The organism is Vreelandella subterranea (assembly GCF_900111305.1).
Lineage (GTDB): Bacteria > Pseudomonadota > Gammaproteobacteria > Pseudomonadales > Halomonadaceae > Vreelandella > Vreelandella subterranea.
Window position 1 is genome coordinate 115,344 of record NZ_FOGS01000006.1, and the last position, 56,407, is coordinate 171,750.

Below are 56,407 nucleotides of genomic sequence, written 5' to 3' on the forward strand. Positions count from 1 at the left end.
CCCGCTTGGGCGTGCCGAACAGATTGCCCAGCAGCGGCATGTCGTGTCCCTTGACGTTTTCGAACAGCAACGCCGGGCCACCGGCACGCAGCGTGCGGTCGCAGATTTCGGTAATTTCCAGATAGGGATCGACTTCAGCGGTAATTCGCTTCAGCTCGCCTTGGGCCTCAAGGGCCGTGATGAACTCGCGCAAATCATGGTACTTCAATGCACACTCCCTGGCTGGCCATCTGGCCGCTGGGTCTGTTTGAGGAAACCCTAGCGGCGCTTCATCGCGTCAAAAAACTCCAGATTGGTCTTGGTATCTTTCAAGCGGTCAATCAGGAATTCGGTGGCGGCGGTGTCCTCCATGGGATTCAACAGCTTGCGTAATATCCACATGCGCTGCATCTCTTCTTCGGAGGCCAGCAGGTCTTCACGTCGCGTGCCGCTGCGACGAATATTGATCGCCGGGAAGACGCGTTTTTCCGCCAGCTTACGGTCCAGGTGCGCTTCCATGTTACCGGTACCCTTGAACTCCTCGAAAATGACTTCGTCCATTTTCGAACCGGTGTCCACCAGCGCAGTGGCAATAATCGTCAGGCTACCGCCCTCTTCGATATTACGCGCCGCACCGAAGAAGCGTTTGGGCTTCTCGAGCGCGTGGGCATCCACGCCGCCGGTCAGCACTTTACCCGAGCTTGGCACCACGGTGTTGTAAGCACGCGCCAGGCGGGTGATGGAGTCGAGCAGAATCACCACGTCCTTCTTGTGCTCGACCAGCCGCTTGGCTTTCTCGATGACCATTTCGGCCACCTGGACGTGGCGGGCGGGCGGCTCATCGAAGGTCGACGCCACCACTTCGCCACGCACGGTGCGCGACATCTCGGTCACTTCCTCGGGGCGCTCATCGATCAGCAGCACGATCAGATGGCACTCGGGGTTGTTGCGCGTGATCGAGGTGGCGATGTTCTGCAACATCAGCGTCTTGCCCGCTTTGGGCGGTGACACCAGCAGGCCCCGCTGACCTTTGCCGATCGGCGCGGTCAGATCGATGATCCGCGAGGTCAGATCCTCGGTGGAACCGTTACCGATTTCCATGCGCAGGCGGTCATCCGGAAACAGCGGCGTCAGGTTCTCGAAGAGAATCTTGTGCTTGGCGTTTTCCGGGCGGTCAAAGTTGATCTGGCTGACCTTGAGCAGCGCAAAGTAACGCTCGCCCTCTTTGGGCGGCCGGATCTTGCCCGAGATGGAGTCGCCCTTGCGCAGGTTAAAGCGACGGATTTGTGAGGGCGAAACATAGATATCGTCCGGCCCGGCGAGATAAGAGCTGTCAGCGCTGCGCAAAAAGCCAAAGCCATCCTGAAGAATTTCCAGCACCCCATCGCCGTAAATATCCTCACCGCTTTTGGCATGCTTCTTGAGGATGGCGAAGATGATGTCCTGCTTGCGCGAACGGGCCAAGTTATCGATACCCATTTCACGGGCGATATCGAGCAGCTCGGGAACGGTTTTTTGCTTGAGTTCAGTGAGATTCATCGGTGTGATTAGAAAGTTGCTCATGAAAGCTGGGCGCTAAGCGCCGAAATAGGACAGGAGGCGTAGCGCTTGGTTATATGGCTAGGCGCCGTGTGATGCGTTCAGACCCCGGGAAGGCACTCACTCGAATAAAGGGGCTAGGCTGAGACTTATTAACCACATGATTAATGGTGACTCAGTTCGAGGGTGCTAGTGCTGATAAGTCTGGTCAGCACAGGAACGGCTGGACCAGCGGGCTATCTGACGACTTGGACATCTGGCCGACATCATCGGGCGCGATAGTCAAAAACTTCACCGCCCAGTCGCGCCAATTACAGCGCTGAATAATGCCTGGGGCGACCTGGGTTATATATGGGTAAATCCGGTCGTATCAAGCCAGTAGCTCGATGTTAGTCAACCCCCGCGTCAAACGCAAGCTTTTGGCAATTGACAATAAATAAAGCCCCCCGCAACCTTGGGTCAGTCAACACGAAGGATAGCTCATGCCCAAGGACATTTCGCTCCCCACTGACGCCGCTGACACAGCGGCCGAAAACGGGGCACCCCAACGTTTAGCGGCCATCGACATGGGGTCGAACAGCTTTCATTTGCTGGTGGCCAACTACCAGAATGAGCGCCTTCAAGTCGTGGCACGCCTCGGCGAAAAGGTCCAGCTTGCCGCCGGTTTGGATGAGGAAGGCCAGCTCAGCGAGGCCGCCATTCAACGGGCGCTGGATTGTTTGGGACGCTTTGCGCCGTTCCTTACCGGTATCACTCAACAAAATCTGCGTATCGTGGGCACCAACGCGCTGCGCGATGCGCATAACAGCCAGGCCTTCATCGAACGCGCCGAGGCCCAGCTTGGCCACCCCATCGAGATTATTGCCGGTCGCGAAGAGGCTCGCCTGATCTACCTGGGCGCCGCCCATGCCCTGGCGGAAAACGGTCGCCGCTTGATTGTCGATATCGGCGGCGGGTCCACCGAGTTCATCATTGGCGAGGCCTTCGAGCCCAGAGCGCTGGAAAGTCTGCGCATGGGCTGCGTGACCTTTTCGCGGCGCTTTTTCCCCGAAGGCGAGCTCAGCGAAAAGCGCATGCGCCGTGCGGAGCTGGCCGCGCTCTCGGAGCTGGCCAATATTCAGCGCCCCTACCAGCGCCTGGGCTGGGACGACCCAGTGGGCTCCAGCGGTACCATCAAGGCGGCGGCCAGCGTGCTCTTCGCCTACGGCGACACGACCCAGGAGGGTGTGATTACCCGCGGCGGCTTAAAAAAGCTGCGCGAACGGCTCATCAAGTGCAAACGCCTCGACAAGGTCGAGCTCGACGGCTTGAAATCCGACCGCGCCAAGGTGTTTCCTGCCGGGACAGCCATTCTGAGCGCTGTTTTCGAAGCCTTTGACCTTGAACAGATGCGCTTTGCCGATGGGGCCCTCCGGGAAGGAGTGCTGTACGACATGGCGGGGCGCAATAGTGCCGAAGACACCCGCTCGAAAAGCCTCGACGTGCTCAAGCGCACCTATGACGTGGACAGTCGACAGGCGGACAACGTCGCGGATACCGCCAGCCGACTATTTGATGCCCTGCACCATGACTGGTCGCTGAGCGACTCGCTCAGGCGTTACCTGCGCTGGGCGAGTCACGTGCATGAAATTGGCCTGGCGATTTCCCACAGCCAATTTCACCGCCATGGCGCCTACCTGCTCGAACATTCGGACCTGGCCGGCTTTTCACGCCCCGAGCAGCAGTTGCTGGCGTTTCTGGTCCGCGCCCACCGGCGTAAATTTCCGCTCAAGGAGTGGCAGGCACTGCCTAACAACCAGCAGGCACAAAGCGCCAAACTGGCACGCCTACTGCGGCTGGCGGTGTTGTTCAACCATTCACGGCCTGAACAGGCCCCGCCGCTCCCCGAGGTAAGCGCCGACGCGGATCAACTGACGATCAAACTACCCGAGAGCGACGAACCAACGCTGCTGAGCACTGACCTGGAACAGGAACAAGGTTACATGGAAACGGCGGGGTTCAAGCTAAACCTCGTGGAGTGATCGATTAGCCAAACGTCACGCCTTCCGCCCGCCACAGTAATGTGGCGGGCAGTTGAACCACCCCCAGACACTCGTCTCCTCGCATGACCAAGACGACCCACTCGCGCTGCCAGGGAGGTAACCGGGCTTCTTGCAAAAGCCGCTTGACCGTCCGGTGCCCCCGCCCAGGCAGACGCATCACCTCGCCCCCCTGGCGCCAGCGCAGCGTTACCGGCTGGTCGGTCTCGAGCGCCAGCCCAAGCGGCCCCAGCGGCGTCTCGATGCCCGGTTGGCCGTTCCAGGTGGTTTGCCAGGGTGGCGGGCGCTCGAAAGGCAGCATGATAAATAACCGCTCACGCCACACCCGGGCGTCGGCCCCCGGCCAAGTGACGCGCACCTGGGCGTCACGCCCGGCCATCAGTTGGTCAAGCAGGGTTTTCAGACGCTCACGCGGGGGCGTGGGCAAGCCCGCCTGCTGGCACCATGTGCGCACCAGCAGGCGCTGGCGGGGGCGGTCCCGCGAGCGCAACGCCGCCACGTTCAGTCCCCCGTCCTCCTCTTGCAGGGTCTGCAGCTCCTCGGCCGCGTAGGCAGCCAACAGATCGTCGGCTTCCCCCGCTTGCCGGGCGCTTTGCGAAAGCGCCCGGCAAGCGCCCGGCCAGCGCGCTTCAAGTCGCGGCACTACCTGGTGGCGCAGCAGGTTGCGGTCCAGGGCAACGTCATCATTGGTCGGGTCGGCGCACCAGGCCAGTTGCATGACCCTGGCCGTTTCGGCGAGCTGATCACGACCGATATCAAGCCAGGGGCGCAACAGGGTGATGCCCTGCCAGTCACGGCGATAGGGCATGGCAGCCAGTCCGCGAATCCCGCTACCGCGCATCATGGCCAGCAGCAGCGTTTCAGCCTGATCGTTCTGATGCTGGGCCAGCCACAGCGTATCGCCCGGCGGAACATGCTGCTGGAAGGCGGACAGGCGCGCCCGCCGAGCAGCGCCTTCGATCCCCTCTCCTTGACGTTCCACCGTCACCCTGGCCACCGTGAGGGGCACGTCGAGCCTGGCACACAACGTCTGGCAGTGCGCTTCAAACGCTTCGGCGGCGGGTTGCAGGGCATGGTTGACGTGCAGCGCCCGCAGCGAACGCTGGGCCTTTTGGCAGACGTCCGCAGCCAGTGTCAGAAGCAGCGACGAATCCAGCCCGCCGGAAACGGCCACCCAAATAGAGCGCCCCGGTGGGGTTTCCACCAGGGCGTCATTGAGCGGGCCAACCAGCGATTCAGGCGGCTGGGGCGCCATAGCTCATCAGGCGGTCATAGCGGCGCGCCAGGAGCGCCTCAGTATCCATCTGTTGCAGCCGATCAATGCTCGCCACCAGCGCTTCCTTGACGCGCTCTGACGTTGTCACCGGATGCCGGTGCGCGCCACCCAGCGGCTCCTTGATCAGGGAGTCAACGAAACCCAGCTCCTTGAGTCGCTCAGCGGTGATGCCCATGGCCTGGGCCGCCTCGGAGGCTTTTTCGGCACTCTTCCACAGAATCGACGCGCAACCTTCCGGGGAAATCACCGAATAGGTCGAGTACTGCAGCATCTGCAGCTCATCGCAAACGCCTATCGCCAGCGCGCCGCCGGAGCCGCCCTCACCGACCACCGTGGAGATAATCGGCGTTTTCAGGCGCGACATCACCGCCAGGTTATAGGCAATGGCTTCCGACTGACCACGCTCCTCGGCGTCGATCCCCGGGTAGGCCCCCGGCGTGTCGATAAAGGTCAGCACCGGCATCTTGAAGCGCTCGGCCATTTCCATCAGTCGACAGGCCTTGCGATAGCCTTCCGGGCGCGGCATGCCAAAATTACGGCGGACCTTTTCTTTGACGTCACGGCCCTTTTGATGGCCAATCACCATGACCGGCTTGTCATTCAGGCGCGCCACCCCACCGACGAGCGCCGCATCATCGCCGAAGTTGCGATCACCATGCAGCTCGTCAAAGTCGCTGAAGATATGTTCAAGGTAATCCAGCGTATAGGGGCGCTGGGGATGGCGCGACAGCTGGGACACCTGCCAGGGGGTCAAATCCTTGAAAATCGACTCCGTCAGCTTGCGGCTTTTCTCTTCCAGCCGGGCGATTTCATCGGAAAGGTTGACCTGGCTATCGGAGCTGACCAAACGCAGCTCTTCAATTTTTGCCTGAAGTTCGGCAATGGGCTGTTCAAAATCGAGATAATTAGGATTCATCGGCTCTGCCTGTTAAAAATAAGCCTTGTCGAAACGCGCATGGATAACACCATTATCGCACCCTGACCCTACCACGCAAGGCGCCACGCGGAACGCGTCTACTTGTAGCGTAGCTGAACCCCCACCTGACCCTGCACATCGCGCAGGGTCAGCAGCAAATCATCGCTGGGGGCAACTTTCCATTCATCCGCCAGTTCCAGCCAGCCCACGGCATCGGGGTGGCGATACTGCAGGCGAACGGGTAACCCGGCCTCGTCGCGAAATGGCGACAGGCTGGCGCGCAGGCTCTCCACCAGACGGCCGTTGAGCTGCTGGGCATCCAGCGCCAACTCCACTGCCTGGCCAAAGCGGGTGCGCGCCGCCACCATGGGGGTAACCTCCTTGCCGCGCAGCTTGAGCCCGCCGGAGAAGTCATCGTTGGACACCTCGCCTTCGACAATCACCACTTCGTCGGCGGCGATTTGCCCACGCACTTGTTCGAACAGCTCGCCAAACAGCGAGGCCTCGATGCGTCCGGTACGGTCATCCAGGGTAATGAACGCCATGGTATCACCGCGCTTTGATTTCATGGTGCGCATGGCCACTACCAGACCGGCGATCCGCTGGGGCTCCCATGACGCTTTTAAATCGCTGATCCGCGTCGATACAAAGCGTTTTAGTTCACCCTCGTACTCGTCAATCGGGTGGCCGGTCAGGTAGAGGCCGAGCGTCTCTTTCTCGCCGGACAACCGCTCGCGGTCGGTCCATTCGCGGACGTGGCGGTATTCAGCGTAAACATCGACCGCCTCTTCTTCGGCGGTAAATGCCTCGCCGAACATATCCAGCATGCCCAGGTTCTGGTTGGCGTGATTTTGCGCGGCGGCCTTGAGGGCATCTTCCATGGCCGCGGCGAGCACGGCGCGATTGGGCCCCAGGTTATCCAGCGCGCCGGAGCGGATCAGCGCTTCCAGCGTGCGTTTGTTCATGCGCTTGGGGTCGATACGCTTGCAGAAATCAAAGAGATCGGTGAACGCGCCGCCCGCTTCCCGGGCATCGACAATCGCGCCAATGGGGCCTTCGCCCACGCCGCGAATCGCCCCCAGCCCATACACCACGCGACCTTCGATATCGACGGTGAACTTGTAGCCGCCCACATTGACATCCGGCGGGGTCACCGTCAGCTTGAGGTTGCGACACTCTTCAATCAGCGGTACGACCTTATCCAGATTGTCCATTTCCGTGGACATCACCGCCGCCATGAAAGGCCCGGGGTAGTGCGCCTTGAGCCAGGCGGTCTGGTACGAGACCAGCGCGTAGGCCGCCGAGTGCGACTTGTTGAAGCCGTAACCGGCGAATTTCTCCACCAGATCGAAGATATTGCCCGCCAGGTCTTTATCGATACCGTTGGCCGCGCAGCCTTCCATGAAGCCAGCGCGCTGCTTGGCCATTTCCTCAGGCTTTTTCTTGCCCATCGCCCGGCGCAGCATGTCGGCCTGGCCGAGCGTATAGCCCGCCATCACCTGGGCGATCTGCATGACCTGTTCCTGGTACAGGATGATGCCGTAGGTGGGCGCCAGCACCGGTTTCAACAGCTCGTGCTGGTAATCCGGGTGTGGATAAGATACTTCCGCACGGCCGTGCTTGCGGTTGATGAAGTCGTCCACCATGCCCGACTGCAGCGGGCCGGGGCGGAACAGCGCCACCAGGGCGATCATGTCGTCGAGGGAATCGGGCAGCAGGCGCTTGATCAGTTCCTTCATGCCGCGGGATTCCAACTGGAACACCGCCGTGGTCTCGGCACGCTTGAGCATCTCGAAGGTTTTGCCATCATCCAGGGGAATGGCGTCGATATTGAGGGGTTCCTGGTTATTGGCGTCACGCACCTTGTCGACCATTTCCAGCGCCCAGTCGATGATGGTCAGCGTGCGCAGCCCCAGAAAGTCGAACTTCACCAGCCCGGCTTCTTCGATGTCGTTTTTATCGAACTGCACCATCAGGCCGGAACCGTCCTCGTCGCAGAGCAGCGGCGAGAAATCGGTGAGCTTGGTGGGTGCGATCACCACGCCACCGGCGTGCTTGCCGGTGCCCCGGGTGGTGCCCTCCAGCTTGAGGGCCATTTCCCAGATTTCCTCGGCTTCATCATCGCTGTCGATAAATTCTTTCAGCGCCGCTTCCTGCTCGATCGCCTTGTCCAGCGTCATGCCCACTTCGAAGGGGATCAGCTTGGAGAGCTTGTCACCCAGCGAATAGGGCTTGCCCTGGGCGCGAGCGACGTCACGCACCACCGCCTTGGCGGCCATGGTGCCAAAGGTGACAATCTGCGATACCGCATCACGCCCATAGCGCTCGGCCACGTACTCGATGACCTTGTCACGCTTCTCCATGCAGAAGTCGACGTCAAAGTCAGGCATGGAAACCCGCTCGGGGTTCAGGAACCGCTCGAAAAGCAGGTCGTAGCCGATGGGATCCAGGTCGGTGATCTTCTGCGCGTAGGCCACCAGCGACCCCGCGCCGGAACCGCGCCCTGGCCCCACCGGCACGTTGTTGTCCTTGGCCCACTGGATAAAGTCCATCACGATCAGGAAGTAGCCGGGAAAGCCCATCTGGATGATGATGTTCAGTTCGAAATCGAGCCGCTCCCGGTAGCGCTGGTCGATCGCCTGGTACTCCTCCCCGTCCCGCGGGTAACGCTCGGCGGGGTACAGAAAATCCAGCCGGTTCGTCAGGCCATCGTGGGACACCTTGCGGAAAAATTCGTCCTGGGTCATCCCCTCCGGAATGCCGAACTCGGGCAGGAATATCTCGCCCAGGCGCACGTCGACGCTGCAGCGCTCGGCGATCATCACGCTGTTTTCAAGGGCCTCGGGAATGTCGGCAAACAGCTCGGCCATCTCCTCGGGGCTTTTCAGGTATTGCTCTTCGGTATAACGCCGCTCGCGACGCGGGTCATCAAGCGCCTTGCCTTCGCCGATCGCCACGCGGGTTTCATGGGCCCAATAGTCGTCACGCTCAAGGAAGCGTACATCGTTGGTGGCCACCACCGGTGTCTGGGTGTCAATCGCCAGTTTCACGCTGGCATGCACACAGTCCTCTTCCAGGGGCCGCCCGGTGCGGATGAGTTCAAGGTAGAAGCGGTCGGGGAAGGCCTGCTGCCACTCCGCCAGCAGCCCACGTGCTTCGCGCTCGTGGTCGGAAAGCAGGTGGCGGCCTATTTCTCCCTCTCGCGCCCCAGACAGCGCAATCAGCCCTTCACTTTGCGACAGTACCCACTGCTTATCCAGAATGGCGCGGCCCTGCCGCTGGCCGTCGGTCCAGCCTCTGGAAATCAGTTCGGTCAAATTGCGGTAACCGACATCGTTCATCGCCAGCAGCGTCAGTCGGTAGGGGTGCGCCTCGTCGTGGGGATTATGCAGCCACAAGTCGCTGCCGATAATGGGCTTTAAGCCCGCGCCCTGGGCGGATTTGTAAAACTTTACCAGACCAAACAGGTTGGCTTCGTCGGTCAGCGCCAGCGCTGGCATCCCGCGCTCAGCGGTCGTACTGACCAGCGACTTGAGCTTGACCAAGCCATCGACCAGGGAATATTCACTGTGCAAACGTAGATGAACGAACGGAACCGTCATGAGACTCTCGGTAAAAACGCTAAATAATAGAAAGGCTACAGCAGGGCTAACTGGCGCTGCACTGGTGCAAAGCTTCGGCGATGGTCGGCCAATGGTCCATGAACCGCAAGCGCCGAAAGGTGCTCTTTGGTCGGATAGCCCTTGTGGCGCGCAAACCCATACTCAGGGTAGCGCATATCCAGGGCAACCATTTGGGCATCCCGGGCGACCTTGGCCAGAATAGACGCCGCCGCTATTGCCGGATGCCGGGCATCGCCTTTGACGACCGCCTGACCGGGCAGCGCATGCCCGGGTAGCCGGTTGCCGTCCACCAGCAGGTATTCCGCCGCCGGCACCAGGCCATCGATAGCCCGGCGCATGGCCAGGTGCGTGGCGTGGTAGATATTGAGCTGATCCACTTCCGCGGCACTGGCCTCGGCCACCGTGAATGCCAGTGCGCGCTCGCGAATCAGACTGTCCAGCGCTTCGCGTTTGCGCGCCGTCAGCTTTTTGGAGTCGGTCAGCCCGTCGATGGGCCTGGCAGGATCCAGGATTACGGCGGCGGCCACCACACTGCCCACCAAGGGCCCCCTGCCCACTTCATCCACTCCCGCCAGGCGCTGACCGGTATAGTCAATCTGCAACGGTGGAAGGTCGGTCACTTTAACACCCATCAATGCTGTCATCCTGTGCGGCTAGTGGCTGACCGGCGACCAGCGCGTCGATGGCATCTGCCGCCCGGCGACTGGCATTGCGCTGAAGCGCCTGGTGCATTGAAGCAAAGCGGGCTTCCAGTGCGTGCCGCCCTGGGTCGTCGCTCAATAGCGCGCTGAGCTGCTCGGCAATGGCCTCGGGTGAGGCATCGTCCTGGATCAGTTCAGGCACTATCGACTGCTGGGCAATCAGGTTGGGTAATGACACCCAGGATGTCTTGACCAACCGCTTGGCCAGCCAGTGTGTCACCGGGGCCATTTTGTAGGCCACCACCATGGCGCGGTGGCAAAGCATGGCTTCCAGTGCGGCGGTGCCTGACGCCAGGAGCACGGCGTCGCTTGCCACCATTGCCTCGCGGGCCTGGCCGTCGAGTAACACCGCGCGCTCGCCAAGCACCGGGAAGGTTTCCAAGAGCTGAGCTATTTCGTCACGCCGCTGTGCGCTGGCCGCCGGAATCACCACCTGGAGCGCGCCATGCTGCTGGCAAAGCTGCTCGGCGGCTTGCATGAAGGTCGCGCCCAAAAAGCGTATTTCGTTGCTGCGTGAACCAGGCAGCAGCGCCAGCACCGGCGCCTGCTCGTCCAGACCGAGCGACTGACGGGTGCTGGAACGGTCATTCTCGAGGGGCAGCTCGTCGGCCAACGGGTGGCCAACAAAGGCAACCGGCACTTGGTGACGGAGATAGAAGGCCGCTTCAAAGGGCAACAGTGTCAGCATGCCATCCACGGCTTTGGCAATCTTCTTTACCCGCCCTTGCCGCCATGCCCACACCGACGGGCTGACATAATGTGCCGTCGTTATGCCCGTCTCGCGAAGCTGTTTCTCAAGGCCAATATTGAAGTCGGGGGCATCAATGCCGATCATGATGTCCGGCTGCCAGGCGATGGCTTCTTCGCGTAGCGTCCGGCGCACACGAATCAGCTCAGGCAGGTGCTTGATGACTTCCACCAGGCCCATGACTGATAGGGTTTCGAGGGGAAATCGACTATTGAGGCCCTGGGCTTGCATGCGTGGGCCGCCGATACCACGAAATTCAACGTCCGGGTGGCGCGCATTGAGTTCGCGCATCAGCCCCGCGCCGAGGATATCGCCGGAAAGCTCGCCTGCCACCAGGTAAATGCGCCGTGGTTCCATGAAAAACCGCCGGTTAGCGGGTAATGCCGCGCGTTGAACGCTCGATGGAATCAGCGAAGTGGGACACTTCAGGAATTGAGAACTGGCGGCGCATTTCGGCAAGCGCCTGCTCCACCGTCAAGCCCTGCCGGTACACCAATTTGTAGGAAGTGCTCAAGGCGTTGATGGCTTCACTACTGAAACCACGGCGCTTGAGCCCCACCAGATTGAGTCCGCGAGCTTCAGCAGGGTTGCCATTGATCATCACGTAAGCGGGCGTATCCTTGGTGATGATCGAACCACCGCCTGCCATGGCATGGTCACCGAAATAACAAAACTGATGAACCGCTGCCAAACCACCCAGAATGGCAAAATTGCCGACCGTCACGTGACCGGCCAAGGTGACCTGATTGGCCAGAATACAGTCATCGCCAATCACGCAATCGTGGCCCACATGCACATACGCCATGATCAGGTTGCGCGACCCGATGGTGGTTTCGCCGCGGTCCTGAATCGTGCCGCGGTGCAAGGTGGCCCCTTCGCGAATGACGTTGTCATCGCCCATTACCAAACGCGTCGGCTCGCCCGCGTACTTTTTATCCTGACAATCCTCACCCACGGAGGCAAACTGGAAAATACGCGTGCGCTCACCCAGGGTTGTCGGCCCCTTGACCACCACATGGGGACCGACCACCGACCCCGCACCAATGGTGACATCCGGGCCAATCACACTAAAAGGGCCGACCTCAACGTCGTCGGCAAGCCGCGCGGCGGGATCAACAAGGGCAGTAGGGTGTATCAAGCTACTTTCCTCTCGGCACAAATAATCTCTGCTTCGCAGGCCAGTTCACCATCCACCGTCGCCCGGCAGGCGAATTTCCAGATGCCCCGTTTGCCACGAATAACATCGGCTTCAAGTATCATCTGATCGCCAGGCATCACCGGACGCTTGAAGCGTACCTTATCACTCCCCACCAAATAATACACATAGCCATCGGCGGGGAGCTTGTTAACCGTTTTAAACCCCAGGATACCGCAGGCCTGGGCCAGCGCTTCGATCACCAGAACGCCCGGCATGATGGGATGGTGGGGGAAATGGCCGTTAAAAAACGGCTCGTTGATGCTGACGTTTTTGTACGCAACGATGGATTCGCCCTTGGTTAGCTGCGTTACCCGATCGACCAGCAAAAACGGGTAGCGGTGCGGCAAGTACTCGCGAATTTCGTTAATATCCATAACCATCGTAGCGACCTCTAAAAAGACAAAACACCTGTTACATCAGGCAAACATCGGCACGCAGGCCGATCAAAAAGCAGTGGATTATAACGTGCTGGGGATGAGCCTCAACCGGCCCACTGCCATATTCACACAGTCACGACTGGCCGCGGTGATTTTTTTCCAAGCGGGACAACCGCTTGGCAATCTCATCAAGCTGTTTAAAACGAACGGCATTTTTTCGCCATTGAGCATTGTTCATGGCACCTGTGCCAGAAGAATAAACGCCGGGTTCGTGAATGGAGTTGGTCACCAGGCTCATACCGGTCACCTGGACACCATCGCAGATCGTCAGGTGGCCTGAAAGGCCAACGCCGCCCCCCAGCATGCAGTGACGCCCCACATGGGTAGAGCCAGCAATACCCACGCAGCCGGCTAGCGCACTGTGGTCGCCGACCGTGACGTTATGGGCAATCTGCACCTGGCTGTCGATCTTTACATCATTACCGATCACGGTATTGCCAAGCGCCCCTCGGTCGATACTTGAGCAACTGCCAACCTCGACGTCGTCGCCCAGCACCACGCCGCCCAATTGAGCAATCTTGTGCCATTGGCCGCCATCGTGGGCAAAGCCAAACCCGTCCCCGCCGATCACACAGCCGCTCTGCAGGATGGCCCGCTTGCCTATCACCACGCCATGGCAAACGGTGACGTTGGCGTGTAAACGCGTTCCTTCACCGATAATACTGTCGGCGCCCACCATGCTGCCCGCGCCAATGATCACGTCGTCACCCAGCACAACCCCTTCTTCAATGACCGCATTGGCCTGCACACTGACGCCCTCCCCAAGCGTAGCGCTTTCCGCGACAACCGCACTTGGGTGAATTCCCGGTATATCGCGGGCAGGCAAGGGATCGAAAAGCTGGGAGAGTGTGGCATAACCCAAATAAGGGTTATCGATTTCCAGGCGTGGGACGGGGCAGCTTTTGCCATGCTCTGGGTGGAGCAGAACCGCCGCTGCCTGCGTCACGGCCAGATCTTTCAGGTAGGCACGATTCGCCAAAAAAGCCACCTGATCGGCCTGGGCGTCTTTCAAGGTCGCCAAGCCTCTGATGGGCTGGCTCCCGTCACCCTCAAAGGCAACGTTCAAGTGGCGGGCAATATCCGCAAGCGTTAGGTCGTGAGAAGCGTGGGTCATGGGCGGCCAAGGAACCTTTGGTGCGGCTGAGCCGCACCGAGCATTATGGGTATTTTAGTTGAGCGAGTTAAAAATCTGCGTGACCTCATCCGTCACGTTGGGCAAGTCCCTGGATGAATGCAGCACGCCTTGGGGCTCAACCAAGACTTCAATACCGTGTCGATCAATCACTTGTTCAACTGCCTGTTCCAGCTTGGGTTCGGCGCCTTCAAGGAACTGTTGCTCTGAGCGTTGCTGCGCCTGACCAATTTGCTGGCGCAGCTGCTCAAAACGGCGCCCTTTTTCCTGCAGTTCAGCAATCAGCGATTCACGCTGAGCCTCGGACATCGTCTCGCCTTCACTCTGCAAGCGTTCCTGCAAGCCCTGCAATTCGCTGCCCAGGCTTTCAGCTTCGCGCTGCTGGTTACCAATCTCGCTTTCCAGCCGACTGATCGAGGATTGAGCGGAATCGGTGTTCATCAATGCTGCACGCCAGTCAAGAACAGCCACCTCGTCCGCCTGAGCCTGCGCGGATAACACCATGGCACCCAACAGACAAACGACCCCAGTGAGCTTAAGCATGGTCATAACTCCTTTTTGTAAAAGGGATGCGCCTTGCAGCGCATCTCAACTCGTTAGAATGACTGGCCTAACGAGAACTGGAAGAACTGGGTGTCATCCCCACTCTCTTCGTTCAGAGGCTCAGCCACCGCAAAGGTCAACGGACCCACCGGCGTCAGCCAGGATAATCCTACCCCGGCGCTGTAGCGTAGATCGCCAAGATCAACGCCCGAATTACATCGTTGGCGACTGGCATCTTCATCGAGCACGTCATAGCAGGATGACAGGAACGTATTACCCGCATCTATGAACAGCGATGCCTGTAAAGAGTTCTGATTTTCCACAAACGGAATCGGGAAAATGACTTCGGCGCTACCTTCGACAAGCACGTTCCCGCCAAGGGTACGATCTCGTCCTCCTTCTCGCGCCGGCGTCGTCCGCTGCCCAAGGGTATTGGAGGTAAACCCGCGCACGGACCCCAGGCCACCGGCGTAGAAGTTCTCGTAGAACGGATAAGGGTCATCTCCAAACGCATCGGCATAGCCGAGATCACCGGTAAACTTGAGTGACCATGCATCGCTGAGCGCAAACAGCTGCTGTGCTCGGGCGCTGGCTTTGTAGTATTGGGTGTCGCTGCCAGGTGCCGCGGTTTCAATGGCGACACGCTGGTAGTTGCCCGCCGTGGGCATGATGCCGCGATTGAGATTATTGCGCGTCCAGTTGGCGTTAAGCTTCAGGGTTTGCGCATCTTCTCCCTCGTCCTGCACATATCGACGAATTTCAGAGGCGGTATCAAAGTAGGTTTTTACCGTCAGGTCTTCGGCGCTGGCGCCAAAGTTAAGCCGCGACAGTTCACTAACCGGGTAGCCGAAGTTAATGCCGGCACCATACGCATCCGTGGAGTAGGTCGAAATATCGGAGTCTTCGTAGTCGGTTTCACGATAGAAGACGTTATAGCCCCTCGAAATGCCGTCAAGTGTCCAGTAGGGGTCGGTAAAACCGAAGTTCACGCTGGTAAAGGTGTCACTACGCTGAGCCCCGATGTTGACGCGATTACCGGTGCCCAGAAAGTTATTCTGCGACAGCGCCGCCCCGTATATAACCCCCGCGCTTTGCGAGAAGCCGACGCTGGCTGAAACAGAGCCCGATGGCTGCTCTTCAACGTTATAGGTAACGTCCAGCTTGTCGGGCTCGCCGGGGACCCGCTCGGTATCGACTTCAACCTGACTGAAGAAGCCGAGCCGCTGAAGGCGTTGACGAGACTGGGTAATCGAATCTGTGGAAGCGGGGGCACCTTCCATCTGGATCATTTCGCGGCGCAACACCTCGTCATCAGTGGTCGTATTGCCGATAAACTCGATACGCCGCACGTAAGCACGCTGCCCCGGGTCGACATTGATCACCAGATCGACCGTCTCACCGTCGCCGGCCACTTCAGGTACGCCCTGAACATCAGCAAAGGCAAAACCTTCTGCCCCGAGGCGTTGGCGTAACGCCTCGGTGGAGGCGTTCAGGTCCTGACGCGAAAAGACCTCGCCGCGCTCGATGGTGAGCAGATCCCGGGCTTCCCGCTCGCTGATTTCCAGGTCCCCCCTGAAACGCACATCGCCGACGCGATACTGCTGGCCTTCGTCGACGTTGAGCGTAATGAATATCTCTGACTTATCGGCACCGATCGATACTTGTGTGGAGGTCACGTTAAAATTGACGTAGCCGCGATCCAGATAGTATGACCGCAAGCGCTCGATATCACCTGACAACGCTTCACGGGAATACTCATCCTTGGAGAACCAGCCAAACCAAAAGCCCGGACGGTCTTCTAGCTCGAAAATACCCAGCAGGGTTTCATCGTCGAACGCCTCGTTGCCGACGATGTTTATCTGGCGGATCTTGGCGACCTCGCCTTCGTTGATATCGATATTGACGCGCACGCGCCCTTCATCGATTTCCTCGACGTCAGTTCTGATGCCTGCACTATAGCGGCCCTGGGACTGGTAAACGCCTTCCAGCTCACGCTCCATTTCCTCGAGCGTCGAGAGTTGAAGCACCTCGCCTTCCGCCAGCCCGGCTTCGGTCAGCCCGCGCCGCAGGTCATCTTCCGAGATTTGCTGGTTGCCGCTGATGTTCAACTGGGTAATGGTGGGGCGTTCGACGACCTGTATCACGAGCACGTCGCCTTCCCGGGCGAGCGATACGTCTTCAAACAATCCGGTTTCGAAAAGTTGCCGCGCCGCCGCTGCCAGTTCGCTTTCGCTCACCTGGTCATTGGCACTGACAGGAAACGCATTAAAGACCGAGGCGGCGGAAACCCGCTGCAGTCCTTCCACACGAATGTCCGAAACATCAAAGGATTGTGCCTGGGCACCGCTAGCAGCTGCCAGCAAGAGTACCGCCATTCCAAAGGTCTTGATTTTCATGCAATCATTTCGCTCGCGTTGGTCTGCCTATGCATTCAAACAGGCACCATATACATTTGTGCAGGCAGATGACAAGGCATCCTAGGCACTACACGCGTCGTTACCAGAGGCGCATCAGATCAAAATACAGGGCCATCAGCATCAGGGTGCCCACCATGGCAAGCCCGATACGCAAGCCGATGGCTTGGGTTTGCTCGGAGACCGGCCGCCCGCGCACGATCTCCAGGAAATAATAAAGCAGATGCCCCCCGTCCAGCACCGGGATCGGCAGCAGGTTCAACACCCCGAGGCTGATGGAAAGATACGCCAGAAAGCTGACAAATGCTTCCAGCCCCGCCCGTGCCGAATCCCCTGAAATCTGGGCAATCGTCACAGGACCAGACAGATTGGACGGCGATATCAGCCCCACCAGCATCTTGCGAATGGCGTCAACGGTCAACAAAGTCATGTCCGCGGTACGCGACAGTGACTGCCCTACAGCCTCCACTGGGCCATAGCGGATTTCGCGCTGATATTCTTCAGGCCATTCGACAGGCTCGGCACCCGCACCAATGTACCCAATTTCAACGCCTGTCTCCAGACTGTTACGACCGGGGGTCAGTGTCGTGCGTTGTCGTTCGCCGTCTCGTTCGAATTCAACCGTCAACGCCTCATGGGGGCTGCCACGGATTACGTTGACGAAAGCCATCCAGTCCGCAATGGGCTCTTCATCCACCGCGATAATGCGGTCACCCACCTGCAAGCCCGCCTCGGCGGCCGCTTCACCTTCAATCACCTGACCAAGCGTGGCCGGCACATCGGGCTGCCAGGGGGTCAACCCCAGTGTTTCCAGCGGCTGCGGCGGATCCTGGCGGGTCATGTAATCGCGTAACGGAAGTTGGTAAACCGCTATGTTGCTCTCACCCTGAGGGCGAGCTTCAATGGTGAGCTCTCCACTGAAACCGATCATCGATACCAGCTTCAGGTTGATCGCCTCCCAGCTGCTGACGGCTTCACCCTGAATCGCGGTGATCTCGTCCCCGTGGGCAAGCCCCGCTTCAGCGGCAGGGGAGTCCGGCAATGTTTCGCCGACCATCGGCGCAACGGCGGTTGTGCCCGCCACAAACAACGCCCAGTAGGCGACGATTGCCAGCAGGAAGTTGGCAATCGGCCCTGCTGCCACAACGGCAATACGCTGCCAGACACTTTTACGGTTAAATGCCTGATCGAGCTGATCGTCAGGTACCGGCGCCTCGCGCTCGTCGAGCATCTTGACGTACCCACCAAGCGGAATGGCGGCAATCGCAAATTCGGTGCCATGGCGGTCGACCCGCGACCACAAGGGTTTGCCGAACCCGACTGAAAAGCGCAGTACTTTAACCCCGCAGCGACGCGCCACCCAAAAGTGACCAAATTCATGGAAGGTAACCAGCAGCCCCAAGACCACGATTACGGCTAAAATGTTCTGTATCAGGCCCACAGGGAAACTCCTCGATATGCGCCTCAGTCGACTAAGGCTAAGCGGACCAACGTTCCAGCCATCCAGCGGCACGCTGGCGTGCGCGCTGGTCGGTCCATAAAATACTTTCAAGGCAATCGGCGGACCCGTCGACAGACGAGGACAGCGCCTCTTCGACCAGCTGAGCGATGCCCAAAAAACCCAACCGGTGATTCAGGAAAGCCTCGACGGCCACCTCATTGGCGGCGTTAAGCACGACAGGCGCCAAACCGCCGCTGCGCATCGCCTCGCGAGCCAGCGGCAGGCACGGGAAGCGCGCTTCATCCGCGGTTTCAAACTCGAGCCGTGCCACCTGAAAAAGGTCCAGCGCTTCGACGCCCGCATCAATCCTTTCCGGCCACGCCAGCCCATATGCGATGGGCGTTCGCATATCGGGGTTGCCCAGTTGCGCAAGCACGGAGCCGTCATGATAAGCCGCCATCGAGTGAATGACGCTTTGTGGGTGCACGACCACCTGAATTTGGTCGGGGCGGGCATCAAACAGCCAGCAGGCCTCGATCAGCTCTAGCCCCTTATTCATCAAGGTGGCGCTGTCCACCGATATTTTACGCCCCATCGACCAGTTGGGGTGCGCGCAGGCCTGCTCAGGCGTGACCCGGGCAATGGCCGCCTCGCTCCAGGTCCGAAAAGGCCCGCCAGAGGCCGTCAGCAGCAATTGCGAGACGCCATGGCGTGACAGCCCGCCCCGATGCTCTGGGGGTAGACACTGGTAGATGGCATTATGTTCGGAATCAATGGGTAATAGCGTGGCCCCGGAGCGGGCCACCGCCTGCATGAAGAGGGCACCGCTCATCACCAGCGCCTCTTTATTGGCCAGCAGCACACGCTTGCCCGCTTCTGCAGCGGCAAGCGAGGGCAACAATCCCGCCGCGCCGACTATCGCTGCCATGACAATATCGACACTGGCATCGCGGGCCACATCGCACAGCGGTTCCGGCCCCACCAGGACCTCGGTGGGTTGGTTTGCCCGTTGCAGCTCAGCGCGCAGCCAGCGCGCATCCGTCTCGTTGGCGAGAACCGCGACGGCAGGGCGAAAGCGCAGGCACTGACCGAGTAGCGTCTCTTTTGAGGTGTGCGCGGTCAACGCATGCACCTGGTAGCGATCAGGGTGACGGGCGATGACATCAAGCGTACTGGCACCGACGGAGCCAGTGGCGCCCAGCACCGTTACACGCTGTCGGGTTATCGAGGTCATACCAACACCTGTAGGTAGAGCAGCGCAAACAGCGGAATCGCTGCGGTCAAGCTGTCAATGCGGTCCAGCACGCCGCCATGCCCAGGCAGCAGCTGGCTTGAATCCTTCACGTCCCGGTAGCGCTTGAGCATGCTCTCCAGTAAATCGCCCAACACAGAAATCAACGTGACCAGCAGCGTAATCACCACCAGGGCCGCCCCTTCAGCCACTCCCAGCGACAGTGCGAACGCGAACCCAATCGCCAAAAGCGCCGTGGCCGCCATACCACCCAGCACGCCTTCCCAGGATTTGCCGGGACTGACCCGGGGTGCCAGTTTGCGCCTTCCCCAGCGGCGCCCGGCGAAGTAGGCGCCAATATCCGCCGACCAGACGAGCAGGAGGACGAACAACAGCCACACGGCTCCGGTCTCGCGCAGAATGTTGAACCCCACCCAGCACGGCAACAGCACCCAAAGCCCCATCAATAGGCGACCTGGCGTGGAATGCCATTGGGAAGCCAGGGTCGGGTAGCGGGTAACCCACACCAGGTTGAACAGCCAGCCCACCGCAGCAACCCACAGTGGCCATTCGGCCTGGGCAATACCGCTGGTCCACATCACCAGCATCAAGGCGGCACAACCCACGACCAGCGCGGCACGCTTCAGCGTCTGAGTCACGCCTGCCAGATTGGTCCACTCCCAAGCACCCAGCAGCATGACGAAAGCCGTGAACAGGGCATAGCCTTCACCTTGCAGGCCAAACAGGCCGACCAGCACCACAGGCGCTAGCCAGACCGCGGTTATCACTCGTTGCTTAAGCACCCTGGGCCTCTAACTGTTCGTCTGTCATACCGAAGCGACGTTGCCGGCAACAGAAGTCTGCCAGGGCATCATCGAACGCCTGGGCATGGAAATCGGGCCAGAGTAACGGCGAAAAGTGCAGCTCGGCATAAGCCAGTTGCCAGAGCATGAAATTCGACAACCGCTGTTCGCCGCTGGTCCGAATGCACAAATCGATGGGAGGAATATAAGCCCCCTCACCCATTGCCTGGTCCATCTTGACTTCGTCGATAGCGGATGGCGAGATCTCTCCCGCGACCGCCTGTTCGGCCAGTCGGCGGGCCGTCTGCGCAATATCCCATTGGCCGCCGTAATTAGCGGCAATCACCAGGTGCATACCGGTATTGTTGGCGGTCAGCGATTCGGCACGCTGAATATGTTTCTGGATCGCATGGGAAAAACCACGCTGCTCGCCGATAATCGACAGGCGGATATTACGCTCATGCAGCTTCTTGACCTCTCGTTTGAGGGCCATCAGAAAAAGCTCCATCAGCGCATTGACTTCCGTTGCCGGCCGCTTCCAGTTCTCGCTCGAGAAGGCAAACAGGCTAAGCGTTTCCACCCCTCGCTCGGCCGCACGCTGAATGACCGCCCTGACGGCCTCTACGCCTGCGCGATGCCCGCGCGCGCCCGAAAGTCCCCGCGCACGTGCCCAGCGATTGTTGCCGTCCATGATAATGGCCACATGGGACGGCAACGAATCCTGCTCCATCTCCATCGCGTTGGCATCGTCCGGTCGTTGTCCGGGGAGCTGCGGTGACGTCATGAATGCTTGCACCAAAGATCAATCATAGAAAAGCCACTCAAAGATGGCTGAGCGGGCAGCCCTGCTGCCCGCGGCGTGAACATCCGCTTCTTACACCTGCATCAGGTCATGTTCTTTCGAAGCGAGTGCCTGATCGATCTCAGCGATGTACTTGTCGGTCAGCTTTTGAATCGCCTCTTCGCCTTCACGCTGATCGTCTTCGGTGATCTCTTTATCTTTTAACAGTGACTTGAAATCGCCGTTGGCGTCGCGACGTACGTTGCGCACTGCGACACGCGCGTGCTCTGCCTCGCTGCGCGCCTGCTTGATATAGCCTTTGCGGGTCTCTTCGGTGAGCATCGGCATCGGCACGCGGATAACGTTGCCCGCGCTGGCCGGGTTCAACCCCAGGTCAGCGGTCATGATCGCCTTTTCGATCTTCTGCACCATGCTCTGTTCCCATGGCGAAATCGTCAGCGTCCGCGCGTCTTCGACGTTGACCGAGGCCACCTGATTCAGCGGCACCTGACTGCCGTAATATTCCACGGTCACCGCATCCAGAATGCTCGGATGGGCACGCCCTGTACGAATCTTGTTAAAGTTGCTGTGCAGCGCCTCGACACTTTTTTTCATGCGCGCCGCGGCATCTTTCTGAATATCATTAATCACGTGGTTACCCTCTGTCTATCAGCGTGCCTTCCCTGCCCCCAACTACTAAATTTAGCAGGGCACCAGGCTTGTTCATATCAAACACCCGCACTGGCATGTCATGGTCACGTACCAGGCAGATAGCGGTCAAATCCATGACGCCGAGCTTTTGATCAAGCGCATCATCATAGGTGAGCTTTTCATACTTGACGGCATCGGGGTGTTTCACCGGGTCCTTATTGTAGACACCGTCGACCTTGGTCGCTTTGATCACCACATCAACGTCAACCTCGATACCCCGCAGGCAGGCAGCCGAGTCAGTGGTAAAGAAAGGATTGCCGGTCCCGGCGGAAAACAACACCACGTCGCCGGACGTCAAATAGCGAATCGCCGTGCGCCGATCATAGTGCTCGACCACCCCGCTCATGGGGATCGCCGACATCACCCGCGAGCGAATATTGGAACGTTCCAGCGCATCACGCATCGCCAGGGCATTCATCACCGTTGCCAGCATGCCCATATGATCGCCGGTGACGCGGTCCATGCCGGCTTCATTGAGCGCCGCACCGCGAAACAAATTGCCGCCGCCGATGACGATACCCACTTGAACGCCAATACCCACTAGCTGGCCAATTTCCAGCGCCATGCGGTCCAGCACCTTCGGGTCAATACCAAAGTCATGCTCCCCCATCAGCGCTTCACCCGACAGCTTGAGCAAAATACGCTTGTATTTTGACTTGGAACCATCCGTTTTCGATTTGCTAGACAGAGAGGTAAGCGGTTCTTGAACATCACGCGACATGGCAATTCTCCTGGGGCAGACCTGGGCGCCGACAAGCGGCATCACCCCTTTCATTATGCAGGGGCCGGATACGCGAAGGCGTGCGCTCGCGCGCACGCCAACCTACAGCTGGAACATCAGACCTTAGTGACGGCCAGCCTGTTCCATAACTTCTTTCGCGAAGTCGACTTCTTCTTTCTCGATGCCTTCGCCCACGCCAAAGCGGGTAAAGCCGACCACTTCGCCGCCTGCCGCTTTGACATACTCGGCCACCGTCTGGTTCTGGTCTTTCACGAACGGCTGCTCGGTCAGGCTGTTTTCGGCCAGGTACTTCTTCAAGCGACCTTGCACCATTTTTTCAGCGATCTGTTCCGGCTTACCGGCCATGTCAGGCTGAGCAAGGATAATCGCTTTTTCGGCGTCCAGCTCTTCCTGAGGCATGTTTTCCGGGTGCGCAACCGAGGGGTTGATGGCGGCAACGTGCATCGCCACGTCTTTCGCCACCTGGGCATTGCCACCTTTAAGGACGGTCAACACGCCAATACGGCCACCGTGAACGTATTCACCGACCACGCCACCGTCAACAGCGTCGACAACAACGGCACGACGCACGCCAATGTTTTCGCCGATCTTCTGTACCAGCTGCTCACGAGCGGTTTCCAGCTCACCGTCCATCACGGCGGCAACGTCTTCGCTTTTAGCAGCGAAGAAGGCATCAGCAATCTTGTTGGTGAAGTCGATGAAGTTGTCATCGCGAGCCACAAAATCGGTCTCGGAGTTGATTTCCACCATAACGCCGTAGCTGCCATCGTCGGCAACGCGGGTTACAACGGCGCCTTCCGCAGCGGTGCGGCCGGCTTTTTTCGCGGCTTTCAAGCCGGAGCTTTTACGCAGGTTCTCAATTGCAACTTCGATGTCGCCACCCGCTTCGGTGAGTGCTTTTTTACACTCCATCATGCCCAAGCCGGTGCGTTCGCGAAGATCTTTAACCTGAGAGGCGCTGATAGCGGCCATGAGATTTCACCTCTGAAATGGTTCTAGCTGAGAGTTAGTTAAACGCCCTGCCGAGTGTCGCAACGGTTCATGACCGAATGATCTCACTCTACACGACGCTGCCGACATTGATGTCGGCCCAAGACTGCCCACTCCAAGCATTAACCCAAAGCGGGAAAAAGGGGGCTCAGGCCCCCTCTTAACATGATGCAGCGCCAGCGATGGCACTGCATCGACCACCGGTTTACTCGGCGGCAGCGCTGCTGTCGGCGTCAGCGGCTTCTTCAGTATCTGTCACTTCGACGAACTCGTCGGCGCGACCTTCTTTTGCACGACCGCAGGCATCGGCAATGGCTTTTACGTAAATCTGGATAGCGCGGATGGAGTCATCGTTGCCCGGAATCACGTAGTCCACGCCATCGGGGTTGGAGTTGGTATCTACCACACCAATGACCGGAATGCCCAGCTTGTTGGCTTCGTTGATCGCGATACGCTCGTGGTCAACGTCAATCACGAACAGCGCGTCCGGAAGGCCGCCCATGTTCTTGATACCGCCCACGGAACGCTCGAGCTTGTCCTGCTCGCGGGTCGCCATCAGGACTTCTTTCTTGGTCAGCTTCTCGAAAGTGCCGTCTTCGTGCATCGCTTCAAGTTCGCGCAGGCGTTTGATGGATACGCGAATGGTCTTGAAGTTGGTCAGCATACCGCCCAACCAGCGATGGTTGACGAACGGCTGGCTTACGCGATTGGCTTCTTCCTTGATGATCTTGCTAGCGCTGCGCTTGGTGCCAACAAACAGGATCTTGTTGTTGGATGCCGCCATCTTCTCGACCACGTCGATCGCTTCGTTCAGCGCCGGCAGGGTATGCTCGAGGTTGATGATGTGAATCTTGTTGCGCGCGCCGAAGATGAATTTGCTCATCTTCGGATTCCAGTACTTGGTCTGGTGACCGAAGTGAGCGCCTGCTTTGAGCAGGTCACGCATATTGACGTGAGACATGATAAAACTCCTGAAACTCGGGTTAGGCCTCCACGCACCCCATGGATCCGACCATTGGCATCGTCAGACGCTGCCAGCGGCACCCGGGACCATGTGCCGGTGCATGTGTGTTTTCAAGGCTTGCTGTTCAATACCGCAACGTTCAACCGCCCGTAAGCGACGAAACCTGCGATGCCGTGATAACGCTTTGATGCTTCATCGACCTCGACAGCAGAAAGTTTGCAGCGGATGACGATTGCAGGAAAGCGCGCGGCTTTATACCATAGATCATCGTCAAGATGAAGCCGTCATCCGTTCAGCGGGCCTTTTATTGCCGCTCAACTTGCCATTCTGAGTCAACATCGAGAATCCATGAACGTTCCCATTAAAACGCCTTCTGAAATCGACAACATGCGCGAAGCTGGACGCCAGGCGGCCAGCGTGATCGAGATGATCACCCCCCACGTCCAGGCGGGCATCAGCACCGGTGAAATCGACCGCCTGTGTCACGAGTACATCGTCAACGAGCTGGGCTCCACCCCTGCGCCACTCAATTACCACGGTTTCCCCAAAGCGACCTGCACCTCGATCAACCACGTGGTCTGCCACGGGATTCCCGACGACGCCAAAAAGCTCAAGAACGGCGATATCATGAACCTGGATATCACCGTGCGCACCGCCGCTGGGTATCATGGCGATTCCAGCGTGATGTTCGTGGTTGGCGAGACCATCCAGGGCGAGCGGCTGTGCCGGATTACCCAGGAATGCCTGTATAAAAGCATTGAGCAGGTCAAGCCCGGGGTGCACCTTTCGGAACTCGCCCGCGTGATTCAGAAGCACGCTGAAGCCAATGGCTACTCGGTTGTCCGTGATTTCTGCGGCCACGGCATCGGCGCCGAGTTTCACGAAGATCCCCAGTTCCTGCATTACGATGGCTACGCGCCCAGCGCTGACATCCGCCTGGAAGCGGGCATGTGTTTCACCATCGAGCCCATGATCAATGTCGGGGGCTACAAGACCAAGGTGTTACGCGATGGCTGGACGGCAGTCACCAAGGACCGCAGCCTGTCGGCACAGTGGGAACACACCCTGCTGGTCACCGACACCGGCGTTGACGTGCTGACCGCACGCGGCGACGAAGACTTCAGCTTCTTGAATCATTGATGCTTTTACACCACTACCGGTTCGAACCGGATACCACGCTGTTCGACCTTGAGCTGTTCCGCACCGAGCTTGCGGGGTCACGCTCCCCCATCGCGCCGTTCAAGGCAGCGCTTGGCGAAATTCAGACCCGCCTGGACGAACGCTTTCGTGCCGGGGCCGATATTCGCGATCTGGTGCGTGGTCGCGCATGGTATCTGGATCAACTGCTGGCCATCGCCTGGGAACAGCACGACTGGCCCGACGACGGCGTCGCCCTTGTGGCCGTGGGCGGTTACGGCCGTGGCGAACTGCACCCGCATTCGGACATCGACCTGCTGTTGCTGCTCGAGCAAGATGACGACACGCCCTATCGCGAACCGCTGACCGCCTTTATCACCTTTCTATGGGACATTGGCCTGGAAATCGGCCACAGCGTGCGCTCGCTCAATGACTGCGAGCGCGAAGCGGCCGCCGATGTCACGGTGATCACCAACCTGCTCGAGTCACGCCTGATCGCCGGTCCGGAAGCGCTGCGTGAGCGCATGCGCGAGCGGCTCAATGCCGACCATGTCTGGCCGGCAGACCGCTTCTTCGAGGCCAAGTGGCAGGAACAGATTGCCCGTCACTACCGTTATAACAACTCCGAGTACCATCTCGAACCGAACCTCAAAAGCTCGCCAGGCGGGCTTCGCGACATCCAGATGATCGGCTGGGTCGCCAAGCGCCATTTCGGCACCGAGGAATACACCGATATCGTCGCCAACGGCTTCATGAACGATGCCGAACTGCGCATCTTAAGCCAGGGGCAGGCGTTTCTGTGGCAGGTCCGCTACGCCCTGCACATGCTCACCGGGCGGGCCGAAGACCGCCTGCTGTTTGACCACCAGCGCACCATTGCCGAGATGTTCGGCTTTCGTGACACCCCCGAAGGCCTGGCGGTCGAACAGTTCATGAAGCGCTACTACCGGCACGTGACCGCCCTGGCCGGGCTTAACGACATGCTGCTGCAACACTTCGACGAAGTCATCCTGCGCGGCAAGGAGGCGCTGGAGACGGTCAAGCTCAACGAACGCTTTGAAACCAAGGGCGGCTATATTCAGGTGCGTTCGCGCAACCTCTTCCGTGAACAGCCTTCGGCCATGCTGGAGCTGTTTTTGCTGATGGCCAAGCACCCTGAAATAGAAGGCGTCCGCGCCGACACCATCCGCCTGATTCGCGATCATCGCCATCAGATCGACGATCACTACCGGGAAGACCCACACCACCAGCGATTGTTCATGGCCATCATGCGCGCGCCGGGCAATGTTCCCCGCCAGCTGCGGCGCATGAACCGCTACGGCATCCTGGGCAAATACCTGCCCGAATTTGGCCGTGCCGTGGGCCTGATGCAGCATGACCTGTTTCATATCTACACCGTGGATGCCCACACCCTGCGGCTACTCAAGTTCCTGCACGGCTTCCGCAAGCCGGAGGCCAAGGACGACTTCCCGGTCGCGGCCACCCTGATGCAGCAGCTACCCAAGCTGGACCTGCTTTGGATCGCGGGGCTGTTTCACGATATCGGCAAGGGACGCGGCGGCGATCACTCGGAAATCGGCGCCCGGGACGTCGAACAGTTCTGCCAGCGCCATCACGTCCCCCAACACGACACCAATCTGGTCAGCTGGTTGGTCGAGCACCACCTGCTGATGTCCATGACCGCGCAAAAACGTGACATCAGCGACCCGGACGTGATTCGCGACTTTGCCATGGAAGTGCGCAACGAGACGCGGCTGGACTATCTTTATGTGCTGACCGTGGCCGACATCAATGCGACCAATCCGACGCTCTGGAACGGCTGGCGGGCGTCGCTTTTGCGCCAGCTGCATGCCGAAACCAAGCGCGCCCTGCGGCGCGGGCTGAAAAACCCGCCCGACCGCGACGACTGGGTGCGCGAAACCCGCACCGAAGCTCGTTCACTGCTGCAAACGATTGGCGTTGATGAAACCGATATCGACCGGCTGTGGGATTCGCTGGGCGAAGACTATTTCCTGCAGTACGCGCCCAGCGAAATCGTCTGGCAGACCCAGGGCATTCTTGCCCACCAACCGTCTCCGCTGCCGTTGGTATTGATCAGCGCGCCCACGGCTGACATGACCGAAGGCGGTACCAAGGTCTTCATTCACACCCGCTCGGTGGACGATCTGTTCGCCGCCACCGCCGCCGCCATGGAACAGCTGGGACTGTCGATTCACGATGCGCGTATCGCGACTTCCAACAACGACTGGACACTCAATACCTTCATTGTGCTGGACAATCAGGGTCAGCCAATCCGCGACCCGGCGCGCATCGAAGAAATGCGCCAGCACCTGGTGGAAGAACTCGACGACCCCGACGACTACCCCGACATCGTCACGCGGCACACGCCGCGCCAGCTCAAGCACTTCCGGGTCGCCACCGAGGTATTGATCGAGCAGGACCCGGCCAACGACCGCACCCTGCTCGAGCTCAGCGCCCCTGACCGGCCGGGGCTTCTGGCCCGCGTCGGGCGCATCTTCATGGAGCAGGATATTGCGCTCTCCGCGGCGAAAATCGCCACTCTTGGCGAACGCGTCGAGGACGTGTTCTTTATCACCACCAAGGCAGGCGAGCCGCTGACCGACCCGGATCGCCAACAACAGTTGCGCGAACGCTTGATTGAAGTGCTGGGGGTTTGAGAAATAACTCCAGTTAGTTAAGCGTGCAGGTAACTAGGTGCCGAGGGCAGGTTGGAGCGAGGGTTTTTCGCCATGGCCGGAAAATGTTCCCAACAATTCCGGCATTTCCGCCATCCATGGCGGTCAGATGGCGAAAGTCGCGCCCACGGACGGGTTCACAGCGCCCTCGCGGAAACCTGCTCTCGGCACCGGCAAGCCTGCTCACGAACGATGATTACTTGGTTAGGTTTGAGCAAGCTTCAGGGCTTGCCTATAATCGTCGGCTACTTTCGCGACACGACGCCTACAACGACGCCGGCACGGCGTTCTGGATACTCATGAACCCTGATCTCGACGCCCTGCATCCGTATCCGTTCGAAAAGCTGGCGGCCCTCAAGGCGGACCTGACGCCGCCTTCGGCGCTTGCGCACATCCCGCTGACCATCGGCGAGCCCCAGCACGCGCCCTACCCTGGCGCACTGGCCGCACTGGTGGCGCATCAGGCCGAGATGGCGCGCTACCCCGCCACCAACGGGCTGGCCGCCCTGCGCGAGACCATTGCCGCCTGGGCATGCCAGCGTTTCGCGCTTGCAGGCCTCGATACCGAACGCCAGGTCCTGCCGGTTAACGGCACGCGGGAAGCCATTTTTGCCTTCGTTCAAGCCACCCTTGACCGAAGCCGCCCGTCCAAAGTGGCGGTGCCCAACCCCTTCTACCAGATCTACGAAGGCGCCACCCTGCTGGCCGGCGGGGAACCGCTGTATCTCGACTGCACCGCCGACAACGGCTTTCGTCCGGATTTCTCCGCCGTCAGCGCCGACACCTGGCGCGATGTGCAAATCGTCTTTATCTGCTCGCCGGGCAATCCTACCGGCGCCGTCACGCCGCTTGCCGACTTCAAGCAGCTCATCGCGCTGGCCGATGAACACGACTTCATCATTGCCTCCGACGAGTGTTACTCGGAGCTTTACCTCGACGAAGCCGCACCGCCGCCGGGGCTCCTGCAAGCCTGCGCCGAGCTTGGCCGCGATGATTACCGGCGCTGCGTGGTGTTTCACTCGCTCTCCAAGCGCTCCAATTTGCCAGGGTTGCGTTCCGGATTTGTCGCGGGCGACGCCGACCTGCTGGCCCCCTTCAAGCGCTATCGCACCTACCATGGCTGCGCCATGTCGCTGCCGCTGCAGCACGCTTCCATCGCCGCCTGGCAGGATGAAAACCACGTATTCGCCAATCGCGAGGCTTATCGTGAAAAGTTTGGCGCCGTGACAGAGGTGCTCGCCCCGGTAATGGATTTCCCCACCCCCGAGGCGAGTTTTTACCTGTGGCCCGCCGTGCCTGGTGGCGACGATATTGCCTTTACCCAGCGGTTGTTTGTCGAGCAGCATGTCAGCGTGTTGCCCGGCAGCTTGATGGGCCGTCCCGGGCGCGAAGGCCACAACCCGGGAAGTGGTCGACTACGCTTGGCATTGGTAGCGGAGCTTGCTCCCACGCTTGAAGCCGCCGAGCGGCTACGCCAACTTGTCGAGCGCGGCTAACGCATACATTGACGGCATGACGACATTGTAGGAGGTCATACATGCTAACGCTTTATATCATCAGCAACTGCGACACCTGCCGCAAGGCAGCCAAGGCATTGGACGAGAAGGGCATTCCCTTTAAAACCTACGACCTGCGAAAGGACGGCCTGTCAGCACCACTGCTGGAGCATATCCTGCACCGCGTCCCGCTGGTCCAGGCGATCAACAAGCAAAGCAAAACCTGGCGCGAGTTATCGGATGAAGAAAAAGATTTTGATGCCAACTCGGGCCGCGAATTGCTCTTGAAACACCCCACACTGTTAAAACGCCCCCTGTTGGAAGTCGACGACGAGACCATTCTGGTCGGCTACAAAGACGGCGACTACGACAAACTTTAAGACGAAACACTGACCTAAAGGAACGCAGTTATGCTGAGCTTTGCGCTTGGAATCGGCACCCAAAACACCCAGGGCGACTGGCTGGAAATCTACTACCCGGCACCGCTGCTCAACCCACCGGAAAGCCTGGTGAGTGCCGCCAAAGAAGTCGTCGACGCCCCCCAGGGCAATGCGGCCATCAGCTTCCTGCCGGAGGACTGTGCGCGCCTGGCCAATGCCCTTCAGAAAGCGGGCCATCCTGAACAGGCGGAGCTGGCTGAGTCTTTCGCGTCCAGCCAGCGCCCATTGGTCGCCATGTTCCTGGAGACCGACCAGCCGCCGCAAACCGCCCCAGAGGTCTACCTCAAGCTGCACCTGCTTTCCCATCGTCTGATGAAACCCCACGGGCTGGATTTGACCGGCATGTTCGGCCTGCTGCGCAACATTGCCTGGACCAACGAAGGCCCCATCGACATTGAAGAGCTCCCCGCCCGCCGCCTCAAGGCGCGCCTGGCAGGCCGCGCGCTGTCGGTGGATTGCGTCGACAAATTCCCCAAGATGACCGACTACGTGGTCCCCCAGGGCATCCGCATTGGCGACACCGCTCGGGTGCGCCTGGGCGCCTACCTGGGCGAAGGCACCACGGTCATGCATGAAGGGTTCGTCAACTTCAACGCGGGCACCGAAGGTCCCGGCATGGTCGAGGGACGTATTGCGGCAGGTGTCATGGTGGGCAAGGGCTCCGACCTGGGTGGCGGTTGCTCCACCATGGGCACGCTTTCCGGCGGCGGCAATATGGTGATCAAAGTTGGCGAGGGCTGCCTGATCGGCGCCAACGCGGGCATTGGTATCCCGCTTGGCGACCGCTGCACTGTCGAAGCAGGCCTGTACATTACCGCCGGGGCGAAAGTGACGCTGCTGGATGACCAGGGCCAGGAGGTCAGCACCGTCGCCGCACGCGAGCTGGCTGGCCAGGACGACCTGTTGCTGCGCCGTCACTCACAAAGCGGCCGAATTGAGTGCCTGACCAATAAAAGCGCCATTGCGCTCAACGAGGCGCTGCATGCCCATAACTGAGCCAGAGGGTTTATCACCGACGCTGCAGCTGGCGTTTGACCTGCTCAGCCGGGCATCGGTGACGCCAGATGACGAGGGCTGCCAGGACCTGATGATCGAGCGCCTCGAGGCGCTCGGCTTTCATATCGAGCCACTCCCGTTTGGTGATGTAAAGAATTTCTGGGCGGTGCGCGGCCATCATGGCCCGGTGCTGGCTTTTGCTGGCCACACCGATGTGGTACCCAGCGGGCCTCACACCAACTGGGAGTTCCCCCCCTTTACGCCCTGCATCAACGACGAAGGCATGCTGTGCGGACGCGGCGCCTCCGACATGAAAGGCAGCCTCGCGGCAATGATCACGGCTGTCGAGCGGTTCGTGGCCGCGCATCCCGATCACGATGGCCGTATTGCCTTTCTGATCACCTCCGATGAAGAGGGCCCCGCCATCGACGGTACTCGCGCGGTGGTCGAGCATTTGCGCGAGCGCAACGAACGCCTCGACTACTGCATTGTCGGCGAGCCTTCCTCCACGACACGCCTGGGGGATGCGATCAAGAATGGTCGGCGCGGCTCCCTGGGTGGCGTGCTGCATATCAAGGGGGTACAGGGCCACGTGGCCTACCCGCACCTGGCGTGCAACCCGATCCACCAGGCAATGCCCGCGCTGGATGCACTCGTCAACGAGCACTGGGACGCAGGCAACGATTTTTTCCCCGCCACCAGCTTCCAGGTTTCCAATTTTCGCGCGGGGACCGGCGCCACCAACGTGATTCCCGGTGAGGTCGAAGTCGTCTTCAACTTCCGCTACTCAACGGAAGTCACCCATGAATCCCTCAGGGCGCGCAGTGAAGCGATCCTGGATCAACACGGCCTTGACTATCACATTGACTGGATGCTCAACGGCGAACCGTTCTTGACTGCCGAAGGCGAGCTGGTCGATGCCGCCATGCGCGGCGTTGAATCCATCACTGGCGAGCGCCCCGCGCTATCCACCAGCGGAGGCACCTCGGATGGGCGTTTTATCGCCACCCTTGGCGCCCAGGTGGTTGAGCTGGGGCCGCTCAATGACACGATCCACAAGGTGGATGAGCGCGTGCGCGCCAGCGACCTGGACGACTTAAGCCGGATCTACGAAGCTACCCTGCAGGCGTTGTTCATCTCCGATGAGGTAAGCGCATGATGGAACCTTACCCGGATATCGAGATTTACCTTGCCGATGTCGTTCATTCGGCGCTAAACGAGTGGCTCGCCAACACCCTGGATGCTCCGCCGCTTGCATCGGCAGGTAAAGGCAAATGGCGTACCCAGGGCACCTGCCAGGGGCACACCGTTCCCGTATTGTTGGTGGAAAAAGCCGCCGACGGCTTTGCCAGCCTGTGGTTGGACAGCCGCCATAGCCCCTGGCAGACCGACCAGGAAGCCGCGCAGTACGCGGCTGAAGCCTTGCAGACCGAAATTCGCTGCTCGCTGGGCGGCTGGCATCCCGGCGATGACCCCGACCGCTTTTGGCAGGTACTGCCCGACGGCCGCGAAGGGCCCATTCAATGGCCCGACTCCGGCCGCTAGGCGTTATCGCCAGCCCTGAACGCATTTGACCCCGCCGAAGCGGGGCCAAATGTCGTGCGAGCCATTCCAGGCGAGACGGATCGTTACTCGATAATACTCACATCGTCGGCCTGCAAACCCCGTTCGTTTTTAATCACGTGGTAGCGCACGATCTGACCTTCGGCGAGCATGCGCGGGCCGCGACCACGAATTGCCCGAAAATGGACAAACACATCGTCGCCGTTATCGCGGGTAATAAAGCCGTAACCCTTGTTGGTATTAAACCACTTCACCTCTCCCTCTTCGCGACCGTCGTTCGGGTCGATGAGATCTTCATCCTCGTCCGTCGCGGGGGCTTGAGATTGACGCGGTGCTGGTTTGGAACGAACGGTCGGCGACACCACGACAGGTGGCGCAAGCGCAGCGGTTGCCAGGGTAGCAATGCACAGTACGATGAAACTGCCGATGGCAACGGCAATGTAGATGCCGCCAGCGCCTGTCACGGCCAGTTCGGCCAGCCACTGCTCAGCCAGGGGTGCGTCGGTTAAATGAACAATCCCCGCCAGCAATAGCGGCGTGGGGGCGGCAAGTAAAATACTGATCAAGATGCTGCGAAACACAACTTTTGGGTTCATGGATAAAAAAAGCTCTCTTGTTGTATGGGTAACAGAAGAAGGACAATACTCAATTCAACGGGTTTTGACGACCCGATGTACCGAGCTACTACATAAGGTTGCAATGTTACCATGACATCTACGTTATCGCCCGCCGAGCTCAATCAACAGCTTGAATCTTTAGAAAGCCGCCTGGCTTATCAAGAACACTGGCTCGATACCCTGGACCAAGCCGTCGCCCAGCAGGAGCGCCGACTAGCGACCCTGGAACAACTCAGCGCGCTGATGCGCGAACGGCTTCGCGAACAGCACCAGGCGCTCCAGGCGAATGACGCCCCCGGTACCAGTCGGCCCGAGGACGACATACCGCCCCACTACTGATTAGTCATGATGGACCAACAGCAGCCTATTGATTCACCGCGTCTGCAGGGTCAACGCTTTCCAGGTCAAACGCCTCAGCCACCGCCGCGTAGGTCACCTGTCCATTGTGGACATTAAGCCCCGGCAGGAAGTGCGGGTTATCTCGCAGCGCCCGCTGCCAACCTTTATCCGCCAACGCAAGCACAAACGGCAGGGTGGCATTGGTCAGCCCCAGCGTGGAGGTCCGCGCCACCGCCCCCGGCATGTTGGCAACGCAGTAATGGACAATGCCATCGACGATATAGGTCGGCTCGGCATGGGTGGTGGGTCGGCTGGTTTCGAAGCAACCGCCCTGGTCGATGGCCACGTCCACCAGCACGCTACCCGGCTGCATGTCCGAAAGCATGGCACGGGTGATCAGTTTGGGGGCGGCGGCGCCGGGAATCAGCACGGCGCCAATGATCATGTCGGCCGTTTTGGCGGCTTCATCGAGCGCATCTGCCGTTGAGTAGACGGTTTTGATCCGGCCTTGATAGCGGTCATCCAGCACTTCCAAACGGTCGATGGACTTGTCCAGAATGGTGACGTCGGCGCCCAACCCCAGGGCCATACGCGCGGCGTTTTCGCCCACCACGCCGCCACCGATGACCGTCACTTTTCCGGGTGCCACCCCCGGCACGCCCGGCAACAGCACGCCCGCACCCCCCTGGGCTTTTTCCAGGCTGTGAGCGCCCGCCTGCACGGCCATGCGACCTGCGACGGTGCTCATCGGCGCGAGCAACGGCAGGCCGCCCTTGGCGTCGGTAATCGTTTCGTACGCGATGCAGGTCGCGCCGCTCTCCATCAACCCCTGGGTGAGCGTCTTCTCGGCGGCCAGATGCAGGTAGGTAAACAGGGTATGCTGTGGCGTCAGCCGCGCCACTTCCTCGGCCTGAGGCTCCTTTACTTTCAAGATCAGCTCGGCGTTCTGCCAAAGCAAGGCGACATCCGCCTCGACGCTCGCTCCCGCCGCTTCGTAGTCGCGGTCATGAAACCCGGCACCTTCACCCGCACCGGTTTGAACCGTCACCTGATGGCCACGCCCGGCTAATTCCCGCGCACCGGTGGGGGTCAAGGCCACCCGGTACTCGTGGTTTTTAATCTCTTTGGGGACAGCGATGCGCATAGTTGGCTCCTCGTTATTGAGCGAGAAATTCGTCAATCTTAACGTCATTACAGCACAGCTTTTATGCGCTTCCATCCCCCGGCATATAAAACAAAAAAAACGCCGGTCAAGGCGTTTATCAGAAGAAAAATCTAGCGGCTAGCGGCTTTTGGCAAAAAAATCATCGTTATTCATCAACCACCGCATCACCGTAAATACGCCGATACTCGTCGGGCAGGCGCATGGGCCGCCCGCTGGATAGCGCCACGCAGGCAAAGCGGGTACGTGCCTTGAGCAAGGTTTTGGCGTCGTGTTTGCGCTTCAACTGGAAGCGCCGGGTCAAGCTAAAGCGGCCATCGCAGGCCACGATCCAGGTCGCCAACTGGAGCTGGTCCCCCTCATAGCCTGGCGCCAGGTAGTCCAACTCGTGGCGGTGCACGACCATGGCCCGGTCCAACTCGCGGTAGCGCTCGAGGGTAAGGCCCAGCGCTTCTGAATGCGCCCAGCTGATTTGTTCAACCCAGCGCAGGTATTCACTGTTATTGACGTGCCGGTAGGCGTCGATAGCCTCATCCGTCACGTCGATCTCCATCACAAAAGGCTCGGGTAGCGCCCATTCCATTGTCCTGGCCCCTCCACCGGTTGCTTTACGACCTAGTCACGGAAAACGCGCACGCCCAGCGCCTTCAGGTAGGACGTTTCCGGGATTGCCGGATGCACCGGATGGTCCGGCCCCTGATGGCCCTGAAAGATCACCTGGCCATGACGATCCTGGTGACGCGCTGCGCTACGGACCACATCCACCAAGCGCTCGGGGGCCAGGTGCATGGAGCAAGACGCCGACAGCAGCAAACCATCACGCCCCAGCAGGCGCATCGCTTCACGGTTCAATCGGTTGTAGGCACGTTCGCCGTTGGGGATATCCTTGCGTTTCTTGATAAACGCCGGCGGATCCAGAATCACCACGTCGAACTGTTCGCCGTCGGCTTTAAGCGCCGCCAGCGCCTCGAACGCATCGCCTTCACCAATGGCCACCTGTTCTTGTAAGCCGTTGAGTTCGGCGTTGCGGGCCACCTGCTCAAGCGCAGGGCCGGATGAGTCGACACACAGCACCTCAGAGGCACCGCTGGCGGCGGCCTGCACGCCCCAACCGCCGACATAGCTGAAGACGTCCAGCACCCGCTTACCGGCAACCTGGCTATTGAGCCAGGCACGGTTGACCCGATGATCGAAAAACCAGCCGGTTTTCTGACCATCAAGTACCGGCACCACAAAGCGAACGCCATTCTCTTCCAGCAGTACTTCGTCGGGTAGCGTGCCTTTGACCACTTCCACCTGGGCATCGAGACCTTCCTGACGACGCCCGCCGGTGTCATTGCGGAACACGATTGCGCTGGGCTTGAGGACTTTCTCCAGGGCGTCGACGATTTCTTCGGCCAGCGTCTGCATACCCGCCGTGTTCAATTGCACCACCACCACATCGCCAAAGCGGTCGATCACAAGCCCCGGCAACAGGTCGCCTTCACCATGAACCAACCGGTAAAACGGCTGTTCAAACAGTCGCTGACGCAAGGCAAGCGCCTGGTTGAAGCGATGCACGAACAGCGAGCGGTCCAGACGCATCTCGGGATCACGTGACATCACCCGCGCCGCAATGAGGGAATGCGGGTTCACGTAAGCGACACCAAGGGTCTTACCGTTCGACGCCTCGACCAGCGCGGCCTCACCCGCGGTAAAGTTCTTGAGCGGGGTCTCCTTGATATCGACTTCGTTGGAGTAGATCCACAGATGGCCCGCTTTGAGGCGGCGGTCAGCGTTTTTATTCAGGCGCAGGCGTTGGGTCACAACAATCTCCAGAACAACTTTGGCTTCAAAAGCTCGGCTTCAAACACGAGTACTCGATCATCAAGGCTTAAAACTTGCGCTTAAAAACCAGGGCTTAAAATTTAGAAAAACAAAAGGCGCGGCGCCCCGGTTAGCGCTGGCAGCCGGGGCAAAACACGCTGGCCCGCTGGCCGAGCGTAATACGGCGCAGCTCCGTTCCACAGCGCATGCAGGGCTGGCCGTGTCGACCATAAACATTGAGCCGCTGGGCAAAGTAGCCGGGCTCGCCCTGGCCGCTGACAAAATCCCGCAGCGTCGTACCGCCTTGAATGATGGCAGCCGCCAGTACTTCTTTCACGGCGGCCGCCAGCTTCTCGTAACGGGCCAGGGAAACACGCCCTGCCGCCCGACGGGGGTCAATTCCCGCCATGAATAGCGCTTCAGCGGCGTAGATATTGCCGGCCCCGACGACCACTCGGTTATCCATTAAAAAGGGCTTTACGGATACCCGCTTATTGCGTGAGATGCGATACAGCCAACGCCCGTTAAAGGCGTCATCCAGCGGCTCGGGGCCCAGGTGCACCAGGCGCTTGTCGGCACTGCCATCTCCCTGCTGCCAATCGACGAAGCCAAACCGCCGCGGATCATGGTAGCGCAGCACATGGCCGCTTTGGGTCACCACATCCACGTGGTCATGCTTTTTAGGCAAATCCCCTACCCGCGCAATCCGCAAGCTGCCCGACATGCCCAAATGCCACAGCAAGGTGGCCTCCCCCTCGGCGGTGGCGAGCGGGACCTGCAGGTACTTGGCTCGGCGCGTCAACTCACCGACCCGCGCCCCGACGAGCCGTTCGGCGAGATCGTCAGGCACCGGCACACGCAGGCGGGATTGGCGCACCAATACCTCGGTGATCTCCTGACCTTCCAGATAAGGGGCAATACCCCGCCGAGTGGTTTCAACTTCGGGCAGCTCGGGCATGATGAGAGCCTTTGATGACAGAGTGGTGACGGTCGTTGACGTCTGCAGTGCTTTCGCTTATCGGCGCAGAACACCCAGGCATGCAAAAACCCGGCTTGGGGCCGGGTTTTTAACAGGCGCTCGCCTGCGGTAAAAGCCAGTCATCGCAACCGTAGTTACTTGATTTTGGCTTCCTTGTACATGACGTGCTTACGGACCACCGGGTCGTATTTCTTGAATTCGAACTTGTCCGGGGTGTTCCGCTTGTTTTTATCAGTGGTGTAGAAGTGGCCTGTACCGGCACTGGACACCAGCTTGATCTTATCGCGCATGGTTTAACTCTCCCAATTTTTGGCCAAACTGTTAGCCAAACAAATAGCTTAGATGGCGTCGCCGCGCTTGCGGATATCGGCCAGAACCGTTTCGATGCCTTTCTTGTCAATGATACGCATACCCTTGGAGGAAACACGCAGCTTGACGAAGCGGCTTTCAGCTTCAACCCAAAAACGATGGGTGTGCAGGTTCGGCAAGAAACGACGACGTGTCTTGCGCTGGGAGTGTGAAACGTTGTTACCAGTTACCGGACGCTTACCGGTAACCTGACATACTTTGGACATGAGAGCCTCCAACTGCTTGGCCAGGATATAATAACCTGAGTGTTCAAAACTGTCGGGCAAACCGGAGCAGGGAAGGAGTCGACGCCGTTAACCGCCAAGCTTTATCCAAATCCGTTATTCAACCCAAGTTTAAAGGTGGCACTTTATACCAGAGCAGCTGGCAATCAGCAAGAAAAACCATCGCAACCGGTCGAAAATCGCCGTTTATGTCAGTTTACTTAGCTAATTCACTATGATTAACGGCACACTTATAGCCAGCCACGCTCGGCAAATGACACCACGTCTCCGTCCCCCACCACGAAATGATCGAGTACCCGCACATCAAACAGGGCGAGCGCTTCTTTCAGACGATCAGTGATTCGTCGATCAGCATCGCTCGGTTCGGCAACACCCGAAGGGTGATTGTGAGCCAGGATGACGGCACCAGCGTTGTGCGCTAAGGCACGCTTGGCAACTTCGCGGGGATAAACGGATGCGCTGTCTAGGGTACCGCGAAACAGGGATTCATAGCGAATAATTCGGTGCTGCGTATCCAAAAAAAGCACCGCAAATTCTTCATGCCCCAGATGACGCAACTGCGCACTCAGGTAGTGGCGCACCAGAGTGGGCGATGTCAGCGCCTCACCGCGGGCCAACTGGGCGGCCAGATGCCGCCTTGAAAGCTCGAGCGTCGCCTGCAGCTGGGCGAATTTGGCGCTCCCCAACCCACGCGCGTCGCAAAAACGTTCCTGGTCGGCCTCCAGCAACTGACGCAGCCCACCAAAACTGGCGAGCAGGTCCCGGGCCAGGTCGACCGCGGAACGGCCCTGAACGCCGACGCGCAAAAAAATCGCCAGTAGCTCGGCATCGGATAGCGCCTGCGCACCCAGATTCAATAGCTTTTCTCTTGGCCGCTCGCCTTCCGGCCAGTGGTTAATGCCCATCATCGCCTCCCTGCGCGGTGTTTCACCTGTCCCTGTGCGTGAATGCAGCATGCCAAATTGTGCAGACGAATGGTATGGTAAGCCTCCTAAAGAACGCACAATATGGATCCTATGCCATGACCTCCGTGACTTCGACCACAACGCCCACTGCTAACGGTAAGCGCGTGCTGCTGGGCATCAGCGCCGGTATTGCCGCGTATAAAAGCGCGCTGATCGTGCGACTGCTGAAACAGGCGGGCTGCGAGGTTCGCGTCGTCATGACCGACGGTGCCCAGGCATTCATCACTCCGTTGACACTACAGGCGCTGTCGGGTGAACCGGTTCGTACCTCGCTGCTCGACCCGGAAGCCGAGGCGGGCATGGGCCACATTGAGCTTGCCCGTTGGGCCGACGTCTTGTTGATTGCCCCGGCGACCGCCGACCTCATTGCGCGCCTGGTCCACGGCATGGCCGACGACCTGCTGACCACGCTCTGCCTCGCCTCTGAGGCGCCCCGGCTGATTGCCCCGGCCATGAACCAGGCCATGTGGCGTCACCCCGCCACCCAGCGCAACGTGAAACGGCTCGCTGGGGATGGCTGGCAGTTGATTGGCCCGGCGGCCGGCGACCAGGCCTGCGGCGACGTTGGCCCTGGTCGCATGAGCGAGCCCGAGGCCATTGTTGACGCCCTATTGCGTCAGCTTTCGCCCTCCACCAGTGCGACGCCGAGTGCGTCATCACCGCATGTCGTGATTACCGCAGGCCCCACCCGTGAAGCCCTCGACCCGGTGCGCTATCTTTCCAATCACAGTTCGGGAAAAATGGGCTACGCCCTTGCCGCCGCGGCCGTCGCCCAGGGCGCCAGGGTCACGCTGATCAGCGGCCCTGTGGCGCTGGCAACACCTGCAGGCGTCACGCGCATTGACGTCGAAACCGCCGAGCAGATGCACCAGGCATCGCTGCAGCTGGCCCCTCAGGCAGCGCTGTTTATCGGCTGTGCCGCCGTCGCTGATTACCGCGCGGCAAGTGCCGCCGAGCATAAGCTGAAAAAAACCGACGAAAGCGACACCCTGACGCTTACCCTGGTCAAGAATCCAGACATCATTGCGTCAGTCGCCGCACTGTCACCCGAGACTCGCCCTTTCGTGGTCGGCTTTGCTGCCGAAACCCAGGACGTTGAACGCTATGCAGCGGACAAACTGACCCGCAAGCGCCTCGACATGATCGTCGCCAACGATGTCAGCCAGCAAGGCATGGGCTTTGGCAGCGACGACAACGCCGCGCTTCTGCTCTGGCGCTCCCCCCAGGGTATCGAGCGTCGGATGGAAGCCCCGCAGCCCAAAACACAGTTAGCAGAGTGCGTGATCCAACAAGCCCTGACGCTACTCTCCTCGTCTACCGGAGCAACCTTATGAGCCCCCGCCCACGCCTGCAGTGCAAAGTGCTGGATGAACGACTACGCGACTACTTACCCCATTACGCGACCGACGGCTCCGCCGGGATGGACCTGCGCGCACTGCTTGACGAGCCGCTTACTCTGAACCCGGGCGACACACAGCTCGTACGAACGGGCCTGGCGATCTATATTGAAGACCCCGGCCTTGCCGGTATGATTTTGCCGCGCTCCGGTTTAGGGCATAAGCACGGCATCGTGCTAGGTAACCTGGTGGGGTTGATCGATGCCGACTACCAGGGCGAACTGATGATTTCCGTTTGGAATCGAGGGCAAAGCGCTTTTACGCTTGCCCCATTTGAGCGGTTGGCACAGTACGTGCTTGTTCCGGTGGTACAGGCTGAACTTGATCTGGTCGATCAGTTCAGCGACACCACCCGCGGCGACGGCGGCTTTGGCAGCACGGGCCGCCATTAATCGGTACTGGCCACTTTCGTAAGGATATCCCCATGACGACACCCACAATTCCCGCTTCGATCTTTCGCGCTTACGACATCCGCGGCATCGTCGATGACACCCTTACCGAGGACACGGTGGAATGGATTGGCCGTGCCATCGGCTCTGCCGCCGCCGCGCGGGGCGAGTCAACCGTCGTGGTGGCTCGCGATGGCAGGCTTTCGGGCCCACGCCTCCAGGCAGCCCTTATGCGCGGCTTGAACGCCGCGGGACGTGACGTGATCGATATCGGCATGGTGCCCACCCCGGTTTTGTATTTCGCCACCCACATTCTCGACGGCACCCGCTCGGGCGTCATGGTCACCGGTAGCCATAACCCACCCGATTACAACGGCTTCAAGGTCGTCCTCGATGGCGACACGCTGTCGGGCGATGCGATCACTGCCCTCTACGAACGTTTACAGTCAGGCGATCTAACCCAAGGCGAAGGCCACATTCGCCAGGAAGACGTGCGCGACGCCTACTTAACGCGCATCCTGGGCGACGTAACGATTAACCGACCTATCAAGGCAGTGGTCGACTGCGGCAACGGCGTGGCGGGGGAGCTTGGCCCGCAACTGATCGAGCGCCTGGGCGTTGAAACGATACCGCTGTTTGACGAGATCGATGGCACCTTCCCCAACCATCACCCTGACCCCGGCAAGCCCGAGAACCTGCAGGACCTGATCCGCACGGTTCAGGAAACCGGCGCCGATATCGGCCTGGCCTTCGACGGCGACGGCGACCGACTCGGCGTCATCACCCCTCGCGGGCGGCTGATCTACCCGGATCATCTGTTGATGGCGTTTGCCACCGATATGCTGGGCCGCAACCCAGGCGCCAAGGTCATCTTTGACGTCAAGTGCACCGGCAACCTGATCAAGGTAATCAGCGACGCCGGAGGGGAGCCGGAAATGTGGCGCACCGGCCACTCGCTCATCAAGGCTCGCATGAAAGAAACCGGCGCCCAGCTGGCCGGTGAAATGAGCGGGCATATTTTCTTCAAGGAGCGCTGGTACGGCTTTGACGACGGCCTCTATGCCGCTGCAAGGCTGGTGGAAATCCTGGCCAACTACGCGGGCGACGCCGATGCGTATTTTGACAGCTTTCCCCAGGACATCGGCACGCCGGAAATCAATATCACCGTCACCGACAGCAACAAGTTCAACCTGGTGGATAAACTTGCTCGGGAGGGCGACTTCGGCGATGGTATCAAGACCACGTTGGATGGCATTCGGGTCGACTACCCCGACGGCTGGGGGCTTTGCCGTGCCTCAAACACCACGCCCGTGCTGGTACTGCGTTTTGAAGGGAAAAACGATGCCGCCTTGGCGCGTATTAAAGCGCAGTTTGCCAATGCACTGAAAGACGTCGACCCCGCTTTGACGCTACCCCAGGCTTGACCGGGGACGCCATCATGCTGCGGGACCGAGCCCAAAAGAAGGCGCGGCACGGCATGGGCGCTAAAGTGCGCTGAATACCGATAAATTAGCCACATCATTATCAAGGGACAATGTCATGAGTTCAGCCAGTCGCGACCCCCAGGTCGTTGTGGAGGTGCTTTCCGAAGCCCTCCCCTATATTCAGCAGTTTTCCGGCAAAACGGTTGTCGTCAAATATGGCGGCAATGCAATGACGGAAACAACCCTGATCGACTCCTTTGCCCGCAACATAGTGCTAATGAAGGAAGTGGGCATCAATCCGGTGGTCGTGCATGGCGGCGGCCCCCAGATTGGCGACTTGCTGGCCAAGCTCAATATCGAATCGCGTTTCGTCAACGGCATGCGCGTCACCGACTCGCAAACCATGGACGTGGTGGAAATGGTGCTGGGCGGACTGGTCAACAAGAGCATCGTCAACCTCATCAACCAGAGCGGCGGCAAAGCCATTGGCCTGACCGGTAAAGACGGTGCGCAAATCCGCGCGCGCCAGCTCCGAGTGGAACATCAAAGCCCTGAAATGACCGCCCCGGAAATTATCGATATTGGCCACGTCGGCGAGGTCGAGTCGATCTCCACCGACCTGATTGAAATGCTCGCGGCGCGGGATTTCATCCCGGTGATCGCGCCGATCGGCGTGGATGAGGCAGGACACAGTTACAACATCAACGCCGACCTGGTGGCCGGCAAGATTGCCGAAGCCCTCAACGCCGAAAAGCTCATGCTACTGACCAACGTGGCAGGCCTGATGAATGCCGAGAGCGAGGTCCTCACCGGCTTGACCACGGCTCAAGTTGACGCCCTGATTGCCGATGGGACTATTCATGGTGGCATGCTGCCTAAAATTCAGTGCGCGCTGGACGCCGTGAAAGGCGGCGTCAACAGTGCCCACATCATCGATGGCCGTGTACCGCATGCCGTGCTGTTGGAGATTTTCACCAACGCCGGGGTCGGCACGCTGATCACCGACACTCACTAACCGCGACGGAGAGCAACGTCATGAGCGATGAACGCAAACCTCGCCGCCGCGAGCAGATCCTTCAGGCCCTTGCCCTGATGCTTGAAGAAGACAGTGGCAAGCGGATTACCACCGCGGCACTGGCCCGCCAGGTCGGCGTCTCGGAAGCCGCGCTGTATCGCCACTTCCCAAGCAAGGCGCGCATGTTCGAAGGGCTGATCGATTTTATCGAAGAAAGCATCTTTGCCCGCATCACCCGGATCATGGAAGAGGTCCCCGACGCCACCAACCGCTGCGGGACCATCCTGTCGCTGGTGCTCGGCTTTGCCGAAAAAAACCCGGGCCTTGCCCGGGTCATGGGGGGCGACGTATTGACCGGCGAGACCGCCCGGCTACGCCATCGGATCCACCAGCTGTTCGAACGGCTGGAAGCCCAGTTCAAGCAAATCCTCCGCGAAGCCGAACTGCGTGAAGGGCGTCGCCCGAGCATCCCCGCCTCGGCGGCGGCGAACCTGCTGATCGCCCACGCCGAAGGGCGGATTTCCCAGTATGTACGCAGCGATTTCAAACGCCTGCCCACGGACTACTGGGACGACCAGTGGACGCTGCTGTCGAGCCAGCTGCTGCACGAAGCGGTACAGCCCGCTTAGCGAAGAGCCTTAAATACAGCCCTGCATAACAAAACGGCGCTCCCCTCAGGGAGCGCCGTTTCTTGCCGGATCAAACCTGCTTGTTCATGCCGCGATGGCATCGCCCATTTTCTGGCGCAGTTTCTTCATGGCATTTTTTTCAAGCTGGCGGATACGCTCGGCGCTGACGCCATAGACATCGGCCAGGTCGTGCAGCGTGGCCTTGTCCTCGGCCAGCCAGCGACGCTGGAGAATATCCCGAGAGCGTTCGTCCAGACCTTCAAGCGCCAGTTGCAGACGGCGCGTCGAGTCTTCCTCGAAATCGCTGTCTTCAAGCTGTGTTGCCGGGTCGGCTGCCATGTCGTCCAGGAAGTTGACCGGTGCCTGGTAGGCGCTGTCTTCATCGTCGCTGGGCGACGCATCGAAGCCCGCATCGTAGGACGACAGCCGTCCTTCCATGTCCCGCACAACACCGGGTTTGACATTCAGATCCTTGGCGATGGCGTCAACTTCATCGTTATTGAGCCAGGCCAGGCGCTTCTTCGCGCTGCGCAGGTTGAAGAACAGCTTGCGTTGCGCCTTGGTGGTCGCAATTTTAACGATACGCCAGTTGCGCAGCACAAACTCATGGATCTCAGCCTTGATCCAGTGCACCGCAAATGAAACCAGGCGAACACCCTGATTCGGGTCGAAGCGCTTGACGGCTTTCATCAGGCCCACATTGCCTTCCTGAATCAGGTCGGCTTGCGGCAGCCCATACCCCGAATAACTCCGGGCGATGTGCACGACAAAGCGCAAATGCGATAGTACCAGACGTCGCGCCGCTTCCAGATCGCCTTCATCGTGCAGGCGGAACGCAAGCTCACGCTCTTCTTCGGCACTCAGAACCGCAATGCCGTTGACCGCTTTGATATAGCCGCCCAGGTCATTGCCTGGAGAAAGCTGTCCCACCGGTAGAAGACTAGTGCTCATGTGCAGATGGTCTCCCTTGTAGCCCTTACGTGGTTTGTGTCTCTGTGACCTTGCCATCTAGGCAAGGTTCCTTCGCCGTCGCCTGATGAACAACGCGGGCCGTTCAGCGCGGACGGATACTGGCAAGATGCCGGGACACGGCAAGCCATGCGCCCAACCAGCCAAGTAGTGTACTGCAAGATAGCAAAATTGTGGAGCCTGTGAAGTCCAATCGGGGCAACGAAAAGCTGGCGCCGTAACTTTCCGCCAAGGCGGCCACTGGCAGCGATAACCAGTGGTTACCCAACGACAGAAGCCCCAGTGCCAGCACACCGCCGCCAAAGCCGTACCAGGCGCCGCTGTACAGGAAGGGACGCCTGACAAACGCATGGGTCGCGCCAATCAGCATCACCACTTCAATTTCACGCCGCCGGCTCTCCACCGACAGCCGGATGGTATTACCCACTACCAGCAGCACCCCGAGACCAAACAGGACGCCCAGTGCAAGCGCCACGCGTGTCCCCAGCGCCGCCAAGTGGCGCAGGCGCTCCACCCAGGCCAGATCGAGGCGCACTTCGTCGACACCCGCTATGTCGTCCAACCGCTCGGCCAGCGCCTGCATGAGCTCAGGATCGACGCTTCCCGGGCGGACCACGATACTGTGGGGCAGGGGATTATCGTCGAGCCCCGAGAGCGCATCCTCGACACCCAGTGATTGCTGAAAATCGGCCATGCCCTGCTCCGCGCTGACCAGGCGGGTCCCTTGCACCGCTTCGTCGGCACTGACCGCCTGTTCGATGCGCTTGGCCTCAGGCAGCTCAACGCTGATTTCAAGGTAGGCGGTGAGAGTGGCGCTATCGTCCAGTTCTGCATCCAGCAGCCGAGCGCTGTCCAGGGTCAACCACAGCGCGGCGGGGAGTACCAGTGCAATGGCAATCGCCAGCATGGTCAGCAAATTACCCAGCGGGTAGCGAATCAGTCGCTGCAGGCTGTCGAGCGCCATTGCCCGGTGGTGCCGTGCCCAGGCACGCAAACGGCTGGACCGGCGCGGTTGCTGGGCACGGGCCCCGCGTTGCGCCGGACGCTGAGGCTGCTGAGGAGCGGCGCGTGGACGTGTCGACCGGGGAGCAGCGCCTTTCGGTTTTTGGCCGGTCGGTCGTTTCATGCTGCCCCCTCGTCTGCTACCAGCCGACCATCGCGCAGGCGTATGATCCGGTGCCGCAATCCCGCGATCAACGCCAGGTCGTGACTGGCAATCATGACGGTCGTACCAATCCGGTTAAAGTCTTCAAACAGCCCCATGATGTCCGCGGACAGCTGAGGATCCAGGTTGCCCGTCGGCTCATCGGCGAGCAGCAGGGCAGGCTTGTTGACGACGGCACGGGCAATACCCACGCGCTGCTGCTCACCGCCGGAAAGCTCGATAGGCAATGCCTTTTCACGGTGCAACAACCCGACTTTGTCCAGAGCAGCACGCACACGGCGAGCCGACTCACGGGGCTCGATGCCCTGAATATCCAGGGGTAACGAGACGTTATGAAACACGCTGCGGTCAAACAGCAACTGGTGATCCTGGAAGACCACACCAATCTGGCGCCGGTAAAACGGTACCTGGCTGGCATGCAACTGGGCAATATCGTGCCCTGCCACCACCACCCGCCCGCGGCTCGGCTTTTCAAGGCGCATGATCAAACGCAACAGCGAGCTCTTGCCCGCGCCGGAATGGCCGGTAAGAAACACCATCTCGCCCCGCGCTACGCGAAAGTTCAGGTGTGACAGCGCTTCAAAGCGCCCTCCGTAGCGTTTACCCACATGCTCAAAGGCGATCATGGGTTGGCATCGTCTCCCTGGCGATCAAACAGCGCGTTGACAAAGTCCTGCGACGCGAAGGGACGCAGGTCATCCAGCCCTTCGCCGACACCGATAAAGCGGATCGGCGTGTTGAGCTGCTTCGCCAGGGCGAAAATGATCCCGCCCTTGGCGGTACCGTCCAGCTTGGTCAGCGTAATACCGCTGACCGGCACGGCCTCGTTGAAGGTACTGGCCTGGGAAATGGCGTTCTGACCGGTGCCCGCATCCAGCACCAGCATCACCTCATGCGGCGCTGTCTCGTCGATCTTTTTCATCACCCGATGGACTTTTTTCAGCTCTTCCATCAGATGGCCCTTGTTGTGCAAACGACCGGCGGTATCCGCGATCAGCACATCGACGCCGCGCGATTTGGCCGCCGACACAGCGTCATAGATCACCGAGGCGCTATCGGCCCCCGTATGCTGGGCAATCACCGGCACGCTGTTGCGCTCCCCCCACACCTTGAGCTGTTCAACGGCGGCGGCACGGAAGGTGTCCCCCGCCGCCAGCATGACGCTTTTGCCTTCACGCTGGAAACGCTGGGTAAGCTTGCCGATGGTGGTGGTCTTGCCCACACCGTTGACCCCGACAACCAGGATCACGAAAGGGCCGTCGCTGGCTTTATCGAAGCTCAGCGGTATGGTGACCGGCTCAAGCATGGCCGCCAGTTCTTCCTGAAGCCCCCGATAAAGGGCCTCGGGATCCTTCAGTTCCTTGCGCGAGACCCGGGCTTCCAGCCGCTCGATAATCTCGCTGGTCGCTTCAATGCCCACGTCGGCCATCAGCAACTGGGTTTCAAGGTCCTCAAGCAGCTCGTCGTCGATCTGCTTTTTGCCCAGGAACAGATCTGCAATGCCGTCGGTCAGGTTGGCGCGGGTTTTGCCCAGGCCCGACTTGATGCGCGACAGCCAGCCCTTTTTCTCGCCTTTGTCAGCGGACGGCTTCTCCTGCAGCGCCGGTTTTTCAACGGGCGTAGGTTCTGGTTCTGGTTCTGGTTCTGGCTCTGGTTCTGGCTCTGGTTCTGGCGCGGGCGTAGGCTCTGGCGTAGCGTCAGACGCAGACGAATGCTCGTCAACCTCGGCTTCCTCGCGGCGGGTATGTTCTGGTGCCTGCTGATCGTCGCTTAACTCATCAGTCGCCTGCTCCTGGGAGGGGTCGACCTGAGACTCGTCCTGCGCTTCCTGCTGGGAATCCTGCTTCTGTTTACGCTTAAAAAAACCAAACATGGATGTCATCCGACTGATAAAGGTAAAGAATGGGATTATCCTACCACCGCCAACCAAGACTTTGGATAACTAGCCCGCTACAATCCGCGTTATGACTCGAAACCGCTCCACTCGCTCATCCTCGTCGCGCCGCTCGGCTGCCAAGCCGCTTGGCAAACTGCGCATTATCGGCGGTGATTTTCGCCGCCGCCAGCTACCGGTCCTCGACAAGCCAGGATTACGGCCCACCCCTGACCGCGTGCGTGAAACGCTGTTCAACTGGCTTGGCCAGGCGCTTTATGGCAAAAAGGTGCTCGACCTTTTCGCCGGCACCGGTGCGCTGGGGATTGAAGCCATCTCCCGCGGGGCGGCCCAGGTCACCTTCGTCGAAAGTGACCGCCAGGTGGCCGCCCACATTACCCAAAACCTTGAAACACTCAAAGCGCAACAAGGGGATGTCGTCGTTCAGGAGGCGCAGGCCTTCCTCATTCAACCGGCCCAGTGCTTTGATATCGTCTTTCTGGATCCGCCATTTCATCAGGGCTGGGCAGCCGGATGTTGCGCTACCCTGGAAGCCGACCACTGGCTCGCACCGGAGGCCATGATTTACCTGGAGACCGAACGCGACCTGACACCTGATGTACCCACACATTGGGTGCTGCACCGCGAGACCCAGGCAGGGGAAAGTACCGCCAGGCTCTATCAGCGCCGCGCCCCGTAATCAGCGCTTGCGGCTTTGCATTTCGGGCGTTACGCTCGCTCCACTATTTTTAACCGTTTGTTTTACAGGCAAGCATGTCGCTTGTTTTGATCTGGAGGTGAGCATGAGCCTAGAGTTATTCAATCAGCTTGAGCAGCGCGTTACCGATACCGTCGAGGCGCTGGAAATGATGAAGCTGGAAAACGAGACGCTACGTAATGAAAACACCCAGCTCAAGCAGGAACATGAAGAGTGGGAGCGCCGCTTGAGCGCGCTGCTGACTAAATTCGATGAAGACCCCTCCTGAGGCAGGACCCGACTTAAACGGAGCGTGACATCAACAGCGCACTCTCGCGCCCGGCAGCCCCGTGGACTGCCGGGTAATAGTCTCGCCGATAGCCGTCCTGCTGAAAGCCAGCGCCTTTATACAGCCGAATCGCCGCCGCGTTGCTTTCACGGACTTCCAGCAGCACCCGCTCACTTTGCCAGCGAGCCGCAACGGCCAACACGGCCTTGAGCACCCGATCGCCGACACCCTGCCCTCTGTGCTCCGGAAGTACACCCATGGCCTGCAGCTCGGCGTCGAAGGGTAACCGTGCCAGCAGGGCGTAACCGGTCAACTGCTCATCGTGCCAATAGCCCACCACACAGGCGGCATCCCCCGACAGCGCCTCGCCAAGCAATGCGGCACTGACGCCACTCAGGGCCCGCGCCTCGAGGGCTGCCAGCGCCTGGAAGTCATCATGACTCAGCTCAGTGATCATCTTGACCCGATACCGGCCAATCCTGCGCCAGAGCATGCAATGCTGGCCACAGGTTGCGCTTGGTATCGGCACTGTGCAGCAGCGTGTCCAGTGACGGCGCCTGCCATACCGGCAGCGCCAGCGTGCGGCTCTGCTCTTCGTGCACATCCAGTACCTTCGAGAGCGACTGGCTGTCCGGGTCAGTGGCGTCACCCCCCCACCACAGTATCTTTTCCAACTGCCATTGCTGGCGACTGGCCGCCCCGCTTATAAACGCATTAACCCCCTCGCGCGCTTCTTCGAGGGGATCTTCTGGTTCAAAGGCATTGGCCATGGGCGGCCACTTGAAGAACATCACCTCCGGCAGCGACCCACCGGCGATCCCCGCCGCCTGGCATATATTGGCAAGCAGGCGTTGCTCAGAAGCATCCATCTCGCCCGGGTGAACGCTTAGCCAACGCCCCCCGATACACACGCACGACAGGCGAAACTGCAGCGGCTCCTTAGCCACCGGCGCTTCGCTGGGCGTTGGCGCGGTGGCCGTTTCTGCTGGCTTGCTGGTGGCCTCGGAACGCTCACCCAACAAGGCGCGCACTGCTGACGGCGATGCCTCCGCCTCCCCAGAGGGGGGCGGTGTTTCCACAGGCGCCGAACGAGGCGCAGGCGCATCATCCAGCAGGGCCTGAAGTCGCTCACGCGGCGGCGTGGGCGTTGCAGGGGTGTCATCCCATTCGCAGGCTTCCGTGGGCCGCGCATTGGGCAACTGATAGCGCGATGCCCAGGCGGTAATCCCCATGGCCTCGAGGTAATGTCGGCGAACAACCTCTGGGGTCACTGCCCGCCCCCACGGCAGTTGGGTGAATCAGGACGCTGACCGCCGCGCATTTCCCATTCATGAGGGGTATACAGATGAAGGGCCAGCGCGTGCACCGGGCCGGATAGCTCGTCGGCCAGCAGCGCATAGATTTTCTGGTGGCGCTTGACGGGCATCAGGCCGTCAAAGGTGTCGCTCACCAACGTCACCTTGAAATGCGTTTCAGAATTCGCGGGGACGTTGTGCATATGGCTTTCATTTTCTACCTGCAGCACGTCGGGCGCTAGCGCCGCTAACTTCTGCTCTATGTGTGCCTGCAGCGTCATGGAGGCTCTCCTTAGGTCGGAAACCCTTCCATTGTACGCGCTTACTGGCCGCCAGACGATGCCCGACGCGCAACCAGCGCACGCCGCGCCAGCGACACCCGCGAAAGGCTCGCCAGCAGCGCCAACAGGGTAGTCGCCGCGCCTAGCCATAACGTGACCTGCACGGCGGCACCCAGCGCCAGCGTAGCGCCCACCAGCGCCACCCCCAGCGACTGCCCCACTGTTCTGGTGGTACTCATCACGCCAGACACATTGGCACTGCGCTCGGGCGGCAGACTGCCCATCATTTCGCGGTTGTTGGGCGGCTGGAAGAGACCGAACCCCACGCCGCATAGCGCGGTCCGCCAGAGACTCCCAGCGACACCGGTTGATTCATCCACCAGCGCCAGCGCCATCAAGCCGATAATCAGCAGCACCAGGCCGGTACTCGACAGCACGCTCGGGTTCACCCGGTCGGCCAACCGCCCGGCTAACGGCCCGACGACCATGATGGCCAGCGGCCAGGGGGTGAACAGCCAGGCGGTCTCGAGCGGCGAAAAGCCCATCTGCTCCTGATAGAAGAACGACAGTGCGACGAAGGCCAGCCCCTGACCGATAAACGCAAGCCCAGACGCCGAAACGGCCAGGGTAAAGCGTTTTTCCGCGAACACGCTGAGCGGTAATAACGGGTAGGGAGCACGGCGCTGCCGGGCGATAAACAAGCCACCGGCGATCACAGCCAGTACTGCCCAGCCCGCACTCTGCCATACGGGGGCGGCATGCCCCACCGCGTCCATGGCCAGGAAAAAGCTCGCCAGCATCAACATCGAAAGCAGCGCCCCCAGGCTATCGAAGCCTCCCCGACGCGGCGTTTCTCTGGGCAGCGCTCGGTTTGCCAGCCATAGCGAACACACCCCCAGGGGCACATTCAACGCGAACAGCCAGGGCCAGTCGGCAAAGGACAAGATCACACCACTTAACGTGGGCCCCGCCGCATAGCCACCGGCCACCACCAGGGCGCTCAATCCAAGCGCACTTCCCAGCAACCGCGAGGGAAAAATCGCCCGATACAACGACGGGCCAATGGACAGCGTCGCCGCCGCGCCCAGGCCCTGCAGCGCACGAAACACCAGCAGCGTTTCCAGGTTCCGAGACAGGGCGGCCCCCAGCGCCGCAATAACAAAGGTTGCCAGGCCAAACAGGTACAGCCACCGACGCGTCAGCAGTTCGCTGAGACCGGCAAACACTAGCAGAAAAGCTGCACAGACCACCTGGAACACATTGGTGATCCATACCGACCGGGAGGCTGACACATCAAGGTCTGCCGCAATGGTCGGCAGGGCCAGGTTGATCATGGTGGTATCGACAACCGCCATCAAGGTACCGGTCACCAATGCCAGGACAGCCAGGGCGCGCTCGCCCCCTGGCAGGCCATCGTCACCGGGTCGGGTTTCAAACAGTCGCATGGTGATTCATTCCTGAACAGCCCCATGGAAACAACAAAACCGGCCAAAAGCCGGTTTTACAGGAAACTTGCGTGACAATCACAGCGCGCTAATCGAGTTCGTTATCAAGCAGCAGGGCGTCATCAACATCGGATATTTCCAGGGCCGTATCGTCGTCAAGGTCGATGGCGAGGTAGCTATGCTCGATGCGCAGAAAGGTTTGAAACAGCGACCAGTCAAGCGTCTCGGGCCACTGGCGCTCGTCCTCTTCCCAGGCCCGCAGCTCGGTTTCCAGAATTTCCGCGTAGCGTTCACGGACAAAGGCTTCGAGCGCCTCGGGCGTATCCATCTCCGGGATCAGATACACCGTGCTTTCACGTTCGACGTCGTCCAGGGTCAGGTCGTCGTCTCCCATGGTGGGTTCGAGCGCATTGATCCAGTCCACAAAGGGCTGGGTCGGCCTGACGCTCAGGGCAGAGCGATTTAGCAGTTTCATGGGATTCTCCTCGCCGTCGAAACGTGGTCATTATGGGCGCTAAATCGCGCCCTTACCAACTTTTCGTCCGTCACCGCACCATTAGCTGGCGTTAATCCGCCTCTGGGCGCATCGCCGGGAATAGCAGAACGTCGCGAATCGAAGGGCTGTCGGTAAACAGCATCACCAGCCGGTCGATGCCGATGCCTTCGCCAGCCGTTGGCGGCAGGCCATATTCCAGTGCGCGCACGTAATCCGCATCGTAGTACATGGCCTCAAGGTCGCCGGCGTCTTTTTCCGCTGACTGCTCGCGGAAGCGCTCGGCCTGGTCTTCGGCGTCATTAAGCTCCGAGAAACCGTTGGCGATCTCACGGCCACCCACGAAGAACTCAAAGCGATCCGTCACAAACGGGTTGGCATCGTTGCGGCGCGCCAAGGGGCTGACCTCGGCCGGGTACTCGGTGATGAAGGTAGGCTGGTCGAGCTTGTGTTCGGCCACTTCTTCGAATATCTCTGTTTGTACCTTGCCCAGCCCCCAGCTCTCCTTGACCTTGATGCCCAGCTTTTCGGCTAACGCACGGGCGGCGTCCAGCGTATCCAGATCCGCATCGCTGATGCCATCGCCGTGATCAAGAATCGCCTGACGCAGGGTCAGGCGGTTGAACGGCTTGCCGACGTCATAGCTGCCACCCTGGTAGTCAATGGTGGTGGTACCCAGCACTTCCTGAGCCGTTGTGCGCAGCATGGCTTCGGTCATATCCAGGAGGTCATTGTAATCCGCATAGGCCCAGTAGAATTCGACCATGGTGAACTCTGGATTGTGCCGCGTCGACAGCCCCTCGTTGCGGAAATTGCGGTTGATTTCGAAAACTTTTTCAAAGCCGCCCACCACCAGACGCTTGAGGTAAAGCTCCGGGGCGATACGCAGGTACATGTCGATATCCAGCGCATTATGGTGGGTGATAAACGGCCGGGCCGCCGCACCGCCAGGGATCTGCTGGAGCATCGGCGTTTCCACTTCCATAAAGCCGCGGGCTTCAAAGAAACGACGCATGGCGCTGATCACCGCCGCACGGGTCTCGAAGACCTTGCGCGACTGCGGGTTCATGATCAGGTCGACATAGCGCTGGCGGTAGCGGGCTTCCTGGTCGGTCAGGCCGTGAAACTTGTCGGGCAGGGGGCGCAGGCTCTTGGTGAGCAGCTGGGCCTCTTGCATCATCACGTACAGGTCGCCCTTGCCGGACTTGTGCACGGGGCCACGGGCAGCAACGATATCGCCGATGTCCCAGCTTTTGATATCGTCCAGCACACCGGCAGGCAGGCCCTTTTTATCCATGTAGAGCTGGATCTGGCCCGCCACATCCTGAATCACAATAAAGGGGCCGCGCTTGCGCATGATACGGCCTGCCACCGAGGCGTGATGATCAAGCGTTTCAAGCTCGGTTTTGTCCTTTTCACCCAGCAGGTTCTGCAACTCGACCGTGAGGCTATCGCGGCGGAAATCGTTCGGGAAAGCGCTCTTGCCCTGCTCTGCCGCCTGTTCGCGACGGGCTGCGAGCTTGGCCCGGCGCTCCGCAATCAGGTGGTTTTCGTTATCGAGAGAAGACGCGTCTTGATTAGCCATCGGGCACCCTATTAATGATCAAACCCTGAAAAGATTACAAACCCTGCTTGAGGCTGGCGACGATAAACTGATCCAGATCGCCATCGAGCACTTTTTCGCAGTTGCTGGACTGGACGTTGGTCCGCAAATCCTTGATCCGCTGGTCGTCAAGCACATAGGAGCGAATCTGACTGCCCCAGCCGATGTCGGACTTGGCGTCTTCCGCCTGCTGCTTGGCCTCATTGCGCCGCTGCATCTCGTGTTCCCACAGCTTCGCCTTCAACTGTTTCATGGCAAAGTCGCGGTTGGCGTGCTGGCTACGCTGGCTCTGGCATGCCACCACAATGCCGCTGGGCTCGTGGGTGATGCGCACCGCTGAGTCGGTGGTGTTGACGTGCTGACCGCCCGCACCGCTTGAGCGGTAGGTATCCACGCGAATATCAGAAGGATTGATGTCCACTTCGAAGCTGTCATCAATTTCCGGTGACAGGAAGACCGACGCAAAGGAGGTATGGCGACGCCCCCCCGAGTCAAACGGGCTTTTGCGCACCAGGCGATGAACGCCGGTTTCGGTACGCAGCCAGCCAAAGGCGTACTCCCCCTGAATATGCAAGGATGCCGATTTTATGCCGGCCACATCGCCCGCTGAAATCTCGATGATATCCGCCTTGAAACCGTGGCTTTCTGTCCAGCGCAGGTACATGCGCAGCAGGATATTCGCCCAATCCTGAGCTTCCGTGCCGCCCGATCCTGACTGGATATCCAGATAGGCGTTGTTCTGATCCATCTCGCCGGAGAACATGCGCCGAAACTCAAGCTTCTCGAGGTTGGCCTGCAGGTTATCCAGCTCCTTGCGGACTTCGTCGACAGTACCTTCGTCGTCTTCCATTTCCGCCAGCTCGAGCAGATCCCGGCTGTCGCCCAGCCCCTGTTCAAGGTCGTCAATGGTGGCCACGATCGTCTCGAGGGAGGCTCGCTCTTTACCAAGCTTCTGCGCGTAGTCCGGATCACTCCAGACGTTGGGGTCTTCCAGCTCGCGGGTGACCTCTTCTAGCCGATCCTGCTTCTCGGCATAGTCAAAGATACCCCCTAAGAACCTCTGTCCGTTCAGACAGGTCCTTGATCTGGAGGTGAATCGGGTTAGTTTCCAACATGGAATACCTTGGTATTGGTCAGTAAAAAATTAGCTCAGTGAATACGGTTCAAAGGAAAGAAGCGCATTGTAACGAAACCCAGCGCTTACCGCATCCATCCCCGTCATCGACCCTACGCAAAAAACCCGGCCGAGGCCGGGTTCGGGTCGCTGCTGTTGACTAACGCATTAGAAGCGATAGGTCAGCTGAGCACCGAAGCCGTGGGCTTCGTTTTTGTAGTCGGCTGAGTAAGTCGCGCCACCAACTGGCTGGCCGCCTGTCTGCTGGCTAGCTAACAAATCCTGGCGATCTTGTTCAACAAAGGTGCCACGCTCGGTCAGGTAGGAGTAGGCCACATCAATGGTCAAATCATCGGTTGGGGTCCAGCCTGCCCCCAACGAGAAGATACGGCGATCATCTGAAGGAATACGTACGCTGCGATCGTCATCATTGGTCGGCGTCATGTCTAAGGTTACCCCGGCACGCAGCGCCAAGGTGGGCGTCAGCTGGTACTCACCACCCGTGGCAAATGCCCAGGCATTGGAGTAGTTCTGCGGTTCACGAGTGATCAGGCCGCCTTGATCATCCACCACGCGGATTTCTTCGAACTGGCTCCAGCGCACCCAGGAGGCGCCGAACATCAGCTTCAAACGATCACTCATCTGCTGTGTCAACGAGAAGTTGACCGTTTCAGGCGTGGTCAAATCCAGGTTCGCGGCGCTCGAGCGAACCACATTACCCGTTGGGGCAGTAGCACTAAAGTCGCCTTCCAGTTCGTAGTCCACTTTCGAGCGATAGGTTAAACCTAGGGTCGTTTCAGGCACCGGCTGATAAATGACGCCAAGATTGTATCCCCAGGCCTCGTCATCGCCATCGACACGCGAATCGATGTCTTCAGCAGAATTGAATGCCTGACTGCTTGGCAGTTGACGGCGCAATTCCCCCTCTACTCGATTATAAGTAATCCCGGCACCCACCGACCACTGATCATTAAATCGATAAGACACCGTTGGTTGAGCGCTCATTACCGTAACTTCAGTGTAGTCACCAAAATAGCGACCCTGGAAGTCATCTTCGTAATCGGTTTTAGACCCAAAAGGTGCGTAAACACCAAAGCCAAAGGCCAGTTTCTCATTGACTGGATGGGCATAAAACGCATAGGGAATAGCGGTGCCAGGCACCATATCGCCCTCGTTGCCACCAGGGATTTCACCTACTGGCGCTTGAGAGCCTCCCGGTGCTCCAAGCGTACGATTAGCTTCTACATTAGAGAGATCACTATCAACGTTTAGATACGTCCCCCCCACTGAAATTTGCGCGCGATCCAGAAACGACATACCGGCAGGGTTGCC

Annotated in this window: 56 protein-coding genes (2 of these 56 only partly in view); 16 read left to right on the forward strand and 40 right to left on the reverse strand. The window is 59.8% G+C overall.

Translation table 11 applies throughout. The features are described 5' to 3' along the window. Together ubiD and rho are read right to left on the reverse strand one after the other, a co-directional pair. Positions 1–208 carry the 5' portion of a 4-hydroxy-3-polyprenylbenzoate decarboxylase gene (ubiD, locus tag BMX75_RS10175; RefSeq protein ID WP_066322020.1) on the reverse strand. Its footprint begins 1,295 nt before the window's first position, so only the first 208 of its 1,503 coding nucleotides appear in the window; its start codon is at positions 206–208; the stop codon falls past the left edge of the window. Positions 209–258: 50 nt separating this feature from the next. After that, a complete protein-coding gene (gene rho / locus BMX75_RS10180) occupies positions 259–1,518 on the reverse strand; it encodes a transcription termination factor Rho (RefSeq protein ID WP_066322024.1) in 1,260 nt (419 codons plus the stop codon). A 482-nt stretch (positions 1,519–2,000) separates the two neighbouring features. Here rho and ppx point away from each other — a divergent pair, with 482 nt between their 5' ends. After that, a complete protein-coding gene (ppx, locus tag BMX75_RS10185) occupies positions 2,001–3,539 on the forward strand; it encodes an exopolyphosphatase (RefSeq protein ID WP_092827618.1) in 1,539 nt (512 codons plus the stop codon). A 4-nt stretch (positions 3,540–3,543) separates the two neighbouring features. On the opposite strand, the gene tilS is transcribed toward ppx, so the two are convergent. The 18 genes from tilS to rpsB all read right to left on the reverse strand — a co-directional run bounded on the left by tilS (position 3,544) and on the right by rpsB (position 24,205). Then, a complete protein-coding gene (gene tilS, locus BMX75_RS10190; RefSeq protein ID WP_092827620.1) occupies positions 3,544–4,812 on the reverse strand; it encodes a tRNA lysidine(34) synthetase TilS in 1,269 nt (422 codons plus the stop codon). Continuing rightward, positions 4,793–5,749 (reverse strand): acetyl-CoA carboxylase carboxyl transferase subunit alpha, encoded by a 957-nt coding sequence (gene accA / locus BMX75_RS10195; RefSeq protein ID WP_092827622.1) that lies wholly within the window; start codon positions 5,747–5,749, stop codon positions 4,793–4,795. Before accA ends, tilS begins: the two co-directional genes overlap by 20 nt. A gap of 98 nt (positions 5,750–5,847) precedes the next feature. Beyond that, the gene (dnaE, locus tag BMX75_RS10200; RefSeq protein ID WP_092827624.1) at positions 5,848–9,351 is read right to left on the reverse strand and encodes a DNA polymerase III subunit alpha; all 3,504 of its coding nucleotides are present in this window, start codon (positions 9,349–9,351) and stop codon (positions 5,848–5,850) included. 35 nt (positions 9,352–9,386) lie between these two features. Beyond that, on the reverse strand, positions 9,387–10,004 hold the full coding sequence (gene rnhB, locus BMX75_RS10205; RefSeq protein WP_092827626.1) for a ribonuclease HII: 618 nt from the start codon (positions 10,002–10,004) through the stop codon (positions 9,387–9,389). Further along, positions 9,994–11,178, reverse strand: coding sequence for a lipid-A-disaccharide synthase (gene lpxB, locus BMX75_RS10210; RefSeq protein ID WP_092827628.1), 1,185 nt, complete (start codon positions 11,176–11,178; stop codon positions 9,994–9,996). Before lpxB ends, rnhB begins: the two co-directional genes overlap by 11 nt. A 13-nt stretch (positions 11,179–11,191) precedes the next feature. After that, a complete protein-coding gene (lpxA, locus tag BMX75_RS10215) occupies positions 11,192–11,959 on the reverse strand; it encodes an acyl-ACP--UDP-N-acetylglucosamine O-acyltransferase (RefSeq protein WP_092827630.1) in 768 nt (255 codons plus the stop codon). Beyond that, the gene (gene fabZ, locus BMX75_RS10220) at positions 11,956–12,399 is read right to left on the reverse strand and encodes a 3-hydroxyacyl-ACP dehydratase FabZ (RefSeq protein WP_066319472.1); all 444 of its coding nucleotides are present in this window, start codon (positions 12,397–12,399) and stop codon (positions 11,956–11,958) included. The genes lpxA and fabZ overlap by 4 nt, the downstream gene beginning before the upstream one ends. A 130-nt stretch (positions 12,400–12,529) precedes the next feature. Further along, positions 12,530–13,570: a UDP-3-O-(3-hydroxymyristoyl)glucosamine N-acyltransferase gene (lpxD, locus tag BMX75_RS10225; protein WP_092827632.1), complete on the reverse strand. Its 1,041-nt coding sequence runs from the start codon at positions 13,568–13,570 to the stop codon at positions 12,530–12,532. Positions 13,571–13,624: 54 nt separating this feature from the next. Then, on the reverse strand, positions 13,625–14,131 hold the full coding sequence (locus tag BMX75_RS10230; protein ID WP_092827634.1) for an OmpH/Skp family outer membrane protein: 507 nt from the start codon (positions 14,129–14,131) through the stop codon (positions 13,625–13,627). A gap of 53 nt (positions 14,132–14,184) precedes the next feature. Further along, the gene (gene bamA / locus BMX75_RS10235; RefSeq protein ID WP_422822070.1) at positions 14,185–16,527 is read right to left on the reverse strand and encodes an outer membrane protein assembly factor BamA; all 2,343 of its coding nucleotides are present in this window, start codon (positions 16,525–16,527) and stop codon (positions 14,185–14,187) included. Between the two features lie 100 nt (positions 16,528–16,627). Further along, the gene (gene rseP, locus BMX75_RS10240; protein WP_092827636.1) at positions 16,628–17,986 is read right to left on the reverse strand and encodes an RIP metalloprotease RseP; all 1,359 of its coding nucleotides are present in this window, start codon (positions 17,984–17,986) and stop codon (positions 16,628–16,630) included. 37 nt (positions 17,987–18,023) lie between these two features. Then, positions 18,024–19,220 (reverse strand): 1-deoxy-D-xylulose-5-phosphate reductoisomerase, encoded by a 1,197-nt coding sequence (gene ispC / locus BMX75_RS10245; protein ID WP_092827638.1) that lies wholly within the window; start codon positions 19,218–19,220, stop codon positions 18,024–18,026. After that, entirely contained in the window at positions 19,217–20,020 is an 804-nt protein-coding gene (locus BMX75_RS10250) for a phosphatidate cytidylyltransferase (protein ID WP_092827640.1), read from the reverse strand. The genes ispC and BMX75_RS10250 overlap by 4 nt, the downstream gene beginning before the upstream one ends. After that, positions 20,013–20,804, reverse strand: coding sequence for a polyprenyl diphosphate synthase (gene uppS / locus BMX75_RS10255; protein ID WP_092827642.1), 792 nt, complete (start codon positions 20,802–20,804; stop codon positions 20,013–20,015). The genes BMX75_RS10250 and uppS overlap by 8 nt, the downstream gene beginning before the upstream one ends. A 90-nt stretch (positions 20,805–20,894) precedes the next feature. Beyond that, positions 20,895–21,452, reverse strand: a complete 558-nt coding sequence (gene frr / locus BMX75_RS10260; protein WP_092827644.1) for a ribosome recycling factor — start codon at positions 21,450–21,452, stop codon at positions 20,895–20,897. Positions 21,453–21,456: 4 nt separating this feature from the next. Next, positions 21,457–22,233 carry a UMP kinase gene (pyrH, locus tag BMX75_RS10265; RefSeq protein WP_092827646.1) on the reverse strand — a complete coding sequence of 259 codons (777 nt, stop codon included), beginning with the start codon at positions 22,231–22,233 and terminating at the stop codon, positions 21,457–21,459. Between the two features lie 123 nt (positions 22,234–22,356). Beyond that, a complete protein-coding gene (tsf, locus tag BMX75_RS10270; RefSeq protein ID WP_092827648.1) occupies positions 22,357–23,226 on the reverse strand; it encodes a translation elongation factor Ts in 870 nt (289 codons plus the stop codon). A 223-nt stretch (positions 23,227–23,449) separates the two neighbouring features. Continuing rightward, the gene (gene rpsB, locus BMX75_RS10275; RefSeq protein WP_066319445.1) at positions 23,450–24,205 is read right to left on the reverse strand and encodes a 30S ribosomal protein S2; all 756 of its coding nucleotides are present in this window, start codon (positions 24,203–24,205) and stop codon (positions 23,450–23,452) included. Between the two features lie 351 nt (positions 24,206–24,556). Here rpsB and map point away from each other — a divergent pair, with 351 nt between their 5' ends. From map to BMX75_RS10310, 7 genes are all read left to right on the forward strand, one after another. After that, positions 24,557–25,348: a type I methionyl aminopeptidase gene (map, locus tag BMX75_RS10280; protein WP_092827650.1), complete on the forward strand. Its 792-nt coding sequence runs from the start codon at positions 24,557–24,559 to the stop codon at positions 25,346–25,348. Next, positions 25,348–28,023 (forward strand): [protein-PII] uridylyltransferase, encoded by a 2,676-nt coding sequence (locus tag BMX75_RS10285; RefSeq protein WP_092827652.1) that lies wholly within the window; start codon positions 25,348–25,350, stop codon positions 28,021–28,023. Before map ends, BMX75_RS10285 begins: the two co-directional genes overlap by 1 nt. Before the next feature lie 317 nt (positions 28,024–28,340). Next, on the forward strand, positions 28,341–29,537 hold the full coding sequence (gene dapC, locus BMX75_RS10290; RefSeq protein ID WP_092827654.1) for a succinyldiaminopimelate transaminase: 1,197 nt from the start codon (positions 28,341–28,343) through the stop codon (positions 29,535–29,537). Positions 29,538–29,578: 41 nt separating this feature from the next. After that, positions 29,579–29,917: a Spx/MgsR family RNA polymerase-binding regulatory protein gene (locus tag BMX75_RS10295; RefSeq protein ID WP_092827656.1), complete on the forward strand. Its 339-nt coding sequence runs from the start codon at positions 29,579–29,581 to the stop codon at positions 29,915–29,917. Between the two features lie 30 nt (positions 29,918–29,947). Next, positions 29,948–30,973 (forward strand): 2,3,4,5-tetrahydropyridine-2,6-dicarboxylate N-succinyltransferase, encoded by a 1,026-nt coding sequence (dapD, locus tag BMX75_RS10300; protein ID WP_092827658.1) that lies wholly within the window; start codon positions 29,948–29,950, stop codon positions 30,971–30,973. Beyond that, on the forward strand, positions 30,960–32,132 hold the full coding sequence (gene dapE, locus BMX75_RS10305) for a succinyl-diaminopimelate desuccinylase (protein WP_092827660.1): 1,173 nt from the start codon (positions 30,960–30,962) through the stop codon (positions 32,130–32,132). Before dapD ends, dapE begins: the two co-directional genes overlap by 14 nt. Next, a complete protein-coding gene (locus BMX75_RS10310) occupies positions 32,129–32,518 on the forward strand; it encodes a hypothetical protein (RefSeq protein WP_092827662.1) in 390 nt (129 codons plus the stop codon). Before dapE ends, BMX75_RS10310 begins: the two co-directional genes overlap by 4 nt. An 83-nt stretch (positions 32,519–32,601) precedes the next feature. On the opposite strand, the gene BMX75_RS18330 is transcribed toward BMX75_RS10310, so the two are convergent. Then, positions 32,602–33,132, reverse strand: coding sequence for a cold-shock protein (locus BMX75_RS18330; protein WP_092827663.1), 531 nt, complete (start codon positions 33,130–33,132; stop codon positions 32,602–32,604). Positions 33,133–33,243: 111 nt separating this feature from the next. Between BMX75_RS18330 and BMX75_RS10320 the strand changes: the two genes are divergently transcribed. Then, positions 33,244–33,492 (forward strand): SlyX family protein, encoded by a 249-nt coding sequence (locus BMX75_RS10320; protein ID WP_092827665.1) that lies wholly within the window; start codon positions 33,244–33,246, stop codon positions 33,490–33,492. A gap of 25 nt (positions 33,493–33,517) precedes the next feature. Here the strand turns inward: BMX75_RS10320 and ald are convergent, their stop codons facing one another. From ald to radC, 7 genes are all read right to left on the reverse strand, one after another. Continuing rightward, entirely contained in the window at positions 33,518–34,636 is a 1,119-nt protein-coding gene (gene ald / locus BMX75_RS10325) for an alanine dehydrogenase (RefSeq protein ID WP_092827667.1), read from the reverse strand. Between the two features lie 166 nt (positions 34,637–34,802). Next, on the reverse strand, positions 34,803–35,237 hold the full coding sequence (locus BMX75_RS10330) for an acyl-CoA thioesterase (protein ID WP_066319419.1): 435 nt from the start codon (positions 35,235–35,237) through the stop codon (positions 34,803–34,805). Between the two features lie 32 nt (positions 35,238–35,269). Next, on the reverse strand, positions 35,270–36,460 hold the full coding sequence (locus BMX75_RS10335; RefSeq protein ID WP_092827669.1) for a class I SAM-dependent rRNA methyltransferase: 1,191 nt from the start codon (positions 36,458–36,460) through the stop codon (positions 35,270–35,272). Between the two features lie 130 nt (positions 36,461–36,590). Beyond that, on the reverse strand, positions 36,591–37,418 hold the full coding sequence (gene mutM / locus BMX75_RS10340; protein ID WP_092827671.1) for a bifunctional DNA-formamidopyrimidine glycosylase/DNA-(apurinic or apyrimidinic site) lyase: 828 nt from the start codon (positions 37,416–37,418) through the stop codon (positions 36,591–36,593). 155 nt (positions 37,419–37,573) lie between these two features. Continuing rightward, positions 37,574–37,729 (reverse strand): 50S ribosomal protein L33, encoded by a 156-nt coding sequence (gene rpmG, locus BMX75_RS10345; RefSeq protein ID WP_027337782.1) that lies wholly within the window; start codon positions 37,727–37,729, stop codon positions 37,574–37,576. Between the two features lie 48 nt (positions 37,730–37,777). After that, positions 37,778–38,014: a 50S ribosomal protein L28 gene (gene rpmB, locus BMX75_RS10350; protein ID WP_066319413.1), complete on the reverse strand. Its 237-nt coding sequence runs from the start codon at positions 38,012–38,014 to the stop codon at positions 37,778–37,780. A gap of 248 nt (positions 38,015–38,262) precedes the next feature. Next, positions 38,263–38,937, reverse strand: a complete 675-nt coding sequence (gene radC, locus BMX75_RS10355; protein WP_066319410.1) for a RadC family protein — start codon at positions 38,935–38,937, stop codon at positions 38,263–38,265. 116 nt (positions 38,938–39,053) lie between these two features. Here radC and coaBC point away from each other — a divergent pair, with 116 nt between their 5' ends. The 5 genes from coaBC to slmA all read left to right on the forward strand — a co-directional run bounded on the left by coaBC (position 39,054) and on the right by slmA (position 43,851). Continuing rightward, positions 39,054–40,331: a bifunctional phosphopantothenoylcysteine decarboxylase/phosphopantothenate--cysteine ligase CoaBC gene (coaBC, locus tag BMX75_RS10360; RefSeq protein WP_092827673.1), complete on the forward strand. Its 1,278-nt coding sequence runs from the start codon at positions 39,054–39,056 to the stop codon at positions 40,329–40,331. Next, complete coding sequence (dut, locus tag BMX75_RS10365) at positions 40,328–40,786, forward strand: dUTP diphosphatase (protein WP_092827675.1); 459 nt, start codon at positions 40,328–40,330, stop codon at positions 40,784–40,786. Before coaBC ends, dut begins: the two co-directional genes overlap by 4 nt. Positions 40,787–40,818: 32 nt before the next feature. Then, positions 40,819–42,207, forward strand: coding sequence for a phosphomannomutase/phosphoglucomutase (locus BMX75_RS10370; RefSeq protein ID WP_092827677.1), 1,389 nt, complete (start codon positions 40,819–40,821; stop codon positions 42,205–42,207). A 115-nt stretch (positions 42,208–42,322) separates the two neighbouring features. Further along, positions 42,323–43,222 carry an acetylglutamate kinase gene (gene argB, locus BMX75_RS10375; protein WP_092827679.1) on the forward strand — a complete coding sequence of 300 codons (900 nt, stop codon included), beginning with the start codon at positions 42,323–42,325 and terminating at the stop codon, positions 43,220–43,222. Between the two features lie 20 nt (positions 43,223–43,242). Further along, positions 43,243–43,851 carry a nucleoid occlusion factor SlmA gene (gene slmA / locus BMX75_RS10380; protein ID WP_092827681.1) on the forward strand — a complete coding sequence of 203 codons (609 nt, stop codon included), beginning with the start codon at positions 43,243–43,245 and terminating at the stop codon, positions 43,849–43,851. A gap of 84 nt (positions 43,852–43,935) precedes the next feature. Here the strand turns inward: slmA and rpoH are convergent, their stop codons facing one another. From rpoH to ftsY, 4 genes are all read right to left on the reverse strand, one after another. Then, the gene (rpoH, locus tag BMX75_RS10385) at positions 43,936–44,802 is read right to left on the reverse strand and encodes an RNA polymerase sigma factor RpoH (RefSeq protein WP_066319400.1); all 867 of its coding nucleotides are present in this window, start codon (positions 44,800–44,802) and stop codon (positions 43,936–43,938) included. A gap of 103 nt (positions 44,803–44,905) precedes the next feature. Further along, the gene (ftsX, locus tag BMX75_RS10390) at positions 44,906–45,946 is read right to left on the reverse strand and encodes a permease-like cell division protein FtsX (protein WP_092827683.1); all 1,041 of its coding nucleotides are present in this window, start codon (positions 45,944–45,946) and stop codon (positions 44,906–44,908) included. After that, the gene (gene ftsE / locus BMX75_RS10395; protein WP_066319397.1) at positions 45,943–46,611 is read right to left on the reverse strand and encodes a cell division ATP-binding protein FtsE; all 669 of its coding nucleotides are present in this window, start codon (positions 46,609–46,611) and stop codon (positions 45,943–45,945) included. Before ftsE ends, ftsX begins: the two co-directional genes overlap by 4 nt. Beyond that, positions 46,608–47,858: a signal recognition particle-docking protein FtsY gene (gene ftsY, locus BMX75_RS10400; RefSeq protein WP_092827685.1), complete on the reverse strand. Its 1,251-nt coding sequence runs from the start codon at positions 47,856–47,858 to the stop codon at positions 46,608–46,610. The genes ftsE and ftsY overlap by 4 nt, the downstream gene beginning before the upstream one ends. A gap of 91 nt (positions 47,859–47,949) precedes the next feature. Between ftsY and rsmD the strand changes: the two genes are divergently transcribed. Next, a complete protein-coding gene (gene rsmD, locus BMX75_RS10405; RefSeq protein ID WP_092827687.1) occupies positions 47,950–48,558 on the forward strand; it encodes a 16S rRNA (guanine(966)-N(2))-methyltransferase RsmD in 609 nt (202 codons plus the stop codon). A 103-nt stretch (positions 48,559–48,661) separates the two neighbouring features. Then, complete coding sequence (gene zapB, locus BMX75_RS10410; protein ID WP_066319393.1) at positions 48,662–48,844, forward strand: cell division protein ZapB; 183 nt, start codon at positions 48,662–48,664, stop codon at positions 48,842–48,844. Between the two features lie 13 nt (positions 48,845–48,857). Here the strand turns inward: zapB and BMX75_RS10415 are convergent, their stop codons facing one another. From BMX75_RS10415 to BMX75_RS10450, 8 genes are all read right to left on the reverse strand, one after another. Then, positions 48,858–49,301 (reverse strand): GNAT family N-acetyltransferase, encoded by a 444-nt coding sequence (locus tag BMX75_RS10415; RefSeq protein ID WP_092827689.1) that lies wholly within the window; start codon positions 49,299–49,301, stop codon positions 48,858–48,860. After that, positions 49,291–50,115 (reverse strand): hypothetical protein, encoded by an 825-nt coding sequence (locus BMX75_RS10420; RefSeq protein WP_092827691.1) that lies wholly within the window; start codon positions 50,113–50,115, stop codon positions 49,291–49,293. The genes BMX75_RS10415 and BMX75_RS10420 overlap by 11 nt, the downstream gene beginning before the upstream one ends. Further along, on the reverse strand, positions 50,112–50,420 hold the full coding sequence (locus tag BMX75_RS10425; protein ID WP_066319386.1) for a BolA family protein: 309 nt from the start codon (positions 50,418–50,420) through the stop codon (positions 50,112–50,114). Before BMX75_RS10425 ends, BMX75_RS10420 begins: the two co-directional genes overlap by 4 nt. Before the next feature lie 41 nt (positions 50,421–50,461). Further along, a complete protein-coding gene (locus BMX75_RS10430; RefSeq protein WP_092827693.1) occupies positions 50,462–51,865 on the reverse strand; it encodes an MFS transporter in 1,404 nt (467 codons plus the stop codon). An 88-nt stretch (positions 51,866–51,953) separates the two neighbouring features. Then, complete coding sequence (locus BMX75_RS10435) at positions 51,954–52,340, reverse strand: hypothetical protein (protein ID WP_066319382.1); 387 nt, start codon at positions 52,338–52,340, stop codon at positions 51,954–51,956. Between the two features lie 91 nt (positions 52,341–52,431). Further along, the gene (gene lysS, locus BMX75_RS10440) at positions 52,432–53,943 is read right to left on the reverse strand and encodes a lysine--tRNA ligase (protein WP_092827695.1); all 1,512 of its coding nucleotides are present in this window, start codon (positions 53,941–53,943) and stop codon (positions 52,432–52,434) included. A gap of 34 nt (positions 53,944–53,977) precedes the next feature. Continuing rightward, positions 53,978–55,076, reverse strand: a protein-coding gene (prfB, locus tag BMX75_RS10445) for a peptide chain release factor 2 (protein WP_139197160.1) whose coding sequence is annotated in 2 segments (ribosomal slippage) — positions 53,978–55,000 and positions 55,002–55,076 — 1,098 coding nt in all. Because the reading frame shifts where the segments join, the coding sequence is not laid out codon by codon here. Positions 55,077–55,243: 167 nt separating this feature from the next. Next, positions 55,244–56,407: the 3' portion of an OmpP1/FadL family transporter gene (locus BMX75_RS10450; RefSeq protein ID WP_092827699.1), read on the reverse strand. 168 nt of this gene lie beyond the right edge of the window; 1,164 of the gene's 1,332 nt are visible here — the last part of the coding sequence; its start codon lies beyond the right edge, outside the window; its stop codon occupies positions 55,244–55,246.

Excerpts from the sequence above, each read along its gene's own strand:
- tilS (WP_092827620.1), bottom strand. The coding sequence starts at position 4,812 with ATGGCGCCCCAGCCGCCTGAATCGCTGGTTGGCCCGCTCAATGACGCC.
- BMX75_RS10295 (WP_092827656.1), top strand. The coding sequence starts at position 29,579 with ATGCTAACGCTTTATATCATCAGCAACTGCGACACCTGCCGCAAGGCA.
- accA (WP_092827622.1), bottom strand. The coding sequence starts at position 5,749 with ATGAATCCTAATTATCTCGATTTTGAACAGCCCATTGCCGAACTTCAG.
- BMX75_RS10415 (WP_092827689.1), bottom strand. The coding sequence starts at position 49,301 with ATGATCACTGAGCTGAGTCATGATGACTTCCAGGCGCTGGCAGCCCTC.
- dut (WP_092827675.1), top strand. The coding sequence starts at position 40,328 with ATGAGCCCCCGCCCACGCCTGCAGTGCAAAGTGCTGGATGAACGACTA.
- BMX75_RS10430 (WP_092827693.1), bottom strand. The coding sequence starts at position 51,865 with ATGCGACTGTTTGAAACCCGACCCGGTGACGATGGCCTGCCAGGGGGC.
- tsf (WP_092827648.1), bottom strand. The coding sequence starts at position 23,226 with ATGGCCGCTATCAGCGCCTCTCAGGTTAAAGATCTTCGCGAACGCACC.
- uppS (WP_092827642.1), bottom strand. The coding sequence starts at position 20,804 with ATGACGTCACCGCAGCTCCCCGGACAACGACCGGACGATGCCAACGCG.
- dnaE (WP_092827624.1), bottom strand. The coding sequence starts at position 9,351 with ATGACGGTTCCGTTCGTTCATCTACGTTTGCACAGTGAATATTCCCTG.
- mutM (WP_092827671.1), bottom strand. The coding sequence starts at position 37,418 with ATGCCCGAGCTGCCCGAAGTTGAAACCACTCGGCGGGGTATTGCCCCT.
- ftsX (WP_092827683.1), bottom strand. The coding sequence starts at position 45,946 with ATGAAACGACCGACCGGCCAAAAACCGAAAGGCGCTGCTCCCCGGTCG.
- BMX75_RS10435 (WP_066319382.1), bottom strand. The coding sequence starts at position 52,340 with ATGAAACTGCTAAATCGCTCTGCCCTGAGCGTCAGGCCGACCCAGCCC.
- ald (WP_092827667.1), bottom strand. The coding sequence starts at position 34,636 with ATGCGCATCGCTGTCCCCAAAGAGATTAAAAACCACGAGTACCGGGTG.
- BMX75_RS10320 (WP_092827665.1), top strand. The coding sequence starts at position 33,244 with ATGACATCTACGTTATCGCCCGCCGAGCTCAATCAACAGCTTGAATCT.
- fabZ (WP_066319472.1), bottom strand. The coding sequence starts at position 12,399 with ATGGTTATGGATATTAACGAAATTCGCGAGTACTTGCCGCACCGCTAC.
- ftsE (WP_066319397.1), bottom strand. The coding sequence starts at position 46,611 with ATGATCGCCTTTGAGCATGTGGGTAAACGCTACGGAGGGCGCTTTGAA.
- rsmD (WP_092827687.1), top strand. The coding sequence starts at position 47,950 with ATGACTCGAAACCGCTCCACTCGCTCATCCTCGTCGCGCCGCTCGGCT.
- BMX75_RS10310 (WP_092827662.1), top strand. The coding sequence starts at position 32,129 with ATGATGGAACCTTACCCGGATATCGAGATTTACCTTGCCGATGTCGTT.
- pyrH (WP_092827646.1), bottom strand. The coding sequence starts at position 22,233 with ATGTCGCGTGATGTTCAAGAACCGCTTACCTCTCTGTCTAGCAAATCG.
- rho (WP_066322024.1), bottom strand. The coding sequence starts at position 1,518 with ATGAATCTCACTGAACTCAAGCAAAAAACCGTTCCCGAGCTGCTCGAT.
- ppx (WP_092827618.1), top strand. The coding sequence starts at position 2,001 with ATGCCCAAGGACATTTCGCTCCCCACTGACGCCGCTGACACAGCGGCC.
- BMX75_RS10230 (WP_092827634.1), bottom strand. The coding sequence starts at position 14,131 with ATGCTTAAGCTCACTGGGGTCGTTTGTCTGTTGGGTGCCATGGTGTTA.
- BMX75_RS10425 (WP_066319386.1), bottom strand. The coding sequence starts at position 50,420 with ATGACGCTGCAGGCACACATAGAGCAGAAGTTAGCGGCGCTAGCGCCC.
- zapB (WP_066319393.1), top strand. The coding sequence starts at position 48,662 with ATGAGCCTAGAGTTATTCAATCAGCTTGAGCAGCGCGTTACCGATACC.
- map (WP_092827650.1), top strand. The coding sequence starts at position 24,557 with ATGAACGTTCCCATTAAAACGCCTTCTGAAATCGACAACATGCGCGAA.
- dapD (WP_092827658.1), top strand. The coding sequence starts at position 29,948 with ATGCTGAGCTTTGCGCTTGGAATCGGCACCCAAAACACCCAGGGCGAC.
- dapE (WP_092827660.1), top strand. The coding sequence starts at position 30,960 with ATGCCCATAACTGAGCCAGAGGGTTTATCACCGACGCTGCAGCTGGCG.
- BMX75_RS10330 (WP_066319419.1), bottom strand. The coding sequence starts at position 35,237 with ATGGAATGGGCGCTACCCGAGCCTTTTGTGATGGAGATCGACGTGACG.
- BMX75_RS10370 (WP_092827677.1), top strand. The coding sequence starts at position 40,819 with ATGACGACACCCACAATTCCCGCTTCGATCTTTCGCGCTTACGACATC.
- lysS (WP_092827695.1), bottom strand. The coding sequence starts at position 53,943 with ATGGCTAATCAAGACGCGTCTTCTCTCGATAACGAAAACCACCTGATT.
- dapC (WP_092827654.1), top strand. The coding sequence starts at position 28,341 with ATGAACCCTGATCTCGACGCCCTGCATCCGTATCCGTTCGAAAAGCTG.
- argB (WP_092827679.1), top strand. The coding sequence starts at position 42,323 with ATGAGTTCAGCCAGTCGCGACCCCCAGGTCGTTGTGGAGGTGCTTTCC.
- coaBC (WP_092827673.1), top strand. The coding sequence starts at position 39,054 with ATGACCTCCGTGACTTCGACCACAACGCCCACTGCTAACGGTAAGCGC.
- ispC (WP_092827638.1), bottom strand. The coding sequence starts at position 19,220 with ATGACCTCGATAACCCGACAGCGTGTAACGGTGCTGGGCGCCACTGGC.
- rpmB (WP_066319413.1), bottom strand. The coding sequence starts at position 38,014 with ATGTCCAAAGTATGTCAGGTTACCGGTAAGCGTCCGGTAACTGGTAAC.
- BMX75_RS10285 (WP_092827652.1), top strand. The coding sequence starts at position 25,348 with ATGCTTTTACACCACTACCGGTTCGAACCGGATACCACGCTGTTCGAC.
- radC (WP_066319410.1), bottom strand. The coding sequence starts at position 38,937 with ATGGGCATTAACCACTGGCCGGAAGGCGAGCGGCCAAGAGAAAAGCTA.
- bamA (WP_422822070.1), bottom strand. The coding sequence starts at position 16,527 with ATGAAAATCAAGACCTTTGGAATGGCGGTACTCTTGCTGGCAGCTGCT.
- lpxD (WP_092827632.1), bottom strand. The coding sequence starts at position 13,570 with ATGACCCACGCTTCTCACGACCTAACGCTTGCGGATATTGCCCGCCAC.
- lpxB (WP_092827628.1), bottom strand. The coding sequence starts at position 11,178 with ATGGAACCACGGCGCATTTACCTGGTGGCAGGCGAGCTTTCCGGCGAT.
- ftsY (WP_092827685.1), bottom strand. The coding sequence starts at position 47,858 with ATGTTTGGTTTTTTTAAGCGTAAACAGAAGCAGGATTCCCAGCAGGAA.
- rpoH (WP_066319400.1), bottom strand. The coding sequence starts at position 44,802 with ATGAGCACTAGTCTTCTACCGGTGGGACAGCTTTCTCCAGGCAATGAC.
- slmA (WP_092827681.1), top strand. The coding sequence starts at position 43,243 with ATGAGCGATGAACGCAAACCTCGCCGCCGCGAGCAGATCCTTCAGGCC.
- rpsB (WP_066319445.1), bottom strand. The coding sequence starts at position 24,205 with ATGTCTCACGTCAATATGCGTGACCTGCTCAAAGCAGGCGCTCACTTC.
- rnhB (WP_092827626.1), bottom strand. The coding sequence starts at position 10,004 with ATGGGTGTTAAAGTGACCGACCTTCCACCGTTGCAGATTGACTATACC.
- rpmG (WP_027337782.1), bottom strand. The coding sequence starts at position 37,729 with ATGCGCGATAAGATCAAGCTGGTGTCCAGTGCCGGTACAGGCCACTTC.
- BMX75_RS18330 (WP_092827663.1), bottom strand. The coding sequence starts at position 33,132 with ATGAACCCAAAAGTTGTGTTTCGCAGCATCTTGATCAGTATTTTACTT.